Here is a 55448-nt window from a genome sequence, read left to right as displayed (position 1 = left end):
GCTTTCTTTAGCATTAAAAGAATCCTCCTATCTTTTTCATAGTTTTACGAAATCCAGTCCATATCACTTCTCACAAGGGAAGTTGGCACAAACCTCCATTCTTTTCGAAATTTTAAAACATCAGTAACCATAACAGCTCTGACTAAACCTAATTATAGTGGAGTTTCCAAAAAATAACTTATTTCCTTTTTTTCGAAAAATACCATCAATCAAGAAAAAAGATAAATAATCAAGATACCACTAAATCAGCATGCTGTTATATCTATGAAAGGGAAATAAAGGGAATGTGTGGGTTCGTGGTAGAAACAAAATCATTTGAAAGTGAGTTAAAAAATATAGAGAACGAGCTGATTTAACGTTAGCGGAGTTATCACGAATGACGGATATGTACGTAACGATATTAGCGGACCACAATAAAAAACGGTGAGGCTAGCGTACCTCACCGGGCCAACAAGTATAGATAGGCCGTACACTTTAATAACCAGGGTCTGGAACTCTTTGGGGAGAGTTAGACTTTTCCTTGCTATTTCCATAAGGAACATCAACTGCTAGAAGAGAATCATTGTTGCTGTTTTTATACGGAACATCAATTGCTAGAAGAGAACCAAGCGTCATTGATAATGCTACAAGCAGGAAAGATGCCTTCTTTTTCATGTAATCACCAGACCTTTCATTTTTTTCTAATAATTACATTATATAGGCTGTCAAGTTCCTGTAACACCTCTAAATTCAACATTTTTCCGTGAACTACATGAGAACGAATAATTAGTGATGTATTTTCGATAATCTCGCTATAAGCAGCAATTTCACCGTAATATTGAATACTCTTCTGTAAACACTCTATTCCCGCATCAAACATGCCTTGCTCGATCAAGAATTTCCCTTTTAAACTGTAGTAAAGTCCTACTTGATCGAACATATATGGTGTTTCGATCTTAGCGGGTAAAATAGCGACCTCTTGATGGAAAATATTTTGTGCTGCGTTAGCATCCTCCATTTTAAGAAAAATGTTCAGTAAGTCGTTTGCAATGGGGATTGGTGCATTTGTTTTTGACTGTTCCAAGCACTTCTCAAATAACGGAATTGCCTTTCTATAGTCTTCGGTTTTGGAATAAATAATGGCCCGTAGATACTCGGCATTTTCTTGTACATATGTATAATTGAATTTTTCATATTCCTTTAGATAAACGCTAGCAAGTATGAAATCTTCTAAAAATAAATAGGAATTGCAAGTTGCCAAAGTTGCTGACGCTTGTAACTCACTCACTTCCTGGTTTTTGGACAATCCCTTTCGACAAAATTCAATACATTCACTGTACAGTTTCAAACTAAACGCTTGTAATCCGAGCCGGTAGAGAGCAATTACCTGATCATTTTCATGGAGGTAAAGCAAGTAGTGCAATAGCTCTTTTCCTTCGTTGTAGGACTGTTCCCGTCGAGCTAAGTCTTTACGCTTAATCAAATATTTTTGGAAAAGCGCGCGGGCAAGATAAACAGGAGTTCCATGCTCACGAGCGTATTTCAAAATCGCATCGTAAAGCAACACTTGAATTTTTACATCTTTCACTAGACCCGCATATTGGTAAAGGCCGTCTAACGTCTGAAATGTATCCATTTTGGTACACTCTAATATTTTTTCGGATATTTTCTGAATTAATCTATGATGCTTATGAGTGATAGCCTTGTCCAGCAAGAAGTTCAGCATTTCAGGGTTTCTTACATAGTTAATACAACCGCCTATTATTTGGTCGAAGGGTATCCCCAGAACCTCAGATAGTGTAAGGAGATGGCGTGGATTTGGCCTCTGAACGCCGTTATTTTCGATCTTACTGATGGTAGCATGAGAGAGAGTAGTCTTCTCCGATAATTCGGTTAAAGTCAAATTTGCACGACCCCTGTATTCCTTTACAAGTTCACCAATCAACCGGAACACCTTCCTGTTTTTATCCATTTATGGTGAATTATAACTTGATTTTACATTTTTATACTAAATTTTATAAAAAGGAAAATTTTTTCGAGAAATATCGGTTTCTCCTTCTGTCGATCCGGCCGCTGCTTAAAGTCTTAGACTGAAAAATAAAGTAATAGACTGATTAGCTAACTATACTGATCAAGGTAGTCACCTGGGGGGCTTCATGTTAAATACGAAAAACATATTATTCGGACCACTCCGTATTCATAGACCAAGGTTTGTTAATTATTCACATTTTCTGCAATCATTTGCCGCTATGATGAGAGTTGGATGTGATACCTATGAAGAAAAAAGGGAAAATCCTCTTTCTCATCTTGTTAGTGGCAGGAACGCTGCTCGATTGGTCTAGTAGTCAGCAAAGACAGGACGTCGATCTTTACACGATAGGAATGGTGATTGCCAATGAGGATAGAAAAGATAAAGTAGCGGGATTGAAGGTAGGATTGCAATCGTTAGGTCTCGGTGAAGGAGCACGTGTTCAGTATGTGCCAGTTTATCTGAATACGGTTCAGACTCTTGAAGAGGAGCGCTCCCTCGTCCAGGACTTGCTTTCAAAAAAGCCGGATGTAATCGTAACGACAGGGGCGTACGAGACCTTTTTGACTCAGGAGGCGACACCGACGGTTCCCATTGTTTTTATTGGTGTCGCCTCATTAGTTGAGCTACCACTTGTTGAGACTGAGGGAACGGTTACGTGTGGAATCAGCAATGGCCAAATGAATGTAATTGGGAAAAGATTGGAGCTGACAACTCGTTTGTTGCCTGATGCCAAGCGCATTCTGATCATCGCCGATTCTCATGCTCCTACGACGGAGCAAGCCATCGTAGAAGCCCAATCAGCTGCTTCCTTACTTGGCATACGCTTGCAGGTGAAGCAGGTTGCTTCCCCAAGAGACCTAGAGCAATTGCTCAGTAAGCTCTCTCCAGGAGAATACGACGCCATGCTTCCTTTACCCAGCTATGTTCTGGAAGATGCGATTACGGACTGTATGCCTCTTTTGATCGAGAAGCAATTGTTTGTCATGGGTTCTTACCCCGAGCAAGTGAAAGCAGGTTTGTATGCCGCTTACGGTGTTTCCTTTCATGCACAAGGCATGCAGGCTGCTCATATGGTGGCTCGGGTGTTGGATGGAGTTCCCCCTACAGCTCTGTCAATCGAATGGCCGGATGACGTGCGGTTAGCTGTCAATGCCACTTCACTGTCCAAGCTTCCGATTACCGTAACCGACCAACAGTGGTCACTGGCACAAGAATGGTATGGAGTGAGGAACAAATGAGGAGGAGCAGACTACCGCGCATCAATCGACTGAAGACAAAAATGCTCCTGTTTGGGCTATGTATGTCCATCGTCCCTTTTCTGATTCTTGGTTATATCAATTTGCATACCAGTAAAGATAAGGTTCGAGAAGAGGTAGACAGAGCCAATCAGATCTACGTGGAAAATACGTTGGCGCAGTTAGATATGCTTTTTTTACATACGTCCCAATCCATGCAGGTGGTTCAGCAACGTTTTCTCAATGAGCGTCCTAGCGATGACGATGCTTATTTCTTACTGAATACGTTATTGAAAACTTCACCTTACATGGAGGAAGTCGCGCTTTTTCATCAGGATGGAGAGCCGCAGTATTTGCTGAATCGCTGGAAACACCAAAAGCAGGACACACCGAGGGAGCGGGATAACCTACTTCTTCCCACCATCCAGTCTGGAAAACCGTACATCGGAAGTATTGTCCGATCAGCGGAAGGTAAGCTGCTGGTAACAGTTGCGATCCCTCATGTATCTGCCAAAGGTGTAAAAGGTGGCATGTACGCCAAGCTCAATGTAAAACAGTTACTCGAACAAGTCACACTACGAGCTCGATATGAAAAGGAGGCATACTTGTTTGTCACGGATGGTATAAGCGATAGGTTTGCCGATCCCTTTATGCTGGGCAAGCCTTCTGGTGGCTCTTTGACCTATTATGAACAAGAGGTTCCACCTCCCTGGACACTTCCAGATCGAACTGATAAGCCGGTTATCCGTACGTATCAAGCTTCAAATGGAGATGTCATGGTCAACTATGCCATGCGCTCTCCTGTCACACATTGGGTCATAATGCTGGAACAGTCGAGCCAAACGGCGTTTGCTGCCTTTTCAAAATTGGAGCAATCTCTGCTGCTTACGACCTTATTCATCGCACTTATCGTCTTGGGAATTAGCATTGTGTTTTCAGTCTCGTTTAGTCGGTTAATGGAAAAGATCGAATCCGCTGTGCAAAAAATCGCAGGTGGCGACTTGTCCGTACGAATACCAGTGACGACCTCAGATGAAATTGGCAGGTTAGCAGCCTCTTGTAATGAAATGGCACAGAGTTTGGAGATGAAGACCAATCAGCTTCTCGAAGAAAAAAAACGGCTTGATCTCGTCGTCAGTGGCATGGGGATGGGGTTGATTCTCGTAGATGAATCCTTTCGCATTCGCTGGATCAACCAGACGGCGTCAGCGTGGTTCCAGGATGTGTCTAATCAGGATGCATCTAATCTCTTGGGGAAAGCATGCCATCAGACGATGGGTCAGCAATTCAGCTCATGCAGCAATTGCATGCTCCGAACTCGACAAATGGTGAACAAAAAGCAGACCGACCTTATTTCCTCCAGAGTCGATGAGAATGGACGTGTCCGATTTTATCGACATCAGGTTTTCCCTCTGCATCCGGAGAAAGAGTCGTCTGCTTTTCTAGAAGTCATCGAGGACATTACGGAGAAACGAGAGCTGGAAGCCGCAATCGCACAAGCAGACAAGCTCGCTGCCATTGGACTCTTGGCGTCGGGCATCGCCCATGAAATCAATAATCCATTAGGCATTCTCTCGTTGTATGGACAAGACTTGCGAGACCGTCTAGTGGAAGAGGATATTCGGGATTTACAGGATGCAGGGGAGCTTACTCAGTACTTGGACACGATGGACAAACAAATTAACCGCTGCAAGGAAATCACGACCCGATTGCTGCACTTTTCGCGGAAATCACCACTTACCGTAGAAAAAGTAAATGTTCATCAAGTACTTTCAGACACTCTCTTTCTTCTGTCCCATGAAATACGTGTAAAACAGGTAACGGTGAAGCAGTCCCTGTCGGCCTCTGCTCCATTTCTCCTCGCTACGCCTGGACAACTTCAGCAGATCTTGCTCAATCTGTTAGCCAATGCGCTGTACGCGACCCAGGAGCGAGGAAAGATTGAGATCGCAACTGACTCTCCATCGAATGATAGAATCCGTCTTTGGGTCAAAGATGATGGATGCGGTATACCTGCAGCAGATTTGCCACATGTTTTGGAGCCGTTTTTTACAACCAAGCCTCCTGGAAAAGGGACGGGTCTCGGGTTGTCAGTCTGCTATGGGATTGTTACGAATGTAGGCGGAGAAATCCAGATCGAAAGTACGCCAAACAAAGGCACGACGGTTACAGTCATACTGCCGTTGGCAAAGGGGGAATGAACGAGTGATGCACGATGACATTCATATACTCATCGTTGATGACGAAGCAGATTTCCGCCATCTATTAACCAGTCGATTACAGCGAAAGGGATATACCACGCTGGAAGCACCTGACGGAATCGCCGCACAGAATCTAGTCACCAGCGAAACCATTCACGTCATTCTGCTTGATTTGAGAATGCCCGGGATGGACGGTCTCTCTTTTCTGCAATGGTGCAAGGAAACCTCTCCTGCCATTCAAATCATTGTTGTGACGGGAAACGGAACAATCGAAACAGCTATTGAAGCGATGAAACGTGGCGCCTATGATTATTTGACAAAACCTTACAATCTCAATGAATTGGAGACTTTGATTTCCAAGGCCGTCGAAAAACAGCAGTTGACCGAGGAAAATCAACAGTTGAGAGAAGCACTATCGACTAACGGGAAAACGACGTTTCAAATCGTTGCGGAAAGTCCGAAGCTAAAAGAGGTCCTAGAAACTGCCAAGCGGGTAGCCAGTACAGATTTTCTTGTTCTCTTGAAAGGGGAAAGTGGAACAGGGAAGGATGTCATCGCGAGACTGATTTATGAATGTAGTGAGAGAGCCAAAGAAGCATTCGTACCGATCAATCTGGGGGCAATACCTGAAACGATGCTGGAAAGTGAACTGTTCGGGTACGAAAAGGGAGCTTTTACAGGCGCAACTGCTCAAAAAAAAGGACTGGTAGAGATTGCCCACCTGGGGACGCTATTTTTGGATGAAGTAGGGGACTTGCCGTTTCCTTTGCAGGTCAAATTGCTTCGGTTTCTGGAAACCGGCGAGTTTCGCCGAATAGGGAGCCCGGTTCTGCACAAGGTAGATGTTCGTATCATTGCTGCTACCAATGCCGATCTGGAGAGGAAAGTAGAAGACGGAACGTTTCGATCCGATCTTTATTTCCGGCTGCATGTCATGGATATAACGATTCCACCGCTCATCCGGAGAAAAGAGGACATTTTACCGCTGTCGGCGTTCTTTTTGAATCGACTCAAGCGCAAGTATCCAGTCAAACCGCTTTCTGTGAAAGCGCAAGCAGCTCTATTTGCCTACTCATTCCCCGGGAATGTTCGGGAGTTGGCTCATATGATAGAACGTGCTGTCGTTTTGGCAAAAGGAGAGGAAATTGACGACAAGGATCTCTTTCCACACGAACAGCCAGTTCCTCATATCCCAGCAGACAGGAAGCTCATTTCATCTGCGGAAACTGGTGAGGAAGACGCATTTTTACTGAAAAATGTAGAGCGAGAACATATCAAGCATGTGCTGCATGTTTTGCAATGGAATAAGACCAAGACAGCTGAAAAGCTGGGGATCAGCGTACGTAATCTGTATCGAAAAATCGAAGAGTATGAGCTGCGACCGTGACATTTTGTCGTGGACTGACCATGACATTTTGGCATGGTCTTTTCTTTTTCTTGCTGTTTGGAAGCGCCGAGTCGTTCATTTTCCTGCTTCTATGGTATGGCACGCCTCTTGCTACTCTCATGTAGTGAATGCACGACCAACATGGAGGAGTGAGACATATGATCAAAAAAGAGAAGACAGCCTGGAAGAAGCTGTCCATGGTAGTAATGGTGATACTGGTCTTTGCAGGCTGCGCTACACAGCCGACCGCGCAACCCACCTCAACAGCGAGTGAGGCCAAAGATAAAACAGCGAGTGGGGCAACTGGAGCGATCAGTCTAGATACCTACACCCCGCCTAGTCTGGATAAGGTACCAGAAGGGCCATTGGGAGAATCAATTAAGTATGGACATAAGTTAATGAATGAAACGAGCACAGCCATCCCTGAATACACAGGGAATAAGCTCTCCTGCTCCAGCTGTCACGGTAATGCCGGAATGGATGCGACATCCCCTTTAACGGGTGTCACAGCAGTCTATCCCCAGTACATTCCAAGGTCTGGCAAAGTCCTTACCATTGAGGATCGCATTAATGGTTGTTTTCAACGAAGTATGAACGGAAAGCCATTGCCTTACAACAGTGATGAAATGAGAGCGATGGTTGCCTATCTGACGTATATCTCAACAGATGTACCAGTAGGAATTAAAGAGCGTCCATGGATAGAGAAAAATGATATGAAGAGCGTACCTCAACCGAACGTGGCAAATGGAGAAGCACTCTTTCAAAAATCGTGTTTGCAATGCCATGCAGCAGATGGTTCAGGAACAGGACCAAACTCTGGACCAGCACTATGGGGGGATAATTCCTTCAATATTGGTGCAGGTATGGCCCGAATTTCCAAAGCTGCTGGCTACATTCAGCGCAACATGCCTTTAGGGGAAATGGGCGGTATCAAGCAGGGCTCGTTAACGGATCAAGAAGTAGCGGACCTAGCAGCCTATATTTTGTCCAAGCCTCGTCCGGACTTTGGCAAAAAGGCACAAGACTGGCCAGCTGGAGGAGCTCCAAAGGACGTACCGTATGAAGTAGACAGCTCCAAGAAGAAGCAATAGGACCCAAAAAACGTCACCTGCATGCAGGCGGCGTTTTTTTGGGGAACGGATTGGGCGAAACTTGCTGTACAATTGAACGAGAGTCTTTTTCAGGCATAAAGTAGGTAGCAATCATCATCGGATTACTCAAATAGGAGGGTTCCAATGAATAGAAGTTTGCATAAGGGCATTATTTTCGATATGGACAATACATTATTGCAATCCAGAATTAACTTTCCAGCAATGAAGCAGGCCATTTTTCAGCATTGGGTGGACCATGGCATCTGTGAGCCAACTCTAGAGTGGGAGAAGCATACCGCCTCTCAATTGATAGAGATTGGGAGACAATCAGAGCGAATGACGAGTGAGCTAGAACAAGCGATGTGGGAAGCAGTAACCGCGATCGAGAAGGAAGGCATGCATGGAGCCGTATTGGAGAAACATGCAGTGGAAGTGCTGGATCGCTTGAAAGAGAACTACTACTTGTATATATTGACCAACAACGCCTACGCAGCCGCAGAGAAGGCGTTGAACGAGACGGGAATCGCCTCCTACTTTGACGAAATCGTCGCCCGCGAGCAGATGACGACCTTGAAGCCATCTCCATCGGGCATTCACTATATTTTAAACCGCAAGCCAGATTGGCCTGTTTCCGCTTGGACGATGATCGGGGATTCCTGGATCGATGGAAAGGCGGCCTGCGACGGACAAGTCGCTTTTATTGCGTATCAAGGTAACGAGCTGGACATGGAGCGAAATGGCGTAGTGCCTAGAGCTTACATAAGGGATTTGAAAGAACTCCTGGTCGTCCTCGAAGAGTGCGAGTAAGGGTAAAGTGTGCTTCTCCATGAAATGCTTACAGACAAATGAGAAAAATGTGCTATACTTTGCATAACTGAATACCAGCCTTCAGGGTAGGGTGCAATTCCCGACCGGCGGTAATGACGAACGCACGTCTGAGCCCGCGACTCGCTATCGAAGCAGTTGATAGCGACTGACTTGGTGCAAATCCAAGGCCGACGGTACAGTCCGGATGGGAGAAGGTATTTGGAATGGCCTAATTCGCTGTTTTTTTGAAAAACCGTTGAAGGAAGGCTTCTTTCTCGACGCCCTGAGTATATGATTCATGGGCGTTTTTGTTTTTCGTTAAAACTTCATAGCGACAGTCTTCAGGGCAAGGTGAAATTCCTGACCGGCGGTAATGACGTAGGTACGTCTGAGCCCGCGACTCGCTGACCACGCTTGCAGCGACTGATCTGGTGAAAACCCAGAGCCGACGGTACAGTCCGGATGGAAGAAGATTTTTATGCTTTCTTCATTTGTTTTCTTAAAAAACGGATGAGGTAAGGCTTCTTTCCCTATGCCCTGAAACGCTTTGAGGTTTCAGGGCTTTTTGCGTTGTGCTTGGCTGGAATGCTGGAACAGAAAGGAGTGCGGTATGGAACAGGACAGCAAGTACATGGATCTGGCGCTGGAACTGGCACGATCGGCACGAGGTCAAACCAGCCCGAATCCCATGGTCGGAGCTGTGATTGTGAAGGATGGAACCATTGTGGGATTGGGAGCGCATCTGTGCGCAGGAGAGCCTCATGCAGAGGTGCACGCACTGCGGATGGCTGGGGAAAAAGCGCAGGGTGCGACCGTATACGTGACATTGGAGCCTTGCAGTCACTACGGGAAAACACCGCCGTGTGCAGAGGCGTTGATCGCAGCTGATGTACGTTATGTCGTTGTAGCGACACTCGACCCGAATCCACTGGTAGCGGGACGAGGAGTGGAGATGCTGCGGGCAGCAAGAATCGAAGTGTCAGTGGGTGTGAGAGAAGAGGAAGCGAAGGCGCTCAATGAAGTCTTTTTTCATTACATCCAGACAAGACGTCCATTTGTGACGGTAAAGACGGCCAGTACAGTAGACGGGAAAATCGCTTCGTTCACTGGACACAGTCGGTGGATTACCGGAGCAGAGGCTCGGGCAGAGGTTCATGAACTGCGCAGGCAGCACGATGCGATCCTGGTTGGGGTTGGGACGATTCTCGCTGATGACCCACTGTTGACGGCACGCCAGGAAGAGCAGCGTTTTGGAAGCCAGCCAGTTCGAGTGATTTTGGACAGTCATTTACGGACGCCGCTGGATGCCCGTGTCGTCCAGAATGCAGATGCGCAGACATGGATATTTACGACAGGTGCAGCCCCAAGGGAAAAGCAGGAGCTACTTGCGGCAAGAGGAGTAAAGGTTATCACGACGGAAGCGCCAATTCGCGTGGAAAAGGTGCTGGATACGTTGGGTGAGCTGGGGATTACTTCATTGCTTGTGGAAGGCGGGCAGGAAGTCAATGGCTCCTTTTTGCAGGCGAGAGTGATTCAAAAGGTCGTGAGCCATATCGCGTTAAAGCTGATCGGAGGAAGTGGCGCGCCTTCGCCATTTGGTGGTCAAGGCTTTGCGACGATGGGAGAAGCGGTACCGCTGACAAATGTCTCGATCACGCCGATCGGGAAAGGGGATGTACAGATCATCGGGTATCCACAATGGGAGGATCAGACGTAGCAAGTGAGGAGGAGAGAGCATGTTCACGGGACTGGTCGAAGAAGTGGGCGTGTTGGAAACGATTCAAGGGAATGAGCAGGCGAGTCGACTGGTCATCCGCGCACAGCAGGTACTCGAAGGAGTGAAGCTCGGCGACAGTATCGCGGTCAATGGTATTTGCCTTACGGTTACTTCTTATACGAATCGTCAGTTTAGCGTCGATGTGATGCCAGAGACGATGAACAAGACGAGCTTGCGGCAATTACGGAGCGGACACCGAGTGAATTTGGAGAGAGCGATGCGGCTGGGGGACCGTTTTGGCGGGCATATCGTCTCCGGCCATGTAGATGGGACCGGAATGGTTGCTTCACGAGAGGTGAATGCGAATGCTGTAGTGTTTCGGATTGAGGCCAAACCGCAACTGTTGAAGTACGTCATTGCCCGTGGATCGATTTGCATAGATGGCATCAGTCTCACCGTGGTGGACATACACGATAACGGTTTTACCGTTTCGATCATTCCGCATACGCTGGCGAATACGAGTCTTGCAGACAGGCGACCTGGGGACTTGGTGAATCTCGAAGCAGATGTCATCGGCAAGTATGTGGAGCGTTTGCTAGGTTATCAAAACCATAGCGGTGCAGAGAAATCTGGCGGGCTCAGTCTAAGCTTTTTGCAGGAAAACGGCTTTGTGTGAGGAGGAGGGAGAAAGCATGTTTCATCGCATAGAAGAAGCATTGGAAGATTTGCGTCAAGGCAAGGCGGTCATCGTGGTAGATGATGAGGATCGGGAAAACGAAGGAGATTTTGTCTGCATGGCCGAAGCGGCTACGCCTGAAATGATCAACTTCATGGTCACACATGGGAGAGGACTCGTTTGCGTACCAGTGACAGAAGAGCACGCAACTCGCTTGCAGTTGAGCCCGATGGTGAATGCCAATACAGACAAGCAAGGAACAGCTTTTACCGTGTCCATCGATGAAGCAAGTACACACACAGGGATATCCGCCCATGAGCGCTCCCAGACTGTCTTGGCAATGCTCGATGATGAGAAGACCGCTGAAGATTTCCGTAGACCGGGGCACATTTTTCCGTTAATCGCGAAGTCTGGCGGTGTATTGCGCAGAGCGGGGCATACGGAGGCGGCAGTTGATTTGGCTCGCTTGGCGGGTGGGATTCCAGCGGGCGTCATTTGCGAAATTATGAACGAAGACGGTTCCATGGCACGTCTGCCGCAATTGGTAGAAATCGCACGCCGCTTTGATCTCAAGCTGATTACGATTGCTGACCTGATAGCGCATCGGATGCGGACGGAATCCATGGTGAAACGGGAAATCGAAGTGCAGCTTCCTACCGCCTACGGTGATTTTCGGATCGCGGCCTATACGAACGAGCTGGATGGCAAAGAGCATGTGGCCCTCATCAAGGGAGAGATCAGACCGGATGAGCCAATTCTCGTTCGCGTGCACTCGGAATGCTTAACGGGAGATATTTTCGGCTCTCATCGCTGCGACTGCGGTCCACAGCTGCACGCTGCATTGGAACAGATTGAAGCGAACGGATGCGGCATTTTGTTGTACATGCGCCAAGAAGGCAGAGGCATTGGCTTGATTAATAAGCTGCGTGCCTACAAGTTGCAAGAGGAAGGCTTGGATACAGTTGAGGCCAATGAAAGGCTAGGTTTCGCCGCTGATCTGCGAGATTACGGGATCGGTGCACAAATTTTGCGAAATTTAGGGGTGCAGCGCATGCGGCTTTTGACCAACAACCCACGAAAAATCCGCGGGCTTACCGGTTACGGATTAACAGTAGAAGAACGGGTGCCGCTTCAAATGCCGGAGCATCTGCACAACAAACGTTACCTATCAACAAAACAAGAGAAGCTGGGTCACCTGCTTCATCTGCACGGATAAGGAGAGGGAATAAGCGATGAGAACATTCGAAGGACATTTGGTTGGAACAGGTTTGCGTGTAGGGATTGTGGCAGGACGCTTTAACGAATTGATCGTAAGCAAGCTAGTAGGAGGGGCTCTCGATGCCCTAAAGCGTCATGGCGTAGAAGATGAGCATATAGATGTGGCTTGGGTACCGGGGGCATTTGAAATTCCGTTGATCGCCAAAAAAATGGCAGAATCCGGTCACTATGACGCGGTTGTTACGCTGGGAGCTGTCATTCGTGGGTCGACTCCGCACTTCGACTACGTCTGCAATGAGACCGCAAAAGGAGTCGCGTCCCTATCGCTATCGACTGGGATACCCGTTATTTTTGGTGTTTTGACGACAGATAATATCGAGCAAGCCATCGAGCGTGCGGGAACCAAAGCAGGCAACAAAGGTTGGGAAGCAGCAGCGGCAGCGATCGAAATGGCCAATCTATCCAGGCAGTTCGTCTAATCATTTCATAGGGATAACGAGATATTTCAACGGGGGCTTCGGCTCCCGTTTTCTATTTTTTGGATAAAATCACCACTGACAGGTCAAAGTAAGAAAGATTTTCCTGAAAAAAGGGGGGATCTAGCCTGAAGCCGACTGATTGGTGGAGAGCACAAGTAGAGGCCATACAAGTAAAGCGGCGCATCGGTTCGGTTCATGCGCGGCGAAGCGAACAAATTACGCCGGATATGGTAAAGCAATGCATGCAAAACGTGGATGACCTCAGCAGCTTGTCATTGAAGATGAAAGCGTGGATATGCTGGTCCGTTTTCAAAAGCAAGGGGTTGACCCGGCGCAGCTCGAGGAGAGCATTCGCCAAAAATATGATGGCAAATGGACTCGGGAAACGGGTCTCGCCCTTTATAAAAAAGCGAGAATCAACGTCAAAGTTCATTTGGATATTGTCGGTTTTGGCACACTCAAATAAAGGGAAGTGGCATTCCGGCGTAGGTTAAAAGAGGCGCTTGAATTCGCGCCAGATCGCCCCAAATGTCCGGTGATTTACATTTTGGAGCTTGCCGTACAACAGGTTCGTCAATCCAATAAAGGTGAGCTCCTGATCTTTCGTATACGGATACCAATTGAACTCCCGCTTGCGCTTGCCCGGATCATGGATGACCGAGATACTGTGCGTAAAGGCTTGCAGCCCTGAAGGCCCGCGATAACGGCCAATGCCGCTCTGTTTGACCCCGCCAAAAGGAAGATGGGGATTGGCGTAGCTGATGATGACATCGTTGATGCACACGTTGCCGCTGTCCAGCTGACGAGCGACTCGATCCGCTTTTGTTTTATCGGCTGACCATACAGAGGCATTCAGCCCGTACGGTGAGCTGTTAGCCAGGCGGACAGCCTCTTCTTCGCTGGCAAAAGTCAGGATGGGCAACACCGGACCAAAGGTCTCTTCCCGCATGATTTTCATGTCAGGCGTCACGTTTGTGAGAATGGTAGGTGCGATATACATGCTGTCAGAGGAAGGAAGTCCTCCAGTGACTGCTGTTGCGCCCGCAGCCAGTGCTTCGTTCACGTGCTCATGGACAATTCCGATTTGTTGGGAAGACGTCATCGACCCGACCTCGGCCTGATTCGGATAGCTTTGACGCAATGCTTTTGTTTTTTCAGTGACCAGCTTGAGAAATTCAGGATATACCTTTTCATGGACAAAAAGCCGTTCAACAGACATACATACCTGCCCGGAGTTCGTAAAAGCCCCCCATACCGCACCATTCGCTGCCCGTTCCAGATGAGCGTCTTCAAACACGATCATTGGGTCTTTTCCACCCAGTTCCAGTTCAACAGGGATCAAATGCTCCGACGCAGCCGCCATAATTTTTTTGCCTGTTGCGACAGAGCCTGTGAAAAATATTTTATCTGGGCGCGCAGATACCAGCGCCTGTCCAGCTTCGCGTCCCCCATGCAGGACTGTCACGACTCCATCCGGTATAGAAACAGCGGAAAACACCTCTTCAATGAGCAGTCCGGTAGCAGCAGTCACCTCGGATGGTTTTAAAATTACGGTATTGCCTGCTACGAGGGCAGATAATACGGGAATGACGGCAAGCTGAAACGGATAATTCCACGGAGAGATGACCGCGACGACACCCATCGGCTTGTAGTGGATATATGATTTCTTCGGCCACAGCACGAGGGAGGTTGGTACCGGCTGATCGGCCAGCATCTGATAGGCATGTTTTTCGTAAAAACGGATAGTGTCGACAGTGACGAAAATTTCGGTCATGTACGCTTCCAATGTAACTTTTCCGGTCGCCTCACTAATTTTTCGGGCGATTTCTTCGCCGTGATCGACTAAATAGTGCCGCAACCGTGTCAAATAGTCCAGACGCTCAGCCAAGGATGTAGCGGACCAAGCCGGAAAGGCAAGCCGTGCACGTGCCATCGCGTCTTCTACTTGTTCGGGAGTCGCTTCCTGTAAAGAGCCCAGCAGCTCTCCAGTGGCGGGGTTTTGCATGGATATGACTGCCATCATGATTCACCTCGATTAAGGAGATTAAGATTCAGAAGAGAAGAGTGTACGCATCAAATGAGCAAAGGCCTGTTCAAAACGGGTAATCGCTTCTTCCGGACTCTGTAGCTCATCGAGCAAAAAGTGAAATAGAAATCCGTCGATTGCAGAGTAAATGAGTGAGATTGCGGAGTCTTCGTTGATGGTCAATGAGGATTGTTCTTCGCGCTGCAATCGTACGAGCATACGAGAGATGAGCTGATGCAGCCGGGATCGAATGTCTTTTACCTGTTCACCAAACGCAGGAACGTACATGGACTGTACCTGCAAGTCATACCAGAGCCGATGCAGCTTCCGATCCTCTTGTAGACTACAGCACAAGACACGGGCGAGAGCTGCTGACCATTCGCCAGATGGAGCTGCGATTACTTCGCGTTCCAACTCCTCCATGAAACGTCCTTTGTAACTAGAGATTACCTCGAGCAAAAGCTCTTCCTTGCTCGCAAAGTAATAATGCAGAATGCCGAGTGAGACGCCAGATTCCTTGGCAATGTCGCGCAAGGAAACATGTGCATACCCTTTTTCAGCCAGACAAGCAGTCGCTTGCTCAATCAAAAATGCCCGTTTTGCTTCGGCTTTTTTCTGGGTAGTCACTTTCTCACCTCTTTTTTTGGACGACTGTCCAGTTTTTCTGCTTTTATTGTATTTTTACGGATGATGGATGTCAATGAAAAGAGCTGCCCATAAAAAAGAAGCGGCTTCATTGCCGCTTCTTTTGCCGCTCCCAACGTCGTAAATACGGATAAGGATCAAATGACCAATCTGCGCCACCTGTTTCCCGGTACATACCGTAGTGCAGATGGGGAGGGAATTTGCCTGAGGTGCCGGGTTTCCCGTATCCAGAGCTGCCGATATATCCGATCACTTCTCCTGGCTCCACGATGTCACCAGGCTTCATGCCCTTTTTAAACGAAGACAGATGTGCAAAGTAATGGTACACATTGCCCATGTCACGCATGCCGATTCGCCATCCGCCAAACCTGTTCCAGCCGATTACTTCAATGACTCCGTATGCTGTGCTGAGTACAGGGGTACCATGGCTAGCAAAAATATCGGTCCCCTCGTGGATGCGCCGACCACCCCAGCCACGCGGAGCCCCCCATGTACTGCGGTAGCTGTAATCGTACCTTGCTGGGATGGGAAAATGGCGCTCATCTAGGTGCAGATGTTGATACTTTGCGTATACCTGTGCGAACTGCCTGATCGTCTTCACGGACCGATCCCGCTGGTAGTATGACCAGAGCCCGATTTGCCAATCTTCGTGGGAGAAACCGTATTGGGATAGGTAGTGAATGAAAGTAGTGAGTGCATCGAGATCGTTGTGACGATCCGCGACCCCATCGCCATCTCCGTCCATTCCGATTCCATCAAAAAATTGAATAGATACCGGATTGGTATCCTCTGCATCGGGATTGAACGCACCTGCCCAACGATCGCTTGGAATGTCCACAGCTGTTAGCCGAGAGACGTCTTCTTGCTCCTGCTTCTTCCTACGTATTTTCATGGTACGCTCGTATTGATCAATGGCTGCCAGATAATTCCACGGAATGCCGTGCATCGTTTCCAAGCGCAAAAAAAGCTGCAAGCGCTCTTGGAGAGCCGGGTCTTGCTCTTTGGCGGACGGAGCGATTCCGGCGACGGATTCTAGTGGCGAAATAGCTGCAACCACGCACAAGCTGATCTGAATGATTAGGCGGAAAACTCGCATGCCGTCTCCCTCCAGCCTAGTAGTCTTTTGTTGTAGTTTCTGCCAGTTGGAGTGGATTATCCAAGATACTTTTGGAAGAGCTTTTGTCTGTAGATGAGGAAAGTTTTGTAAAATTTGCAGAAAAGGAGGCAGGAGCACACCGTACAGCCAAAGAATTCAAATCAGGAGGAGTGTATTCCTTAAAAAATGGTCATGAGGAGGCTGTGTGATGAGCAAAAAAGTGTTGATTGTAACAGGGGATGCCGTGGAGGCACTGGAGGTTTTCTATCCGTATTACCGCTGCTTGGAAGAAGGGTATGAAACGGTCATTGCAGCACCCAGCGTGAAAACCCTGCACACCGTTTGCCATGATTTCGAGGCACACAGTGAGACGTACACAGAAAAGCCAGCTTATCAGCTTCCCGCTCATGTTGCATTCTCAGACATTAACCCTGAGGCGTTTGACGCCCTGATTATTCCGGGTGGACGAGCACCTGAGCATATCAGGCTCAATGAGCATCTGAAGCCGATTGTGGCGCACTTTTTCGAGACGAACAAACCAGTCGCAGCCATCTGCCACGGCTCTCAAGTATTGACGATCGTTCGTGAGCACTTAGCTGGTCGTGAAATCACAGCTTACCAGGCATGCAGACCGGGTGTAGAAGCGTGCGGTGCGATCTACCAAACGGATACGCTCCATGTCGATGGCAATCTTGTTTCGGGACATGCATGGCCAGACTTGCCGGGCTTCATGCGTGAATTCCTCCATTTGCTCAAGTAAAAAACAAGTCCTCCAAACTTCCGTCCCTGTTGGCGGAAGTTTTTTCGTTTTGACAGATGCTTTTCATCCAGCCTTTTCCTCTGTATCATAAAGGGAAAGTATGTTCGTCTGTTTCATGTGAGGAGTGAAAGGGATCGTGCTGTCATTTATTCATACAGCGGATGTCCATCTGGATGCGCCGCTTCAAATGTTGGGAGAGCGTTACGAGCTGCGTCAGGATGATTTTCGTCAAACGATGAAAAGAATCCGTGACCTCGTCCGCGAAAAGGGAGCGGACTTCTGGCTCATTGCCGGAGATTTATTGGAATACCACGGTGGAAGACGATCAACCGCGATGTTTTTACGTGATCTTTTTGCTAGTATCGCACCAACCCCTGTCGTGATCGCACCTGGCAATCATGATCCGTGGCGAGCGGATTCGTTTTATCAAACATTGGAATGGCCGGCAAACGTCTACTGGTTTACACCCGAGTGGGGCGTGTACGAATTTCCCGAAAAGTCGTGCGTGATATACGGCTGGGGCTTCGGACAGCCACATGTGTATGAGTCGCCACTCGATACGTTTCCAGGAAAATTGGAAGGATATGCCCATCATCTGATGGTTCTGCATGCCAGTGTGCTTTCCCATTCAGGCGAAGAAGAGCATCATCCGTATGCGCCTGTCACCGTGCAGCAGCTCGTACAGACGGACATGGACTATGTTGCGATGGGACACATTCACAAGCCAGAGCAGTTCATGCACCCGGTCAAAAAACAACCGTTTGCTGCTTACCCAGGCTCTCCAGAAGGATTGACGAGCAAGGAAGCTGGGGAACGAAACGTTTTGTATGGAGAGATGGATCAGGATGGCCGATTGCAGCTCACGGCAATTCCTGTTCAATCACGCAAAATTCGAAAGCTGGAAATCGAGGGAAAAGGAGTCGAAACGTCTGACCAGCTTATTGATTGGATGGAGCAGGAGCTCGCAGAGGAAAAGGATTCCGATATGCTGTACATCACACTGACAGGGGAGCGTGCTGCGCATTTTCAGCCTCCATTGTCCGTAATCCAACAGCGATTTTCCCGTTTTTTTGTGCTGCAGCTAACAGATCGGACGTGGCCTGATGTGGATGAGGACAAGCTGATCGCAGATGGTGGCGTATGGGGGAGGTGGCTTTCCAAGCTGGCAGAGGCGGAGTCCTGTGCGCAAAATGAGGACGAGCGAGAAATCGTCAGGTTAGCCAAGCAAGAGGCTTTGGCGCGGATTGGAGGGACCATTCGATGAAAATTGAGGAGCTAGTGCTGGGGAGCTTCGGAAAATGGCAGGATTCTTCCTTCCATTTTGCTCCAGGTATCAATCTGTTTTATGCCCCCAATGAATCAGGAAAATCAACCATCCTTCATGGCATTTTCGCTGCCTTGTATGGAATGAAGCGCGATTACGTCAAATCGGCGCGATACTTGCCTGAATATGATAAATACCGTCCGTGGCAGAGTGGCGTGTATGAAACGATCATTACATACAAATTAGCGGGCAAAACCTATCGCCTGCACCGTCAGTTGACGAAGGAGCGGGAGGAGGCACGCCTCTTTTTGGACCCCGAATGGACGGAGCTGACCGATCTTTATTTGGAAGACAGACGCAAGGAACGGAATTTTATCGAAAAGCATACGGGCCTTACACGCAGCCTATTCACGGATTTGACGTGGATCAGGAGGGAACCGCTTCAAGCAGCTGAGCATTTGATTCCGACTTTTACGACTGCGGAAGAAGCCAATCCGGCTGTCCAACAAATTTTGGCGGAGCTGGATCGGGAGGTTGCGGTCATCGGCAAAAAAGAACGGGCCGAAAATACACTTTTGGGAAAAGCCGCTACGAAGGTAGCTCAAAAAGAGCAGGAAAAGGAGCATGCAAAAGCAGCGTGGCGAACGATTAGCCAGCTGACGCTGCAAATAGCGGAAGCGAAAGAAGAATGTCTCCAATTAGAACTGCGGCGTAGTCGATTGCAGCAGCGTCTGGATCACTCAATCGGACAAGCGAAAGCGTTGCAGGAGCGCTGGCAACGAAGCCATGCTCCTGTCAGTCAACAAGACTGGGCGTGGTGGGAGCAAACTGCACGCTCTGAGGCCGAGTTGGCAATTCACGAAGAGGCAAGACGTGGTTTCACTCAGGTAAATATGCCGACAGTAGCCGTACAACAGGGTGATGACCATCTCGTACCCTTACAGCACGATTATGAAAAAGGATCACAATTGCTCAAACAGCGGGAAGCATTGCATATTCGTATGGCGACATTGGCTGTATCCGCCCTTTCCACAAGTCCGCGAAGTACAACATCACGCAGCACCCGCCAAGGCAATCAGGCGAAAAGGAAGCGGGGAGCAGCACTCATGTGGGGCGGCGCAGGGATATTGTCTGTTTTCGGGTTAATCGGCTTCGTGAGTGGACATCCCGTTCTGGGGGGGATTTCTGCGACTGCCGCTTTGTTGCTGTTCGGTTTTGGGGTTTTCTTGCTGCGAGTAAAAGGGGGGACAGGAGGACCCAAACAAACACCAGACAATGACGCGGTACAGGATAGTCAAAGGGTACAAGAAGAGGTCGCTTCACTCGATGCTGAACTCGGCAGACTCGTTCAGAGATGGGGGGCGAGTGATTGGGATACCTTTTTGGAAAGACGGGAAGAGTTACTGAAAAGCACACACAAGCAACAGTCTGAACAGCTACTATCGGAAATGGCGAAAACGAAGCAGGAGGCCGATCTGTCAGCTAGTTGGGGTGAGACACTTCGGACCCTGCTTGATCAGGAAAAAAATATGCTTGAGACCGAGCAAGGCAAATTGCGCATCGAGATTGTGGAGACTGAGGATAGATTGCAGGAACTGCGGGAACAAATGGCTAGAGGAAATGGTGAGATGGCGGTGCATGAGAGTCTGTCATTATCTCGCACAACTGATGAGCTTGAAGAAGCGCACGCTGCACTTCGTCAGCTGCAAAATAAGCGAGACGCCCTTCAGTTGGCTCGGGAAATGTTGCAGGAGGCCGTAGGGGAATGGCGGCGGGATAGCACGCCTGCTGTGAATCAGCAGGCATCGGAGATCATCGACCATATTACAGGGGGAGCGTATCGGGATGTCAGACTCGATCCGCGTGAGGGATTTGCCATCCGTTTGCTTGCGCCGACCAAACAAATGGTGCTCGAACAGGACCAATGTTCCACAGGGACGATTGATCAGCTATACCTTGCCCAGCGTCTGGCCTTGGTGCATCATGCCAAGCAGTCGGAGCCATTGCCGCTGTTTTTCGATGATCATTTTGTCCATTATGATGAAGAGCGATTGCGCCGAACGCTTGACTATGTAGCGATGCTGGCCCAAGAGCAGCAAGTGTTTCTTTTCACCTGTCATGAGCGAGAGCTGCGCATGCTGGAGCCATTGCTTCGCCAAGGGAACCGCCATGCCGTACATCGGATCGGGTAATTGTTTCCGGGGCAGGAAAGAGGTTGCCCCTCCGAAATCCAACCTCTATAATGGAGATTGTTATTGTCTTGTACCATGATGTCACATGAGGAGTGAGCCCTATGACGCAACGCAAGCCGGAGTGGCTCAAGATCAACCTTGTTTCAGGATCAGAACTAGCCAGCTTTAAAGAGCTTAAGCAAACCATGCGCACGAAGACGCTACATACCGTTTGTGAAGAAGCTAAATGCCCCAACATTCATGAATGCTGGGCAAGCGGTACAGCAACTTTCATGATTTTGGGTGATATATGTACCCGAGCCTGTCGGTTTTGTGCAGTAAAAACTGGACTGCCGACGGAGTTGGATACGGCTGAACCAGAACGCGTAGCAGAAGCAGCCGAACAAATGCGTTTGAAGCACGTCGTTGTTACTTCCGTTGCTCGTGATGATTTGGCAGATGGAGGCGCACAGATTTTTGCCGATACGATTCGTGCAATCCGTCGTCGACTGCCGTTTGCCTCGGTCGAAGTATTGATTCCCGATTTTATGGGGAACTGGGATGCCTTAAAAGTGGTCATGGACGCAAAGCCTGACGTACTGAACCACAACATTGAGGCGGTTCGCCGGATGTCAGATCGCGTACGGGCAAGAGCCAAGTACGATCGGACGCTGGAACTGTTGAAAAAGGCAAAAGAATTCCAGCCGAACATTCCGACGAAGTCCAGTCTGATGATTGGTGTAGGCGAGACGATGGAGGAAATCATCGAAACGATGGATGACCTGCGTTCTGTCGACGTCAATATCATGACGATTGGTCAGTATTTGCAACCGACCAAGAAGCATTTGAAGGTAGAAAAGTTTTATCATCCAGATGAATTCGCTCGCTTGAAGGAAGAAGGCATGAAGCGCGGCTTTAGTCACGTGGAGTCAGGACCATTAGTACGCAGCTCGTATCACGCTCACGAGCAGGCAAGCGCAGCGAAGGAAACGATAGCGAAAGAATCCATGCCGAAAGCGCAATAATAAATAACCCCCTCACCCGCCCTATAAGAGCGGGAAAGAGGGGGTTTTTCACTACATGGGGGAGAGGGCTTTAGCGACTGGTTGTACCTTTGTGAGTAGCCTTCACGTTATGGGATGTTCCGCCCATACGCTTGACGAGTGTTTCAATGCTTTTCGCGTCTTCTGTACGCGCTGTACTCACATTGCTTGAGCGACTTGCAACACGAGCGATTTCCTGAATGTCATTCGGATTATCGGTTACATACACTTTGTAATAGCGTGGTGAAACCGATTCGGCGTTCATTCTTGCCTGTTTTTTCGCTGTGTGCGCATCTGCTCCTTGTGTGTGCAGACCCACAAAAATTTCTTTATCCGTTACCAAGACGGTAGAACGCTGAACGCCAGGGCAACTGGAAGTGACATTCCCAACAGCTTTTGCCAATGCATCACGGTCTACATAGACGTTCGTGCTACTGGCGGTCTTCATGTGGTGACGGTCAGTTTGCGCATAGCCCATGCGTGGCATTCCGGTTTGCATGACTCCTGCTCCGCCGCGGTTCCAATCATGCTGTTGATAAATGGAATGATGTCTTCCAGTTGGCGTATTGTAAACACCTGCTGTACCCATCCCAGCTTTATGATCCGTAAAGGCATTGTACGGTCTCATACCGCTCGTATAGGCGTTGTAGTTGTTTACATTTGCATGTGGATACGTGCCATGCGGATATACACCATTGTTAATCCCAGCATTGTTGGTCAGTCCCATGCCATTGCGGACGTGAAGTCCATCACGTGTGCCGTCGTAACTGCGGGTGTGAATGCCGTCGAAATTAGTGGTGCTTGTACCGTTGTAATTACGAGTGTGATGATACCCGTCGATATTCGTCGAGCGCATTCCATCGTAGTTACGGACGTGCATTCCATCAAAATTTCGAACGTGCGGAGCAGACTGGTACGACATCGTCTTGTTCGGATGCGTGTAATTAGGCGCAGCATTGTTGTTACAACCAGAAGCCAAGAGCACAATACCTGCAATTGCAGGATACAACCATGTCTTTTTCAATGGTAACACCCCCTACACGATAGAATGTCCAAAGGCACATGGCAGTTATCGTGGGAAATTTAGCTCATATTGCGTGAAATATGATAAGATGGACATAGTATACATGCGTAAGGAGGAAGCGGGTTTGATTCGCACGCAAGCCGGTACTTATGAAGTCATGGAAGTAAATCGAGACGGCTGGAACCTTGAAGCGTTCAAGGAGCGCTATAGCGACATCCTCGACAAGTACGATTATATTGTAGGGGACTGGGGCTATGGTCAGCTTCGTCTTCGTGGGTTCTATACAGACGCTAATCGCAAAGTACCGTTCGAGCAGCGGATCGCCGCTTTGGATGAGTACCTGCATGAGTTCTGCAATTTTGGTTGTCCGTATTTCGTTTTGCGTAAGGTAAAAGCAAATGTCGGCAACAGTGACGACCAAAGCGGGCAAGACGAAACTGCCTTTGATGTCATCATTGATATCCGTCAGGACATCCCGCGTGAAGAGGGTGGCTCTTCGCCCTATGTCGAAAGGAAAGAACGCAGACGCTACCACCCTCGTCAAAATAAACAGGATCGCCAAAACAACGCTGCCGCTGATCGCAATGGGGCAGGGAAAAACGATCGCGGTGAGAAACCAAAGTTTCAAAAGGATCGACCAGATAAAAATGGCAGAGATTCCGGCTCACGAGAGCGCCGTCCCAATCAATTGAGACCTAATCGTGAACGCGATAAAGTCCCAACAGGACCAAATACGCCGAAGCGTGATTCCTAAAAACGAAACAGAATAAAAGAAGCATAGAAAAAGAGCCCTGAATGTCAGGGCTCTTTTCGTTTTTCGATTTATTAACCGCCCCAACCACCGGGGGACCCACCCCAACCACCAGGGGCTCCACCCCAGCCGCCACCAGGGGTTCCACCCCAGCCGCCACCAGGGGTTCCGCCCCATCCGCCGCCAGGGGTTCCGCCCCATCCAGGGGAACCAGGACAGCCTCCCCAAGTGGGCCAAAAACCAGGCCAGCATGTATTGCATCCCCACCAAGGATATGGCTGTGGGACGACAACAACTTCAGGACCTCGTCTTCTTCGGAAAAAGACTGGATGAGCCTGATCTTCTGGAATGTATTGATAATCCTGGTCTGATCGGTAATAAGGTGGCTGGTCATATTGTGCAGGGACAAATTGGTTTTGATCGTATTCGTTTGGATCATATTGAGTTTGATCGTATTGAGTTTGATCGTATTGAGTTTGATCGTAGTGAGTTTGATCGTATTGAGTCTGGTCGTATTGAGTTTGGTCGTATTGAGTTTGATCGTATTGGTTTTGTTCATATGGATAAGGTTGCATTGTGCGATTGGCACTCCTCTCGTTATCTATCTGTGCATCTGTGCAGTAGCAGTATACGAGGCATTTGCCTGTAAGGAGCATTGTCCGACAGGAAATGGGCGGGGTTACCAATATTCGATCCCTGATGTGAGGGGACGTTTTTCACAGAAAAAAGGAAGAGCTGCAATCGCTCTTCCTTTGGTGAATTAAATGGCTGCTTCCAAAAATGATTTCAGTTCTTCTGCTTCACGCTCGTTCAAGTTGAACGCAAATTCCAGATAGCCTTCTTCTTCCAGATCATCATGTCCAATAATAGCAGAGCGTCCATTTTGAATGTTGATGACAATCGCCTTCCCATAAAAACGGTTGGTCGTTGTAATCGCGAGGTCAAAACGAGTAGCTTCCCCCGTAAAGCTGACAAAGCGTGTTCGAGAATCCTCAGCTTCGTCGTACAAGTAGAACAATTCATTTGCCATATAGATATCCCTCTACTTCCATAAAAGATTTGGTTTGTGTTCGGTATTGTGTACAGCGCGGACAAAGCGAATGGTCTTGGTTTTGGCACGCATGACGATCGAATGAGTTTCCACCATATCATCACCGAGATAGCGCACGCCTTGCAACAGCTCTCCGTCCGATACGCCTGTTGCCGCAAAGATGGCGTCGTCCCCTTTGACCAGATCGTTCAGCGTCAAGAGTTGCTCTGGATTGTCGAGCCCCATTTTGATGCAGCGCTCGCGCTCGATGTCGTTTTGTGGCTTGAGCTGGGCTTGCATGTCGCCACCCAGGCACTTGATCGCTGCGGCACTGATCACGCCCTCTGGAGCACCACCGATACCCAAGAACAGGTCAATCCCTGTTTGCGGAAGACAAGCAGCAATCGCAGCACCCACATCGCCATCTCCAAAAAGCTTCACTCTTGCACCCTTTTCACGAACGGCGTCAATAATCGCCTGGTGACGATCGCGTTCCTGAATAATGACAGTCACATCTTGCACGCGTTTGTTGTTTGCTTTTGCTACAACCTCTATCATTTTATCCACGGGATCGTAAAGGTTGATTTGTCCGGCAGCACGTTTGCCGACGGCCATTTTCATCATGTACATGTCTGGTGCATGCAACAGTGTTCCACGGTCGCCAACGGCGATAACAGACATGGCATTGTTGTGACCCTTGGCGACAATCGTCGTTCCTTCTAGTGGATCAACCGCCACATCTACCTCAGGCCCACCTGCTTCCGGGTTACCGAGCTTTTCACCGATATAGAGCATGGGGGCCTCATCCAGCTCACCTTCGCCAATGACGACGGTACCCCTCATGTTGATCGTGTCAAACATGGCGCGCATGGCGCTGGTCGCTGCTCCATCTGCTTCATTCTTTTTCCCACGTCCCATCCAGTGAGAAGAGGCGAGTGCAGCCATTTCCGTTACCCGCACAATTTCCAGAGCCATTTCGCGTTCCACAGTGTGTTCCTCCCCTTATGCTTGCCGGCAAAAATTCACCCCATCATTGTAACATAAAGTGAACGATCAAAAAGTCGTCTTTTCAGCACCGAGAAAGTGGTGAGAATCTGTAGAAGGAGGAGCGGAGTGTAGGGGAGCTACATGAGCACCGGACTTCAAAGGTGAACGCCACTTTCGATGTCCAATAATCCCCCAGTACCACTGCGTGATCAAAAGACGAACGTGATTCGTGACAGGTCGTCCAAATTTGGTATACTGAGGGATGAAAAGAGGTGAAACCGGTGAGCAATTCCTATTTGCAGGAAGGGGAATTGGTGCTTCTCGTCCTGGTGCTAACATTTGTGTTTACCGTTTACTACTCAAAGCGCAAAGCAAAAAAGCGAAAGTAAGGAGAAATATATGTACGACGTGAATACAAAACGAATCGACCAAGTATTGGAACATATGTCTCGTATGCTTGAACTGTTGGACAAGCTCAGCGAACGAGGAGCCAAAGCGGTTTTGGCGGATGAAGTTGCTGTTGCAGCGATGGAGCGAGCCCTGCACTTGTCTATCGAAGGAATAGTGGATGTCGGAAACGCGCTGATCGACGGATTCATTATGCGAGATCCAGGAAGCTACAGCGACATCGTGGAAATTTTGCGGGATGAGCAAGTCATCACGAATGAGCAGGCTTTGATCCTGACACGTGTGACCGATTTCCGCAAGCATCTGGTCAACGATTATACAAGTGTGCCGGTCAATGAAATGTACAGCCTGGTAGAGGAAGCTACCGGGACCATTCGTCAGTTTGAGCCTCAGGTGAGAGCCTTCTTGAAAAAAGAACTGTTTTAAAGAGGAAGTTTAAAAAGTCGTCTTTTGATCACGAAGTAATTTCTGAAAGGTTATTCGACATCGAAAGTGGCGTTCACCTTTGAAGTCCGGTGCTCATGTAGGTCCCCTACACTCCGCTCCTCCTTCTACAGGTTCTCTCCACTTTCTTGGTGCTGAAAAGCCAACTTTTTAAACACGAATTTAAATTGTAGTAGCGGATATTTTATACAAAAGACTTTCGTTTGTTTACTAAAACGTCTTCATCCACTACAATAGGGAGAAAGGACGGTGATACGTATGACAAACGAAGGAACGTCCACTCGTGATCAAATCCTGCACATGCTCAAGGTCAAAGGTTCACTCCCTGTCAGCGACATGGCCGTCGAGCTAGGGATTACTGAAATGGCGGTACGACGTCATTTGAACACCCTGGAGAGAGATAATTTGATCAAGTCTACGCTTGTTCGCCAAGCGATGGGACGCCCAACGAATGTTTATTCATTGTCGCAGGAGGCAGATGAACTGTTTCCGCGCAATTATTCTCATTTGACATTAGATTTTTTACAAGACATAAAGGAAATCGACGGTTTGTCTAAAATTGAGATGCTCTTTAGACGCCGTGAGAATCGCTTGGAGGAGAATTATCGCTCCCACATGCAAGGCGACTTGGAAGATCGTGTAGCCAAACTAGCCGAGCTGCAAAACGATAAAGGCTACATGGTGGAATGGGAAAAGGACGAAACTGGAGACGGTTATCGGATTCAGGAGTTCAATTGCCCAATCTCGCAAGTAGCCCGTGAATTCAACCAAGCGTGTAGCTGTGAGCTCTCCTTGTTCCGTCGGGTTTTGAAAGCCAATGTCGAGCAAACCACGTGCATGGCAAAAGGCGGAGACAAATGCGTGTTTCACATCAAGGAAGCGAAATAAATGAACCATAACGAAAGTCCACTCGAATCGGGTGGATTTTTTTCTTTTGTTTACAAGATTTCCCTGATACGATTTCCTTATCATACCCATAGATAAATAGACTGCTTCGTGGAGAGTGAAATGGATGATGGTAGAGGTATTGCAACCGCTCCTGTCTTTTTTGGAGCGTGAAGTGTATCAGCTAGAGGATATACATGAAGATTCCCGAGCATTTCAGGATCCGTCCATTAAAGCGATGTTTCAACACGCTGTCTCGAATGCTGAGTCGATCAACGAAATTCTCGGTCAGCTCGCTGCGTTTCTGGATAGCGAAGCTGATACGTATAAAAAAGGGCTGTCCTGCATTATGAGCGGCACGCTGGTCGAATACGGCGGTGACCCGAGCCTGATTGTCGATTCCGTTGTCCGGCAGCTGGAGCGGCATCTTCTATTGATCGAAACGTATTTGGCGAATGAAGAGCTCTCTGTGGAAGAGCATTTTTTATCAAGACCCGATACGGTAAAAGCGCGAGTGACATCTGACTTTGTGATTTTAGCGACGATGACCATGATTTGCCGATACAAGCAAGCACGAAATCAAATGCGACAAAAGGAAGAGCTTGTCCGTTTGATCGAATCGCTCTATGAACACATCGACAACTTGGAATATGTACATGATGTTTTAAACAGTGTGGATGATCTGGAGGTTGTCGTCTTGCACCCGGAAACCTTTACGGGTGTAAGAGTGCGACTGGAAACCGTGCAAAACAATTTTCATCTGTTCACGTTGTTGCAGGATGTGATGCTACGGTCTTTCCAAGAAAAGGAACCATTTGCCTCCATGCAGCGAAACGAAGTCGCCATTAAAGCAGCATCTGGGATTGAATACCCCGAGACAAGTGGTGCTTCGGATGAGGCGTTATTCGGTTTTTTCAATGCGTATGGTCTGGACGAAAATAGCAGCCAGATGAAGCAAAATCAACTAGAGGGCTGGGTGTTTGGAGAAATGATGCCCACACATATTCCAAGAATAGATGGTAAAGCACTGATCTTGTTAGGGGAGAATATCTTTGCTAGTCGCTCGTGGGATTTATCCTTTTGCGTACCTGTTCACAGCGCGCTATCACCAAGGACCGAGCTGCTGGAAGTGTTGTCCCCCGAGCAAACAAAAACATGGCTGGACAAAATCGTGGCGATGAGAGGAAGAGACGACTAGACATAAGCAGGAAGCGGTGGAAGGCCGTTTCCTGTTTTTTTGCGATAGGAGGGACGAAGGTTTACACTAAGAGGGGAGAGCTTGTACAACCGGCTTACTACAGCAGATGGGAGATGGAACAACGTGAAACAATACAAAGGCTACTTGCTTGATCTGGATGGGACGATTTATCGGGGAAGAGAAGCGATCCCGGGAGCCGCAGCATTCATCACCCACTTAAAAACTCAACAGATTCCGTATTTGTTCCTGACCAACAATTCATCAGCCTCTGCACAAATCGTCGCAGAACGGCTGGTAGCAATGGGCATAGAAGCACAAGCTCGGGACGTGTATACCACGAGCATGGCGACCGCTACCTATTTACGAGAGCAGGCACCAGCGGGTACACGCGTCTACGTAATTGGAGAGGCAGGCTTGCATGATCAGCTGACAGATGCAGGCTATGTGATTACAGAAGAAGATCCCGCTTATGTCATTGTCGGGATTGATCGTGCTTTTACGTATGAAAAACTGGCGATCGCCGCACGTGCTATCCGTGCAGGAGCAACTTTTATCGCTACCAATGCAGATGCAGCCCTACCGACGGATGCTGGTCTGTTCCCCGGCAATGGTTCACTGGTAGCAGCCGTCTCCGTTGCTTCTGCAACGAAACCAATCGTGATTGGCAAACCGGAGTCCATCATCGTCCGTTACGCTCTGGACCAACTTGGTACTGCTGCGGCTGACACACTGATCGTCGGGGACAATTTATATACGGATATTGAGGCAGGTGCCAACAGCGGCTTGGATAGCTTACTCGTTTTGACAGGCTATTCCACACGCGAAGAAGCAGACAGGCATCATGCTATGCCTACCCATATTGCGGAAGACTTGCCTGAATGGGAACAACGAATCTCACTATGATTCCGAGCATTCTTCCTGCTGCTTCTGGCGATGGGCAATGCGGCTGGAGGCGGCGGCTGCGACCGCACCGACGAGATCGTCTAAAAAAGTATGGACACCAAAACGCTTGTCGTTGAGATCGGCGAGTTTGCCGTGCTTCAGCTTATCTACATAACCGAAGTTGGTAAAACCGATGCTCCCGTACAGGTTGACGATAGCGAGGGCGAGTACCTCGTCTATGCCGTAAAGAGGCTCGTCTGATTCAATAATCGCCTGGAGCGGGGGCAGCAGTTGGTTTTGTTCTGCGAGGATGTCGAGCTGAATCCCGGTCAGCAATGCGTTTTGGACCTCGCGTTTTTTCAAGACAGACGTCACACTCTCCAGACACATGTCCAAGGTGATGTCCGGGATGTATTTTGACTGCAGGAACATGACAATTTCAGCAATGTCATTCATACTGACTCCTCGTTTTTTCAAGAGATCAATAACGAAGTCCAGACAACTCTCGCTGTTTAGTGGATGCTCACTCATGCTTGTGGTTCCTCCTTTTTCACGTGCGTGTTCAAAAAGTCGACTTTTCAGCACCCAGAAAGTCGGCATGAATGCTTCTAGTATCTGCATCCAGATAGGCACCTATCCCGATCTGTCGACATACAATGCCAGAAGAGCAGTATGCAAGGAGGGTGAACGACTGTATGGAAGAAAAAGAGCTTCTGCAGGAGAAGTACGGTTTTGAACTCCAGGGATATCGCACGACGGGGGCAAGCAAGGTACTGGAAACGGATCGAGGCCTTTACTACATGTTCGAGGCGCCAGCCGGATATAAATACAAAAGCAAGTTTATTGAGAAAGTAAAAAAGCATTTGAGTCAACAGCAAAACATTCGCTTGTTAAAGCTAGTGAACACAACAAGTGGGCAGGCTCACATCGTCGATGATGAGCAGCTTTACTATTTATACAGAGGCGTGCGGGAGGAGGTTCCCGACAACCCCTATTATGCCAGCGGCCAGTCACTGGCACAGTTCCATCAGACCACGAGTGATTTTTCATCTGACAAGATGTTTATCCCCTACAGCTCACTTGGCAACTGGCCGAGCATGTGGCGCAAAAAGCTGCGGAATTTTAATGAATACCGGGATGAGATGGATGAGGAAAATGTAGAGCTCGCGCCAATGGATGAATATTTGTTGACCTGCTTCACGTACATTACTCAACTCGGTGAATTGTCGGTTCAATATTTGTTGGATGCTGGATACGATAAAGTCGTGAAGGAAACAGCTAGTCTCGGGAAAGTAGCCTACCAAAATTTTGATCAAGGGTATATGCTATGGAAAGAGAAGGATGTACGTCTAATGGCAGGTGAATGGAACTGGGTTCTTGATATGCGTACTCGCGATGTGGGGCAGTGGATCAAAGCTGAGACAAAGCGAAACGGCTGGAATGAAGAGGCTGTGTCCAGCTTTCTCGACGGCTACAACAGTGTCTCTGCTCTGCTGCCAGCTGAATATGCCGTGATTTATGCGCTCATGCTCTACCCAGGCAGGTTTTTGAAGCTCGTGGAGACCTATATGGAGTTGCCGGTAGAAGAACGCCAGGAAGTCAACATTCAGGCATGGCAAGCGCAGTTGGAAGACGAGCTAACAAAAATGGAAGACGGACTGCGAAAGTACCCCCTATTCATTGCACAGCGTTATGACGAATCCATTCCACAAATTGATTGGTTGTGGAGGAAAAAAGATGATCAAGCAACAAGTTTTCGTAACGAGGAAACTCAATCCTGAAGTGATCGCGATGCTTGAAAAAGTAGCCCAGGTCGAGCAATGGACAAAAAATGCGCCGATCCCGCGTGAGCTGTTGCTGGAAAAGATTGAACATGTAGATGCTGTCTTGACCATGCTGACAGAACGAGTGGACGAGGAATTTTTGGCGAGTACAAAACGACTTCGAATCGTGGCGAATATGGCAGTTGGTTACGACAATATTGATTTGGAAGCGTGCAGACGACACGAAGTTATCGTAACCAACACGCCTGATGTGCTGACAGAGTCTACTGCCGATTTGGCTTTCGCTTTATTGATGGCAACAAGCCGCCGATTGACGGAAGCCAACCGATTTTTATTACAGGGGGAATGGACATCGTGGAGTCCGACCCTGATGGCTGGACAAAACGTATATGGTTCGACCCTAGGGATTATTGGGATGGGGCGAATCGGGGAAGCTGTAGCGAGACGCGCCAAAGGATTTGGCATGCGAATCTTGTATCACAACCGGAATCGCAAACCGCAGGCTGAGCAAGAGACTGGAGCACGGTATGCTGATATGGCCGAGCTTCTGCAAGAGTCCGATTACGTCGTTCTGCTTACACCGCTGACAGAGGACACGCGCATGTTGATGGGGGAAAAACAATTTTCGCTCATGAAAGAAACCGCTGTGTTTATCAATGTATCTCGTGGTGGGACAGTAGATGAGGCCGCACTGTATCAAGCGTTGGTAAACAAAAAAATATGGGCGGCTGGTCTGGACGTTTTTGCGGTCGAGCCTGTTTCCATGGATAATCCGCTCTTGAAGTTGCCGAACGTAGTAGCATTGCCACATATCGGTAGTGCGACTGTGCAAACGAGGGCGGAGATGGCGAGTCTGGCTGCTGCTAACATCGTAGAGGTGCTAAGTGGAAGGGGACCGCTGACTGCCGTATGAACACGTTCTTTGCTTTGATTACAGGACTCCTCGTGCTTCTCTTGATTGCAGCAGTAGCCGTTTCGTTTCACGTAACCTGGCGCTTGACGCATCCTGTGCGAAAGCCGATTCACATGGAACCCCGAGATTTTGGAATCGAACAGTCGGAGCCCGTCGTTTTTTCGAGCAGGGAAGCGACGATTTCGTTGGCCGGATGGTACTTGTCGGCAGAAAAAAATGGGCGAGTCTCGAATGGACAGACGCTAGTCTTTGCCCACGGGTATAGTCAAAATAGATTGGAGCCACATCTGCCCGCGTTGTCTCTGGCAGCAAGACTTGTCCAGGCCGGCTTTGATGTATTGATGTTCGACTTTCGCAATGCCGGGGAATCCAGCGAAGCACTGACTACGATTGGTCTTCGTGAACAACAAGACCTGCTTGGGGCCATCGATTTTGCAGCAGCGAAGAAGCCGGAACACAGACTTGGCCTCGTTGGATTTTCTATGGGGGCGGCAACCTCCTTGATGGTTGGCGGAGTGGATGAACGCATCACTGCGATTGTGGCAGATTCACCGTTTTATTCCTTGCGAGAATACTTGGTTGAGAACTTGCCGCAGTGGACGGGCCTGCCCCGCTTTCCATTCAACTGGCTCATCCTTACCTTGTGTCCTGTTTTACTAGGAGCCAACCCGCGAGACGTCAATCCGTATCAGGCAGTGAAGCAAGCGAACAAACCGATTCTTTTTATACACGGGACAGGCGATACGACGATCCCAATGGTAAATAGCGAACGACTATTTGAGCTGACCCAGGACATAGATTCCGAGTTTTGGATCGTACCGCGGGCAGGTCACGTTCGTAGCTATGCGTTAGTTCCTGACGAATACGGGAAGCGTGTCATTGCCTTTTTGGAAAAAGGAAGGGAGAAGGGGAAATGAAAAAAGCAGCTACGCGGTTGCTGTAGCTGCTTTCATGTCGATGTGACTGGATTAGAATACTTGTTGAACTTCCTTGATGCCTGGGATTTCTTCCACCAGTGCACGCTCGATTCCTGCTTTCAGGGTGATGGTAGAGGAAGGGCAGCTACCGCAAGCACCCATCAGGCGCAGCTTCACGATGCCATCTTCTACATCAACGAGTTGTACGTCTCCGCCGTCACGTTGCAGGTAAGGGCGCAGTTTATCGAGAACTTCTTGTACTTGATCCATGATATCCATGTTACATTCACTCCTTTCAAACCTCTCCTTTATTATAATCATACCATGGTGAGAAATCCATGGCTTACATGCCCTGTTGACACTTTAAAGTTCCGCTGACGCGCCGAAGTTTAGTAGCGTAGACTTTTTGTAATCTTTGCATGGTATAATGAAAAAGAAAGAAGCAAGTACTTCAATTATAAGGAGTCAGATCTTCGTGAACGTATTTCGCAATGTGAAGGAACTGATTGGTAATACGCCGATCGTCGAAATTACTCAATTTGAGCTCCCTGAGGGTGTCCGCTTGTTCGCCAAGTTGGAATATTTTAACCCAGGAGGCAGCGTAAAAGACAGACTGGGCATGGAGCTGATTCGTGCCGCGGAAGAGAACGGCCAATTGGCCCCAGGTGGTACCATTATTGAACCGACAGCAGGAAATACAGGCATTGGTGTAGCGCTGGCCGCTGTAGGAACCGGTTATAAAGTTATTTTCTGCGTACCAGCGAAGTTTTCCGAGGAAAAGCAAGAGCTGATGCGTGCCCTCGGAGCAGAAGTCGTCAATACACCGACAGAACTGGGGATTAAGGGTGCAATCGCGAAGGCAAAAGAACTCGCAGAATCGATTCCAGGTGCTTTTGTACCACAGCAATTTGCTAACCCGGCGAATCCAGACGCACACTACAAAACAACAGGTCCGGAAATTTGGAGTCAAATGGAGGGCCAAGTAGACGTATTTGTGGCAGGTGCGGGCTCTGGCGGTACTTTCATGGGTGCTGCTCGCTACTTGAAAGAACAAAAGCCAAACGTGAAAACGGTAATTGTTGAGCCAGAAGGTTCCATCTTGAATGGGGGAGAATCCGGCCCGCACAAGACAGAAGGAATCGGCATGGAGTTTTTGCCTCCGTTCATGGATACGAGCTACTTCAACGCTATTCACACGATTCTCGATGTGGAAGCATTCGATCTGGTCAAGCAGTTGGCTGCCAAGGAAGGCTTGCTCGTAGGCAGCTCCTCAGGTGCAGCGATGGCAGCGGCACTACGCGAAGCAAGAGAAGCGGCTCCAGGGACAAACATCGTTACACTGTTTGCTGACGGCAGCGAACGTTATCTAAGCAAGAAAATTTACCAGGGGGGAATTTAAGATGCGTATCAAAACTCGTCTGATCCACGGCGGAATCGATGGAGATCCACATACAGGAGCCGTATCCGTTCCGATTTACCAGGTAAGCACATATAAACAGGAAGCCATTGGTGTTCACAAGGGCTTCGAATACTCCCGTACCGGGAACCCGACCCGTCACGCATTGGAAACATACATCGCTGAAATCGAAGGCGGCGCGCGCGGTTTTGCATTTGGTTCCGGTATGGCGGCACTCTCCACCATTCTCGCGTTGTTCAACAAAGGTGATCATCTCGTGGTAGGTGACGATGTATACGGCGGTACATACCGCGTTATTACTCGTGTATTCTCCCGTATGGGTCTGGAAGCAACCTATGTAGATACGAGTGATCTGGCAGCAGTAGAGGCGGCAATTCGCCCGGAAACCAAAGCAATCATTATGGAAACACCGACAAACCCGCTGTTGAAAGTAAGCGACATCAGCGCGTTGGCAGGCATTGCGAAAGCAAAAGGCGTGCTGCTTGTAGTTGACAACACGTTCATGACCCCATACTGGCAAAATCCGCTGGACCTCGGCGCTGACATCGTGTTCCACAGTGCAACGAAATATTTGGGCGGACACAGCGACGTGGTAGCAGGTCTGGTCGTAGCAAAAGATGCGCAAGTGGGCGAAGACCTCCATTTTGTGCAAAATGCAATTGGCGGTGTGCTTGGACCACAAGATTCTTGGCTCTTGCTTCGCGGTATGAAGACGCTGGGAATTCGTATGGAAGAGCATGAGCACAACGCACGCACGATAGCAAAATGGCTGTCTGAGCGCAGCGACATCAAACGCGTGATCTATCCTGGTTTGTCCAGCCATTCCGGTCATGAGCTGATTCAAAAGCAAGCGCGTGGCTTCGGTGGCATGATTTCCTTCGACGTAGGCAGCGCAGAGCGTGCTGACGAAGTGTTGGCAAAGGTAAAATACTACACGCTGGCGGAATCACTGGGTGCAGTGGAGAGCTTGATCAGCGTACCTGCACGTATGACGCATGCCTCCATCCCGGCAGAGCGCCGTGCTGAGCTGGGTATTACGGATGGATTGGTGCGCATCTCTGTTGGTATTGAAGATGTTCAGGACTTGATCGAGGACCTAGAACAAGCATTGTCCTAAGCTAGCTGACCCTGGGGAGGGCGGATATAGTGACTGTCGATATCAAGGTTTTTGGAACAGAGCAATTGTGCGCAAGCTGCGTCAATTTGCCATCTGCAAAGGAAACAGCCGAGTGGCTGGAGGCGGCACTCTCTCGCAAGTATGGGAGTGACAGCTTCCGCATCGTTTATAGCGACTTTCAACAGCCGCAGACAGACGATGACAAAAGCTGGGCGAATCGCATTATCGAGGAAGATTTATGGTATCCGCTTGTCGTAATTTCCGGGGAAATTGTCGGTGAGGGAAATCCGAAGTTAAAAGATATCTATGGAAAGCTGGAGAGCATGGGCGTACAGCCGATTGCTTCTTTGGCAGAATAAGATCGCTCAAGAAACGACCAGATGATCTATAACTGGTCGTTTTTCTTTTTAGAGTAACAGTCTGAGCGCAACTTCGAAGGCCAAGAAGCGTTTAACTAGCATCAAAAGAAAAAAGGGTGATTTTTCTATGATTGGAAAAAATATGGTGTTTAGCGTTCTAGCATGCTCCCTTTGTTTATCCACCATACTTGTTACCCCATCTGCTACAAATATTGCAGAAGCAAACACAGCGAGCTATCGAATTACATATAAACTTCCGCCCAATCCGGAAAAATACTTGTTTTTGAATGTACAGATGGTCTCTATTACTAATCCGCATCCATTGCCTTTGCAACTGCGCCCTTATTCATCCGATGATTATATAATCGACATGGAAACGGAAGATTCGTATCACAAAATGAATTTCACTTATCGCTTGAATTTCTTATCCTCGAAAAAAGGATTTCTCTGGAATCTGTATCATTTTATCGGTAATCTACCCCCAGCATATCCGGCTGACATGAATCTGGATGAGCTAGACCAAGGCATTAAGAATACGGACGCCTATTCAAAAGAGGGGAGAGCTCTACGAGAAACCAGAGCCCAAATCAATATGAATGCCCGCCTGCAGCCTCTTGTTCAAGCCGGTTACGTCATGCCAAATGAGATCGACGATGGGATCGCAACGAAGGAGTTCGTCGCGACCGTTCTGTATCGGATGTTCGGAACCGTTCGACCTTACCACGGAGGAATTGATCTGAAGGATTCGGAGAATGTTGCTGTGCGCTGGGCAGTTGAAGTAGGCTTGCCGGGTTATGTAGTAGATAGCGAAGGCTATCTTTATCCTGATTCACCGCTTAGCATGGAATCCGGTCCGATAAAATACGCGCAGGAGCATGCGTATGATCGTCTACAGCATTTTATGAAACTCATCCTTCCCGGGAAAAAGACCGAATCAGGTTGGGAGTACTATCAGGTGAAATTAGCACCAGGCATGGTGCCGACACAACCGCGCGATCTCATTTCAGTCAATGGAAAGCCCTATAATGATGATCTTGTTTACTCTATTACAGAGACCCATGAATACCAAAATGCTAGTAGAAAAATCGGACAGTACTTTATTCCGAAGTTTCCCCAAATGCTCAATCAAGCACGTAAGGATGCCCTAAAGCCTCGGGCATGGGACTGGAGCCGCGATCTAATCCACCATCCTAATTTTTCCAAGGAAATTGCCGCTTATCGTAAAAACAAAAGCAGCAAAAATCTGAATGCTGTCTACCAAGCTGTAAGAAAGTACTACAACCTGAGTATCCGTCAAGACTCGGCTGCCATTATCAAAAGCGTGCTGGATAACGTCAAGTAATTGGGCTATTCCTCGATTGAGGGTTTGTTAACCTTTTTGTCTTTGAATCGTAAATCTTTTGTAACGAAAAAAAAGAGGCTGCGTCCTATAGTAGGAAATGTAACCCATTACAACCAGTGGAGGCCATAACGATGAATAAAAAATGGATGAAGCCTGTTACATATTTGCTGCTTGCAGGAGTTGTAGGAGTAGCTGGATTTTCTGCACTGAATACACAGGTAGCGCACGCAGACTCTGAAAAAGGAAAGCTGTTCTCTGCCGCAGCTGAATTGAAGCTCGCGAAAAACACCTATGTGATCGATCAAAAAACGGCTGACGTCAATGGTGATAAGAAGGATGACGTCGTATACCTGATTGGCGAAAAAGAAAAAGCGGATGACATCTATTCCTCCAATATGAACATCGTAGTGAAAGACGGGAAATCCGGCGCATATAGCCAAACAGACATCAAAGAACTGGGAGGCTATGAAGGTGAACTGACTCTCGTAGACTTCACGGGTGATCATGTTGCCGATGCGTTTGTGAAAACAGCGACTGGCGGAAGCGGCGGTGTTTACAGCCACGTAATCGCTACCTTTGAAAACAACAAGCCAACCGTGATTTTTGGTGAAAAGGAAAACGAAGGAATCCGTTACGAGGGGAAATTCGTGGATGGCTTTAAAGTAGAGGGCAAAGGCTCCCACCTAGATAAGCCGCTGACGCTTGACGTGAGTGCCAACCAGGATGTATACGTAGCTGCCAAGCTGTATGACAAAGCAGGCAAAGTGCAGCCGACAGAAGATGCTGTTACTGTATTTTCCTACCCATTCGGTTCTTTGACTCCAGTCGATATGGATGCAAACGGTACATTTGAACTGGTAGGGGAGCAAAGACTCGTAGGAATGAACAACACAGATACCGTTTCCCGCATCAACTCTGTATGGGGCTACCAAGGTGAAGGCAAATGGAATCCATGGGAAGTAGAGTATTCGACTTTCTTGAAAAAACACCCGGGTGAAGCGATCAACACGATGATTGGTAAGTAATCGTTTTTGAGATTGATACGCAGCCTCCTTTTCATGACGGAAATGAAAAAGGAGGCTGTTTTTCGTTGCCAGCGAATGGTTCTACCAACCGACTTTTCCTCATATGGATTTTGGGTACAGGGGTAACCAAAGGAGGAAGCGCGGATGGATCGACCGATTACTCGCTACTACGAGTTGAAGGAAATTCAAAAGCAAGTAGAGGAAGAGTTGAACGAGCTGCGGAGTAAACTGATTGAAGCTTACAGCAAAGCAGGCAGTGCAGAGGAAGGCGAATACAAGCTGCTGATCTCCTATCAGGAGCGGCGAGAATACGACGATGAGCGCCTTTTCAACGCCTTGCCAGATCCTTCGCTTTGGCGCCTCATGTCGAAGGCGGATACCGGGAAAATTTCGAGTTTGCTCAAGCTGAATGTCATCCACGAGAAGGTACTGACAGACACCTTTGAACCAAAAAAAGTACCTGTTTTACGCGTTCAGAAGCGATAAACCAGCAGAATGAGGGAACCGTCAGGATTAGTCTTGACGGTTTTTTGCGTTCAAAGAATTATCTTGTATAATGGGAGGATATTCCTGATTCCTTATTTCACCTTGTTTTCTCTATCATTTGAGAGGAGGAGCGTGCAGATGAAAGTCTTATTTTGCAGCCAGCCATTTCAAGAAAACAAAGTCGATGAAACCTACGAAAATGAGTATACGTGTGCAAAACAACTCGGCCTCGACATTCATCTGATCAGCTTGGAACAACTGATATATCATGACAACCCGTTAGCGGCTGTGAAACACATACAACCCGCTCCTGAAAAAGTAACGGCTATCTACAGGGGATGGATGCTAAAACCGTTCCTGTACCAAAAATTGTACGACGTCCTGCTAGCCAAAAATATAGAGTTAATCAATACACCGGAAAAATACGTGCATTGCCATTACCTGCCCGAATCTTATGAAGTCATCAAAGATTTCACACCGCTGTCGGTCTGGTTGCACAAAGCAGAGATAGATGAGTCGTTTGAGAGCGTGCATCAGATCGTAAATAGATTTGGTCAGGCTCCGATCATGATCAAAGATTATGTGAAATCTCGAAAGCATGATTGGAATGAAGCTTGTTATATTCCCGATGCTTCCGATAAAGATAAGGTACAGCAGGTGACCAGCCGATTTTTGGAGTTGCAGCAAGATGAGTTGAATGAGGGAATCGTTTTTCGAGAATTTGTGAAGCTTCAATTTTTGACCCATCACTCGCAGAGCAACATGCCATTATCCCAGGAATATCGCGTCTTCTTTTTGGATGGCGAACCTATGTACATGGCAAATTACTGGGAGGAAGGACAATACGACGATACGCCGCTAGACCTCCATCCATTTTTAAAAGTAGCGAAAAAAATCAAGAGTCGCTTTTTTACCATGGACATCGCCAAGCTGGAAAATGGCTCGTGGACCATCCTCGAGCTAGGAGATGCACAGGTGTCTGCTCTGCCTGAACAGGCTGATAGATTTGAATTTTTCACAAAGTTAAAAAGAAATCTTCCTTAGAGAGAGGTATCCCTCATGAAAATAGGTTTGGCTCAGACGAGGTTTCCCCAATCAGCGGCGGAGGGACTCGCGATCGTCAAGCAACAGATCATTAACGCTGCGCAAAACAATTGCGATCTGATTTGCTTTCCTGAATCGGTGATTCCAGGGCTGCGCGGAGTAGGCTATGAAGTGGAAGCATACGATCACAAGGTACAACGGAGAGTTTTGGAAGAGATTCGTGCGCTGGCGAAGGAACGCCAGATCGCCGTCATTTTACCGATGGAATGGAAGGATGAGCGCGGCTATCATCTAGTCGCCTTTGTTGTGGGGAAACAGGGAGAAGATCTTGGGCTACAAATCAAAAATCAGATCGATCCAGATGAGGATCAGTTTGACTATGTCCCGGGTGAAGGGCGCCAATTGTTTACGATAGAGGACGTGGCGTTTGGCATTGTCATCTGCCATGAGGGATGGAGATATCCAGAGACGGTACGTTGGGCGGCACGCCGGGGAGCGAGCATCGTTTTCCATCCAATGTTTACAGGGGAAGTCAACAATCCCGATTTTTACAATGGGGCAATGGTTTGCCGAAGCTTGGAAAACAACATCTACTTCGCCAGTGTGAACTACGCGATTCCGAATCAACAGGTGACGACGGCTTTGATTTCGCCTACGGGGGAACGACTGTGTGTCGCAGCTTCAGGGAGCGAGGAGCTGCTTGTGTACGAGATTGATCCTGCGAGAGCCACGCGATTATTAGCCCAGCGCTTCCAACCTGAATTGGTTGAATAGGAAGGAAAAGAGAGGAGTCGACCGCTTCGATTCCGTGCTTATACAAAAAGAAAACCTGTTAGACCATCCGGCCAACAGGCTTGTGCACTATCCCATATGCTTTTTGTACATCCATAGCTGACCGCTCTTGATGACACGAGCCATCTGACCGACCAGAGACATTTTCCCCATGCTGGCAAAGCCTTCTTTTTTGCCAAGGGAGCCGAGGAAGCCTTTGTGCTTGAGAGCAGGCAATGAAGCTGGATACTCCTCGCCTTTGATGTCTTTTTTCAACATCAGGGCAACTTGTTCGCCTTGAATTTCAGCGGTTTGTGCGCTCGGCGCGATGATCGTGCTTGCACAGTCACCCACTACATAAACGTTCGTATGGGATGGAATTTGATGATACTGGTTTAGTTTGGCGCGTCCGATGTTGTCTGTTTCGATAGGCAGAGAGCGCACGATTTGGTTCGCTTGAATACCTGCTGTCCATACGATAACATCACTTTCAACAGGCTGGTTGTGGTTGTACACGATCCCTTGCTCGATGCTAGTGACATTCGCCATGGAAACAAGCTGTACTTCGTGCTCAATGAACCATTGCGATGCATATTCCTGAAGCTTTTTCGGGAATGGGCTCAAAATGCTTTGACCGCGGTCGACGATGCGTACATTCAGGTCGGGACGGCTTTCGCGTAGCTCAGCAGCCATTTCCACTCCGGAAAGACCACCGCCCACGACGGTAACCGTACCGTATGGGTTCACATTATTGATTGCCATGTATGTGTTGCGGGTAGCTCCCATGGATTGAATCGAACACGTAAATTGTTCAGCACCAGGGATATCATGGTAACGATCCTCACAGCCCAATCCGATTACAAGCCAATCGTAGGAGAGGGTGTCCCCGTTAGCAAAATTGACGACCTGCTCGTCCAATTCCAAGCCAGTAATTTCACCGTATTTGACGGTCAGGCGTGGATCGTTTGGAAAATTAACACGCAGGTGAGATTCCGGTGTAGTACCTGCCGCCAGAGCATAATACTCTGTTTTCAAGCCATGAAACGGCATACGGTCTACTAGGGTTATAAACACGTCATCTGGTAAATCAGGGGACAGGACTCGCTCAATAATACGAAGACCCCCGTATCCTCCTCCAAGGATCACAAGTCGTTTCATAGAAGGTCTAGTCCTTTCTTCTGTCCGTTTTTTACAGCACCCACTCTATTTTTAGTCTCTTTCACTAAAAATGCAAGCAGAATCTTTTTCCCGTTTTCTCCGCTGGATTTTTATCAAAGTCGCGGTACAATAAAGTACGTGATGATGTCGAAATAATCGGTAGGTGACAATAGATGAAACCACTAGTAGAATTTTGCGCGAGCAATGTTTCCTCCTATACGCAATCCGTCGTGGACACATTGGAAAATGATCCTGATCTAGATGTGGACGTACTCGAGTACGGCTGTCTGGGGTATTGCGGTGAATGCTACATGGAGCCATTCGCGCTCGTAAACGGCACATTGGTACAAGCACCAACAGCCGATGAATTACTGGTGAAAATCAAGAATAAATTGCGGGAGGAAGAAGAGCTGCTGAATGCAGATTTCCCTCTGTAGGTTGTTCTCTTAGGATGTTCATTGGTGAGCATGATCAACCGTGAACGTACCAAAATAGTAAAGCTGATGCCCAAGTGAATCGGAGCATCAGCTTTTTTTATGGATTAATGTTCTTTGATTACGTTGTAGAAGGTATCGCGTTCCAGCGCGCGTTTTCCTGCGCCTTTGATCAACCAGACCAACTCATCTACAGTCAGAGCTTGCTGGGTAAGGGCACCGGCTGAGTGGCTGATGCGCTCCTCGATCAAGGTTCCGTGAGCATCCGAAATTCCCATTTGCAGAGAAAGCTGTGTGAGCTGGGTACCGATGTTGATAAAGTATGCTTTGACATGCTGGAAGTTATCGAGCATCAGACGGCTGATCGCCATTGTTTTCAAATCATCAATCGCAGAGTTGCGGCGCTTGATGCCAGCTGTTGCTTTGATCGGCTGAACAGCCAATGGAATGAACACCATGAAGCCGTTTGTGTCATCTTGCAGCTCACGCAGGCGGAGCATGTGGATCACGCGCTCTTCCAATGTCTCGATGGAGCCGTACAGCATGGTGGTATGTGTTTTCAAGCCCAACTCATGAGCCGTGCGGTGTACTTGCAGGTACATGTCTGTACTTGCTTTTTCCGGGCTCATTTTCATACGATAGCGCTCGGTCAAAATCTCAGCGCCACCGCCAGTAAGACTTTGGAGACCAGCTTTCATCAGCTCTTGCAAAACTTCGCGGATGGAAAGACCGGAAATGCGGGAGAAAAACTCAATTTCCGCACCGGTATACGATTTAATGGTCACATCCGGGTACGCTTGTCTCAAGGTACGAATGGTGTCGAGGTAGTACTCGAACGGCTTGTGCTGGTTATGTCCGCCAACGATATGGAATTCGCGGATACCCGGATGGAAGCGTGTTTCTACATAATGAAGCAACTCTTCTGTGCTCATTGTGTAGGCACCTTCATCACCTTCATCGCGGCGGAAACCACAGAATTTGCAATGAGCTTCACATACGTTAGTTGGGTTGATGTACAGATTTTGCAAAAAGTAAACCTTATCCTGATTCTTGCGATAGTTAACAACGTTAGCCAATTGTCCAATCGTCAAAAGATCGTTGGAATTAAAAAGGGTGACACCGTCTTCCAAGGTAAGTCTTTCGCCATGCATGACTTTTTCTGCGATTTCGGCGAGAGATTTGTCTTGCATGGGAATCGTTTCAAGCGCCATTCCAAACACTTCCTTTCAAAGTCAATGGTTCTTAGATGAAAGAGCTTTAATCCAGTCATCCCAATCGATATTCGTTCCATGGGAGTGGATTGGCTCTTAGGAATAGAGTAAATCTCGGGCAACAAGAGCACCTATATTATAAACCTCTTGGTAAGTACGAACAATATCATAAGTTCTCCAACTCTCTAGAAGGAAGTTATGAATGTAAAAATATAACAATTACCGTCGTATTTTTGGTATATTTTCGGAAATAAAGGAATTTTTGTTTGCGAAATTCTAGCTGTTCTTGTAAAATATAGTAAGAAAGCCTGATCTATTACTAGGAGGAGCTTCAAATGCGGGACGTTTTGCTCGAGAAAATCGAACTCCTTCGACAGCGTATGGTAAATATGGGGTTAGAGTTTGGGTTAGATCATCCAGATGTCCTCGAATACAGTATACAAATTGATCAACTACACAACGAACTGAACCAGATCGATCATAGTCTGTCTAAGGCAGGAAACCGGAAAAAAGCGTATAGATTTTATCTAATGGAAAACAATGCACATTTTGCATAGGAAGGGGAAACCCTTCTTTTTTATTTGGAAAGAGAGAATGAGCGCGTAAAGTGCAGGGGAACCTTGTGGGAAGAAGCGTTTCTTAGTAAACTGAATATAATGGTGGTAACAAGTGCAGGAATGATGAGCCTGTAAAGGAGGGAAAGTAGCATGATTACATTGACAGAGCGCGCCAGTTTGAAAGTAAAAGAAATGCTGGCAGCAGAAGGCAAGCCCGATGTGTTTTTGCGGGTAGGTGTCCGAACAGGTGGTTGCAGCGGCTTTACCTACGGGATGGGCTGGGACGAAGAATTGAAGGAAGGCGACGAGACCTTCGAGGAAAACGGTGTGAAAATTGTTGTCGATAAGGACAGCTACCCATACATTAAAGGTACAGAGATCGATTTCAAGGAATCGATGATGGGTGGAGGCTTCTCCATCGAGAATCCGAATGCAGTCGCTTCTTGTGGCTGTGGATCTTCGTTCAAAACAGCGTTGGCTGAAGGAAAAGCGGAGAAATGTGACGACTAAGAGACGAATAAGACGGAACCCCTTCGACTTGTGTGAATGATTGCGCACGAGTTGAAGGGGTATTTTGTTGTGCGAAATGAAAAGATGAGAGGCAGGATTTTTATGGAGAAGAAATTCAAACGGCTAACTGCTTGCGTATTTTCGGCCATCCTTTTGTGTACGGCCATTCCAGCTACGATTGCTGCGGCACCAAAGGTGAGGTAAAAATCATAAGTGGCAGGCAATCTGACGTTGTTTCCACACCTTGATGTGAATGTGGGGGAGAAGGTTACGGAAGGAAAAGAGCAATACGAGGTAACGGGAACCTTTACTCCCTCGGAAAAAGGAAAATATGAGATTAAGCTCACTCTAACCATGAAGGATGAGGACAAGCAAGAGACACAGGGTGCTGCGTCTGGCCTCATTCGGGTAGGAGATGAATGGAAATACTTCTTTGTCGCAGATGAAGACAGCAAGCTGAAAGGTACGATTTACAAGGATAAATTGGTCAACGAGAGTCCGCTGAAAGTGAGTCAAGCCAATCAGGTGAACGGTAAAATTTTTCGAGGAAATCAAGAGATTTATTACTTGCAGGTCAACGATCCAGCAGCGGAAAAAGGGCTGCACAAAAGCTCTCTTTACAAGGTAAAGCAAGGTAGCAGCACGCCGGAAGCTGTGAAATTTGCGGGAGACAAGATTACGTCCTTTGTCATGGATGAAAGCGATTTGTACTTTACGGCTTATACTGACGACAACCGAGCGATGCTGTATAAAGCGAAAATCAATTCGGACAAAAAAGAGGAAGTTCTTGAAAATGTAGACTATGCAACGGTTTCGAACGGCTGGTATTACTTCCATGACAGCCGTGATCAAGGACTCTATAAAATGAAGCTGGATGGGACCGAAAAAACGAAGCTTACCGAAGATGACACGAAAATAGATGTAAGCAAAGGCGGCAGCTTTGAGGTATATACGGACGCGATTGCCTACGTGGATAGCAGCTCTCGGCATGTGCTGATTTCCAAGGAGGGTAAGCACTTGCAAGATGGCAAGCAAATCAAGGGAAAGATCGTTGCTATCGTAGGTGAGGGGGCTTGGATCATAACGAAATGGAGCAAGCGCTAAAGGAGGTAGTGAAACGATGAAAACCTTTGAAGACGCAAGAAATTCGCTTAAGCCGGGAGAAGGCGCAGCAATATATATGCCTGGCCCGGACAATCCGAAAAAACGTGTTTCCTTCACCTATATTCCTGTTATTCATGAATCCACACCACCGCTTCAGAAAGAAGTGGGGAGCTTTTATGAGGTACCAGCGGAGCTCGCGGGTGGCTACAAATTTGTAAATGGGCATGTAAACGATCCATTTGATTATAGCCAACCAGAGTTATTCGAAGAAATGTACAAGGAGGCGGACAACGATAAGAGACAAATCGTCGTGCGAAAGGTGTCTCCTAAGCCAAAATTTGATAGAGTCTTTACGATGTACAAAGGGAGCGAAGGAAAAGAGAGACGGGGACGTATACATCGCTATCACGAACTTTGAAGGTGTGAAATACATCGAGGAAGAAGCAGGACAGGATGCCATCGTAGAAAAAGTGAAAGTGCAAATGAGGGACTGTATATAGCTGGCAAGCTAATGGATGGAACCGAAGAAAAGGTCGTAAAGGGATACCAAGAGGATAAAATGAGGCTCATCGAAGTGATTGCCATGAATCCAGCGTTGACAAAAGAAGAATTACTGGCAATTGCAGAGAAATTACAATAGATAACATCTCGCCAAAAATGTAACAATTATCCAAATGTGCACGTACTTACAAGAGCAGCTCCTTTGTGGAGTCTGCTCTTACCTTTTTTACGGCAAATGGATGAGTAAGGAGTGAAGAAGTTGGCTGATGTTATGCAAGAACAAAAAGGCTTACAGTGGCTATTGCTGGGGGCATTTGGGATCGGTTTGCTGTTTGACTTGATGTTTTACGGTAAAGGATTGGGCATCTCTTATCTGTTGTTCGTAATCGGCTTGTACGGTTTTTTTATTTGGCAGGCCAGGCAACGCATTCATTTACGCTTTTCTCGCAAGCAAGCATTCAACTGGATATGGACGCTTCCAATTTTTCTTTTGGCGCTTACCTTTTTTCTATTTTCCAATCCGCATTTTCACGTGTTCAACCTATTACTGATCCCGTTTTTATTCGTGATCCAAACGATCCTGATCACCAAGCGTCATCAAGCGAAATGGTACGAGGCAGGATTTTTCATGGAGATGGTGGAGACACTGCTCCTTTATACGCTGAAGCATACTCGCCTGCCATTTCGGCTGACAAAGGAATGGATCAAGGGCAGGTTGAATCAGGAGAAGTATGGAGTGATGAAAAAGGTTTTCATTGGGATCGGCATCTCCGTGCCGCTTCTGGTGATTATACTCTCCTTGCTCTCGAATGCGGATAGTGTGTTTGGACATTTTCTGGGTCAAATACCGCGAAGGGTGATTGATGTAAATTCACTTGAAGCAATCTTTCGCTTGATGCTAATCGGGATCATTACGATCCTCGTGTTTGCATACATGCATTCTCTTTTCGGGGAACGAGAAGAAGTAACGGAATTGCCTGTGCCCGAAGATGACCAGAAGATCGTCTGGGACGGGGTTATTCTTGTAACAATTTTGGCGATCATCAATATCGTGTACACAGCATTTACATACATTCAAATATCGTATTTGTTCAGCGGAGCGAAGCGGATTTTACCAGATGAATTAACGTACGCCGAGTATGCTAGAAATGGTTTCAATGAGCTAGTGACGGTCACCGTTATTAATTTTCTGATTCTCCTGTGCACGATGCACTTCGCCACTCGGGCAAAACCAATGCTTTACCGGATGATTCAAGTTCTGCTGAGTATGCTGACGATTTGTACGGGCTTCATGCTGGTGTCTGCCTATTTTCGCCTTTCGCTGTATGAGGATGCTTACGGGTATACACATACGCGGTTGTTAGCTCACGTTTTCATGATTTTTCTGTTTGTGCTGTTTATCATTGCTCTCTTAAAAATTTGGCGCGATGGTTTTTCCCTGATCAAGTATTACGTGATTGTGACGCTAGTGAGTTACGTCATTCTGAATTACATCAATATGGATGTCATCATTGCCAAAAACAATGTACAGCGCTATCATGCGACCGGAAATATCGACATCGAGTATTTGAGCGAGCTGTCTTATGACGCCATACCAGTGGTGATGGAGCTTGTGCGGGATAAAATGGTAGAAGAGCGGTTTATGGAGATGCTGCAAGAGCGGAAAGAGATTTTGTATGAGGACAATAGCTGGCAGTCCTTTAATCTGTCAGAGTATCGGGCGAAAGCTTATTTTCCATAAAAAAAGTGATGACGGAGACGAGGTGTGCTATCGTCTCCGTTTTGTTTGAGTCACGAAAAGATAGTACAAAAATCCCACAGAGATGATGACTACGGTCCCCGTAAATAGATAATCGATCGATACTAGATTGGCGGAATGGATAGGCATTGTACCAGGACCTAACGCTTGCAAGTCCTCTCCAGCATCTGACTTGATGGCTGTACGTGTACAGATGTTGGTTTCTAGCTCATTACGCTCCCAATAAGAGGCATAGACAAGATATTCTTGACCCGGTTGAAAAGGAATGCCGCATCCGCCTGCAAGGCCGTCAGTGACGATTTGAACTTGTGTCTGATCCACTCCTTTCCACGTGGACTCTACCTCCAAAATAACGTCAAATCCTCCCCGATCTGGTTTATCCCAAAACGGAAGCCAACGAAGCCAGTCTATACGCTCATTAACATGGAGCACCTTGCCTGTAAATACAGCAGCAGACATATCCTTTGCTGTTAAAGGGTCAGGAGGGCGGGCACAACTACAGGCAGATGCAGGAGAAGGGTAGATAAAAAAGGTGAAAAGAATCAACATCGAGAAAAGAACTGCTATTGCATCACGATTTTTTTGATGCGTCATGTCTGATCCACTCCCATTAACCATAAGACGGGAGAGAAGGGGGATTGTTCCAAAATGACGACAATATTTGTTTTGTGTATCCTGATGGGAATGATATTTCTCGCCTATCATACGACTTATGTCAAAACAACGAAAGTGAAGCTGACATTACCTGGAGTATCTCCCCTTACTTTGCTTCACCTGACTGATTTCCATGGACGAACACGGTATTTGAATGGATATTTGCATCGACTCGTGAATGTTCATAACCCGGATATTGTGATGGTGACGGGGGATTTGACACAGCACAGCGGGCAGTTGACGCCTGTGTTGAATGAGCTAGCGAAAATAAAGAGCGAGAATGGGATATTCTTCGTTCCTGGAAATTATGAGAGAGAAGCAGGAAGATTTCGCAAAAAGGTCTATTCCCCTGCTGTCTACCGTTCCCAAAAAGAGGCCATCCAGCAGGTAATGACGGTGTTGGAAAACGAGAGTACCGTGATAGAAAAAGACACCGGTCTAATTTGGATATACGGCTTCGATAATTCGATTTACGGCAATGAACGGCGACCGGGGCAAGAGATCCAGCAGGCGAACTTGATGATATTTTTGGCTCACTCTCCCAATATAATCTCGTTGATTCGCAACGAGGGATTGAAAGCTGACCTGCTCCTGACCGGACATACCCACGGTGGACAAATTCGCTTGTTCAACCGGACTGTTGGTGCCTACAAGCATTTTCATGTCGGGCAAAAAGAGGATCAATCGGTTGGCGTATTTGGTATCAGTCGCGGACTTGGCACTTCCAGGCTACCAATCCGGCTGAATTGCTTTCCAGAGATAACGGTATACGCGATCAATCAATCATGAATGCTCATGGTCAACAATCCTTCCCCAATTCGTCACTGTTCGTTCACACCATCCCAGATTTTGGATCGATTTCATCGAGTAAGATGGAAGTGTAGAAAAAGAAGAAAGAAGGGGTCAAAAGTGAATAAGAAGTGGGGTCTGTTGGTTTCTTCAGTTGCATTGTCTGCAATGTTGATTACAGCATGCGGTGGAGGCAAGGATCAAGCTGCTAGCACGGATGCGGCGACTCCTGCGGCGACTACTGGCACACAAGTAAATATCGAAGCTAGTAACTGGAAATTCAACCAAGAAACCTTTGAAGTAAAAGCTGGCGAAGAGTTCACGATCAACTTCAAGTCGACAGAAGGCTACCACGGTATTGGTATCCAAGGACTGGATGTAGATCTCCAAAAAGATGGCAGCAAAACGATGAAAATCGATACAGCTGGTGAGTACACAATCTTTTGCAACGTGATCTGTGGACCGGATCATGGCAAAATGGTAGCAAAATTAGTCGTGAAATAATTCGATTCTTTTATTGGAATAAAACAACAAACAAGCACTTTGGCCTGCATAGCGGGTCAAGGTGTTTTTTCATTTCACAGGTGGGGACATACTACATGGGCAGCCACTCATCGAGTAAGGGAGGGAACCACATGTCCAAGCACAATAACAAAGACAAACGCCCAACGGAAGCATCCGCCGGCTCACGCAGCACTCCCCCAAAAACGGGAGAGAACACCGGACATAATTTGCGGAAAGAAGATCGAGCGTAACAAACGGGCTTTAGAAGCAAAGCAAGTCGGCAAAAGTCCTCCCTTGACGGAGGGCTTTTTTGCTTGTTATATACATGTTTTTACGATTTTTGCACATGGTAAGGAGGAAAAGTTTTCAAGTCGGTGATGCGATCCAAAAAGGAGATGAGTGACACTGGATAAGAAACACTACTACGTGACCTTGCAAGCAGGAACGACAGTGGCAGAAATCCGCGATGAAAAAGGCTCCGCCACGTACGATTTTGAGATCGAAGCGACCGATGTTCAAGTGGGCATGATGCGAGATTTGTTCAATAACTGTGTCCATGGGGATTTCATGATGTGGATGCATGGGCATACACTATGGTCGGACATGCCAGATCGGGACAACGACGAATATGATGACAACCTGCGAGCCATCTACCAGCTTATTTATCAGTATGGTACCGAAAAAACGAAAAGCGATCTGGAGCAAATGGGCCTTGTAAAGCTATTAGGGCTGGATAAAGAAGAGTTGCGTCCTTTTTAAGGGATGAATCATAGACGTTTTTTACCAGAAGGAGTGAACAGCATGAAGATGTGGAAGCAAGGAATGATGACAACAGCGCTGGTAATGGGTCTCGCCATGCCAGGTGTCGCGTTGGCCCAAGATGTATCTGCAACAGTTGCCCAAGTAAGCAAGCCGACTCACAGCCATGATGAGCATGGAGAGAAGCTCGTAAAGGTGCGACACAGCTCAAACAGAGGCGTTCATCAAAAAATGTACATGCTCTTGCTAGCGGAAAAATATGCACCGGATAGCGTAGACAAATGGCAGGCAGCGTTTAAAGAACGCGATCGTTTAATGAGCGAGTTCGAAACGCTGAGTGACGACCCGAAGTGGCAAGCGAAGCGTGAGGAACGAAAGCAACTGATCAACAAGCTGAATGAACAAGTCAAAAAGGGCGAAATAACGAACGAACAGATGGAAAAGCAGTTTCAGGAATGGAAAGACAAAAACATGGGGGCAAAAGAAGAGCGTGACGCCCGAAAAGCTCGGATCGAGCAAATGAAAAAAACACATGAAGCCTTTGACTCTGCGATAGAATCTGGCGATACAGCGAAGATTAAGGAGTCTCTTCAACAAATGCTGGAACAGATGCAAGTAAATAATTCGCGCATGGCGGAAAAGCTCGCTATGAAGAAAAAATAACGTTTCGAACAAAAAAGGACGTGACCGACTACTGGTACGCGTCCTTTTCCATATCTGATACAAGCATAGCAGGTGTCCATTCATCTAGGACGACTGCCTGTTCGGTTTGGCAGGAAGGACACCAGCCTGTATGGATGCATTGGTGTCGCAGACGGTCCATGTAGCCATTGTCCAGCTTGACATCGTCAATCTCCCGGTACGGGCTGTAGTTTCCATAAAAGTCCGAGAGACGACCGGCATCTTGCAGAGGTTGACCGCAGGCTGTACAAGCTTGTTGGAGGGCAGTGAAGCCATTGCAAACTGGACAGAGATGAATCAAAGCGTATCGCCTCCTTGTTCCTCCTACTTTGTGCGCGAACAAAAGCGGTTATGCAAGGGAACGAAAAATCCCTGACGCTGCCATCGTAGGCAACAACAGGGACGAAACATTTTTACGATTTGAAGTTATCCATGCTGGAAGAATGACCAGGCTGCAATTTGGCATCCGGGTTAAAGTAGGAGACCGCGTTGTTTACAGCGGTAGGGGCCTCACCAAAACCGACAGCGATCAGCTTGACCTTACCAGGGTAGGTTGCGATATCGCCTGCTGCGAAAATGCCTTGAATATTTGATTCCATGCGGGTATCGACCACGATGGAGCCTTTTTCGAGCTCCAGCCCCCAGTTCTTGATAGGACCGAGAGAGGAGATGAAGCCGAAGTTGACAATGACTGCATCGACTTCCAGATCAATTTCTTCTTTTGTCGTGCAATTGGCCAGCGTGAGTTTTTCGATGCGCTCCTCGCCGTGCAAAGCTGTAACTTCGTAAGGTGTCGTGACGTTTACTTTGGAGGACATGAGCATTTCCACACTGTGTTCATGTGCGCGGAACTTGTCTCTGCGATGGATAAGGTGTACTTCTTTTGCGATAGGTTCTAGCATGAGGGACCAGTCCAGAGCGGAATCGCCCCCGCCAATGACAGCTACCCGCTGTCCTTTGAAAGAGTTCAGATCGGTAACAAAATAGTGCAGATTGGATTTTTCATATTTGACGGCATCTGGATGTTCCAGTCTGCGAGGTTCGAACGCTCCTACCCCAGCAGTGATGATAACGGATTTGGAGAAGTGAGTGCCTTTGTCCGTTGTGATTTCAAACACATCGTCTACTTTTTTTACGACATTTTCCACTTTCTCTTCCAGGCAAACGGTTTGCTGAAAGCGGGAAATTTGATCTTTCAGATTATTGATCAAGTCTTGTGCTAAAACCTTTGGAAATCCGGCTACATCATATATGTATTTCTCCGGATAAAGAGCGGATAACTGCCCACCTAGCTGGGGCATGCTCTCAATGATTTTTACACTGGCCTGCCTCAACCCGCCGTAAAAAGCGGTAAATAATCCGGCAGGGCCTCCACCGATGATCGTAATGTCGTAGATTTGCTCGTCTTTTTGCAGAAAATTCAATCCAAAGCACCTCCGAATTAATCGTAAGCGAACTCCTCAACCATTATAACCCATACAAGTAGAAAAACAGGAGAGAAAATTCGAAAGATGATAGGCAAAAAAACCTTGCAAATCCAATACGTAGCCGATAAGATGAGGATGACTGTAAAGAAATTGTCACATTTTTCTTTGTCAGACTTTGTGCATTTTTTCACAGAGTGGTTCCAATGGTAGAACAGGGCAATAATTCCGATACTATACGGTCACTGGATTGGGGCATCTTATTACGTACCAGACCACGTGAAAAATCGCACAATCTTCCTTAAGTTACCATGCACAATGACATTATACATGAATGGAAGGGATACTGATGGGTACACCCAAAATCCTGATTCTTGGCGCTGGATACGGTGGTTTGCTCACAACGTTGCAGCTACAGAAAAAGCTCAACTACAATGAGGCAGAAATCACCTTGGTCAACAAGCACAACTATCACTACATCACGACTTGGTTGCATGAGCCGGCTGCAGGTACAGCACCAGCGGATCACGCCCGCGTTAGTTTGGATGGCATTTTGAACAAGGACAAAGTTAACTTTGTCAAAGGAACGGTGCAAGCCATTCAGCCAGAAGAGCAGACCGTCACGCTTGAAAATGGCGAAGTGCTGCCGTATGACTATCTTGTCATCGGATTAGGCAGCGAGCCAGAAACGTTTGGAATTGAAGGACTCAAGGAGCATGCGTTTAGCATTCGCAGCATCAATGCAGTCCGCAATATTCGGGAGCACATTGAATACATGTTCTCCAAATATAAAAATGAGCCGGATCGTACGGACTACCTCACGTTTGTCGTAGGTGGAGCTGGCTTTACAGGCATCGAGTTTTGCGGAGAGCTCGGCGATCGTCTGCCGGAGCTGTGCCGAGAATTTGATGTCGATCCAAAACTGGTGAAAGTCTATTGCATTGAAGCAGCACCAACTGCATTGCCTGGCTTTGCTCCAGAGCTGATCCAATACGCAATGGATGTATTAGAGAGAAAAGGCATCGAGTTCAAAATTGGAACCCCGATCAAGCAGTGCACCCCGGATGGCGTGCTGTTGGCTACGGGAGAAGAAATCAAATCGAAGACAGTTATCTGGGCAGCAGGTGTCCGCGGTAACAGCATCGTAGAAAAAGCGGGCTTCGAGGTCATGCGCGGTCGCGTCAAAGTAGATGAATACTTGCGTGCGCCTGGTCATGAGAATGTTTTTGTCGTAGGCGATTGTGCCTTGATCTTCAACGAAGAAGGACGTCCTTATCCGCCAACTGCTCAAATCGCGGTACAGGAAGGCGAGACGCTGGGTGAGAATCTGGCTGCCTTGGTCCGTGGCGATCTGCCTCAAAAATTCAACCCGCATTTGCAAGGGACATTGGCTTCTCTTGGAAAAGGTGAGGGAATCGGGCAAGTTGGTTCGAAAAAGCTGTTCGGCAGCACAGCAGCCATGATGAAAAAAGCGAGCGACCTGCGCTACTTGTACAAAATTGGCGGCGTCGGTCTCGCCTTGAAGAAAGTAAAGCTGTAAAACGATGCGTCACGCGAGCATTCAAGTCCGGGGGCTCATGGTCCGTGAAGAAATGGATCGGTACAACGCCTTGATGGAAGTGGGCGCTTTCCTGGAGGAACAGGGGCGACACGATTTGGCATGGCATGTACAGCGTGAAGTAGATATTCTCATCCTGCCTGCCATCGACCGGCTCAAGGAAAAGGGCCGCGAGAGGGATCGGGAAAATCTGCGATACATGATCGATAATGGGCTCCTAGATGACGAGGATGATTGATAGGTACCCCCGGCGAAGAAGAGCCGGGGGTTTCGTTTAGCTAGGACATGGAAGGAGCGAGCAGGATGCGCGAAGGGAAGGTTTGGCTTGGCGCCTGCGGGATCGTCATTCGCGGGCAAGAAGCATTGGTTGTCAAAAAAACGTACAGCGGACTAAAAGGACAATGGTCGTTTCCTGCGGGATTCGTGCAGGAAGGTGAGACCGTAGATGAAGCTGCCGTGCGTGAGGTACTGGAAGAAACGGGTGTCGAGGCAGTAGTGAGACAAGTAGCGGGAATCCGTTCAGGTGTCATCCGGGAGTCCATTAGCGACAATATGGTCGTTTTCTGGATGGATTACATAGGGGGAGAACCGCGCCCACAGGAAGGTGAAATCGCGGAAGCGAGATTTATGCCGATACAGGAGCTCCTTCATGACCCGCTTTCTTCGACTTATTTGAAAATCATCTTGCCGGACTATATCAAACGGGAGCAAGGAATGACAGGTCACTCGTTTGCTATCGATCCCATTTTTCAATACACTTCCTATAAAATATTTAAGTAATTCTGCGAATAAGCTAGATAAACTGCAATGTTCCCGCTTACATTGCGGTTTTTTATTGTTTTTTCGCGATGAAGTGCGTTGTGAACCAAGGGAAGATTCTGATATAGTTAGATACATCAAAATAATCTGAAAATACATGCAATTAATATTCGCGCATGTATGCCGAAAGGGGAGCTCAACATGAGACAAAAACAAGAACAGTGCCCGTATTGCCATGGCCAAGGGTATTTCCAACTGCTCCTGGGGGGCTCGGAGAATTGTCCTAACTGTGATGGAGCCGGTACACAGGAAGCTCAGAAGGAAGCTGTTTCTTCTCATCAATAATGACTGGGAAATCTCGTATAGAAAACCGTCGAAGCTGAACTGCACCCCAATTGTTAGACACAACTAACGATTGGAGGTGCAGTTTTTTCTATGACTAAATTTTCTACAGACGATAAACTATCAGCGGTTC

Annotated in this window: 63 protein-coding genes and 2 riboswitches (1 of these 65 running past the window's edge); of the genes, 46 read left to right on the top strand and 17 right to left on the bottom strand. The window is 47.7% G+C overall.

The window, feature by feature from the left end; genetic code table 11:
• The 3 genes from ACFYU8_RS19085 to ACFYU8_RS19075 form a co-directional block, all read right to left on the bottom strand.
• Positions 1-14, bottom strand: partial view of a hypothetical protein gene (locus ACFYU8_RS19085; protein ID WP_390302160.1) — the beginning only. The gene continues 502 nt to the left of window position 1, outside the view; only the first 14 of its 516 coding nucleotides appear in the window; its start codon is at positions 12-14; its stop codon lies off the left edge, out of view.
• A gap of 460 nt (positions 15-474) precedes the next feature.
• The gene (locus tag ACFYU8_RS19080; RefSeq protein ID WP_390302157.1) at positions 475-654 is read right to left on the bottom strand and encodes a hypothetical protein; all 180 of its coding nucleotides are present in this window, start codon (positions 652-654) and stop codon (positions 475-477) included.
• Positions 655-670: 16 nt separating this feature from the next.
• Positions 671-1924 carry a helix-turn-helix domain-containing protein gene (locus tag ACFYU8_RS19075; protein ID WP_390302154.1) on the bottom strand — a complete coding sequence of 418 codons (1254 nt, stop codon included), beginning with the start codon at positions 1922-1924 and terminating at the stop codon, positions 671-673.
• A 329-nt stretch (positions 1925-2253) separates the two neighbouring features.
• On the opposite strand from ACFYU8_RS19075, the gene ACFYU8_RS19070 reads away from it, so the two are divergent.
• The 10 genes from ACFYU8_RS19070 to ACFYU8_RS19025 all read left to right on the top strand — a co-directional run bounded on the left by ACFYU8_RS19070 (position 2254) and on the right by ACFYU8_RS19025 (position 13288).
• A complete protein-coding gene (locus tag ACFYU8_RS19070; RefSeq protein WP_390302151.1) occupies positions 2254-3249 on the top strand; it encodes an ABC transporter substrate-binding protein in 996 nt (331 codons plus the stop codon).
• Entirely contained in the window at positions 3246-5447 is a 2202-nt protein-coding gene (locus tag ACFYU8_RS19065; RefSeq protein ID WP_390302148.1) for a sensor histidine kinase, read from the top strand. The genes ACFYU8_RS19070 and ACFYU8_RS19065 overlap by 4 nt, the downstream gene beginning before the upstream one ends.
• A 7-nt stretch (positions 5448-5454) precedes the next feature.
• A complete protein-coding gene (locus tag ACFYU8_RS19060) occupies positions 5455-6834 on the top strand; it encodes a sigma-54-dependent transcriptional regulator (protein WP_390302572.1) in 1380 nt (459 codons plus the stop codon).
• A gap of 158 nt (positions 6835-6992) precedes the next feature.
• Positions 6993-7925 (top strand): c-type cytochrome, encoded by a 933-nt coding sequence (locus ACFYU8_RS19055; RefSeq protein ID WP_390302145.1) that lies wholly within the window; start codon positions 6993-6995, stop codon positions 7923-7925.
• Positions 7926-8069: 144 nt separating this feature from the next.
• Complete coding sequence (locus tag ACFYU8_RS19050) at positions 8070-8732, top strand: HAD family hydrolase (protein ID WP_390302142.1); 663 nt, start codon at positions 8070-8072, stop codon at positions 8730-8732.
• A 73-nt stretch (positions 8733-8805) separates the two neighbouring features.
• Positions 8806-8953: riboswitch (FMN riboswitch) on the top strand.
• Positions 8954-9065: 112 nt separating this feature from the next.
• Positions 9066-9210: riboswitch (FMN riboswitch) on the top strand.
• Positions 9211-9342: 132 nt separating this feature from the next.
• Positions 9343-10449, top strand: coding sequence for a bifunctional diaminohydroxyphosphoribosylaminopyrimidine deaminase/5-amino-6-(5-phosphoribosylamino)uracil reductase RibD (gene ribD, locus ACFYU8_RS19045; protein ID WP_390302139.1), 1107 nt, complete (start codon positions 9343-9345; stop codon positions 10447-10449).
• A gap of 19 nt (positions 10450-10468) precedes the next feature.
• A complete protein-coding gene (locus tag ACFYU8_RS19040; protein WP_390302136.1) occupies positions 10469-11125 on the top strand; it encodes a riboflavin synthase in 657 nt (218 codons plus the stop codon).
• Between the two features lie 16 nt (positions 11126-11141).
• Entirely contained in the window at positions 11142-12341 is a 1200-nt protein-coding gene (locus ACFYU8_RS19035; RefSeq protein ID WP_390302133.1) for a bifunctional 3,4-dihydroxy-2-butanone-4-phosphate synthase/GTP cyclohydrolase II, read from the top strand.
• Between the two features lie 16 nt (positions 12342-12357).
• Positions 12358-12822, top strand: coding sequence for a 6,7-dimethyl-8-ribityllumazine synthase (gene ribH / locus ACFYU8_RS19030; RefSeq protein WP_390302130.1), 465 nt, complete (start codon positions 12358-12360; stop codon positions 12820-12822).
• Between the two features lie 295 nt (positions 12823-13117).
• Positions 13118-13288, top strand: coding sequence for a Ger(x)C family spore germination C-terminal domain-containing protein (locus ACFYU8_RS19025; RefSeq protein WP_390302569.1), 171 nt, complete (start codon positions 13118-13120; stop codon positions 13286-13288).
• 24 nt (positions 13289-13312) lie between these two features.
• Here ACFYU8_RS19025 and ACFYU8_RS19020 read toward each other — a convergent pair whose 3' ends face one another.
• From ACFYU8_RS19020 to ACFYU8_RS19010, 3 genes are all read right to left on the bottom strand, one after another.
• Complete coding sequence (locus ACFYU8_RS19020) at positions 13313-14845, bottom strand: aldehyde dehydrogenase family protein (RefSeq protein ID WP_390302127.1); 1533 nt, start codon at positions 14843-14845, stop codon at positions 13313-13315.
• Positions 14846-14866: 21 nt separating this feature from the next.
• Positions 14867-15475, bottom strand: a complete 609-nt coding sequence (locus ACFYU8_RS19015) for a TetR/AcrR family transcriptional regulator (RefSeq protein WP_390302123.1) — start codon at positions 15473-15475, stop codon at positions 14867-14869.
• 106 nt (positions 15476-15581) lie between these two features.
• Positions 15582-16589 carry a M23 family metallopeptidase gene (locus ACFYU8_RS19010; RefSeq protein ID WP_390302120.1) on the bottom strand — a complete coding sequence of 336 codons (1008 nt, stop codon included), beginning with the start codon at positions 16587-16589 and terminating at the stop codon, positions 15582-15584.
• A 208-nt stretch (positions 16590-16797) separates the two neighbouring features.
• On the opposite strand from ACFYU8_RS19010, the gene ACFYU8_RS19005 reads away from it, so the two are divergent.
• The 4 genes from ACFYU8_RS19005 (at position 16798) to lipA (ending at position 21809) form a co-directional block, all read left to right on the top strand.
• On the top strand, positions 16798-17349 hold the full coding sequence (locus ACFYU8_RS19005) for a DJ-1/PfpI family protein (RefSeq protein WP_390302117.1): 552 nt from the start codon (positions 16798-16800) through the stop codon (positions 17347-17349).
• 136 nt (positions 17350-17485) lie between these two features.
• Positions 17486-18613 carry a metallophosphoesterase family protein gene (locus ACFYU8_RS19000; RefSeq protein WP_390302114.1) on the top strand — a complete coding sequence of 376 codons (1128 nt, stop codon included), beginning with the start codon at positions 17486-17488 and terminating at the stop codon, positions 18611-18613.
• Positions 18610-20805 (top strand): ATP-binding protein, encoded by a 2196-nt coding sequence (locus ACFYU8_RS18995; RefSeq protein WP_390302111.1) that lies wholly within the window; start codon positions 18610-18612, stop codon positions 20803-20805. The genes ACFYU8_RS19000 and ACFYU8_RS18995 overlap by 4 nt, the downstream gene beginning before the upstream one ends.
• A 101-nt stretch (positions 20806-20906) precedes the next feature.
• On the top strand, positions 20907-21809 hold the full coding sequence (gene lipA, locus ACFYU8_RS18990; RefSeq protein ID WP_106837028.1) for a lipoyl synthase: 903 nt from the start codon (positions 20907-20909) through the stop codon (positions 21807-21809).
• 70 nt (positions 21810-21879) lie between these two features.
• On the opposite strand, the gene ACFYU8_RS18985 is transcribed toward lipA, so the two are convergent.
• Positions 21880-22860 (bottom strand): YhcN/YlaJ family sporulation lipoprotein, encoded by a 981-nt coding sequence (locus ACFYU8_RS18985; protein WP_390302108.1) that lies wholly within the window; start codon positions 22858-22860, stop codon positions 21880-21882.
• Positions 22861-22939: 79 nt separating this feature from the next.
• On the opposite strand from ACFYU8_RS18985, the gene ACFYU8_RS18980 reads away from it, so the two are divergent.
• Positions 22940-23605, top strand: coding sequence for a YutD family protein (locus tag ACFYU8_RS18980; protein WP_390302105.1), 666 nt, complete (start codon positions 22940-22942; stop codon positions 23603-23605).
• A gap of 71 nt (positions 23606-23676) precedes the next feature.
• On the opposite strand, the gene ACFYU8_RS18975 is transcribed toward ACFYU8_RS18980, so the two are convergent.
• The 3 genes from ACFYU8_RS18975 to glpX form a co-directional block, all read right to left on the bottom strand.
• On the bottom strand, positions 23677-24177 hold the full coding sequence (locus ACFYU8_RS18975) for a hypothetical protein (RefSeq protein ID WP_390302102.1): 501 nt from the start codon (positions 24175-24177) through the stop codon (positions 23677-23679).
• 185 nt (positions 24178-24362) lie between these two features.
• The gene (locus ACFYU8_RS18970) at positions 24363-24632 is read right to left on the bottom strand and encodes a DUF3055 domain-containing protein (RefSeq protein ID WP_390302100.1); all 270 of its coding nucleotides are present in this window, start codon (positions 24630-24632) and stop codon (positions 24363-24365) included.
• A gap of 12 nt (positions 24633-24644) precedes the next feature.
• Positions 24645-25619, bottom strand: a complete 975-nt coding sequence (gene glpX, locus ACFYU8_RS18965; protein WP_390302098.1) for a class II fructose-bisphosphatase — start codon at positions 25617-25619, stop codon at positions 24645-24647.
• A 281-nt stretch (positions 25620-25900) separates the two neighbouring features.
• Here glpX and ACFYU8_RS18960 point away from each other — a divergent pair, with 281 nt between their 5' ends.
• The 5 genes from ACFYU8_RS18960 (at position 25901) to ACFYU8_RS18940 (ending at position 29457) form a co-directional block, all read left to right on the top strand.
• Positions 25901-26008 (top strand): amino acid ABC transporter permease, encoded by a 108-nt coding sequence (locus ACFYU8_RS18960; protein WP_106653583.1) that lies wholly within the window; start codon positions 25901-25903, stop codon positions 26006-26008.
• 10 nt (positions 26009-26018) lie between these two features.
• The gene (locus ACFYU8_RS18955; RefSeq protein ID WP_390302095.1) at positions 26019-26453 is read left to right on the top strand and encodes a DUF86 domain-containing protein; all 435 of its coding nucleotides are present in this window, start codon (positions 26019-26021) and stop codon (positions 26451-26453) included.
• A gap of 276 nt (positions 26454-26729) precedes the next feature.
• Positions 26730-27359: a helix-turn-helix transcriptional regulator gene (locus ACFYU8_RS18950; RefSeq protein ID WP_390302566.1), complete on the top strand. Its 630-nt coding sequence runs from the start codon at positions 26730-26732 to the stop codon at positions 27357-27359.
• Between the two features lie 124 nt (positions 27360-27483).
• Positions 27484-28554 carry a hypothetical protein gene (locus ACFYU8_RS18945; RefSeq protein WP_390302092.1) on the top strand — a complete coding sequence of 357 codons (1071 nt, stop codon included), beginning with the start codon at positions 27484-27486 and terminating at the stop codon, positions 28552-28554.
• Between the two features lie 123 nt (positions 28555-28677).
• Positions 28678-29457, top strand: a complete 780-nt coding sequence (locus ACFYU8_RS18940; protein ID WP_390302089.1) for a TIGR01457 family HAD-type hydrolase — start codon at positions 28678-28680, stop codon at positions 29455-29457.
• Here ACFYU8_RS18940 and ACFYU8_RS18935 read toward each other — a convergent pair.
• Positions 29452-29967: a phosphatidylglycerophosphatase A family protein gene (locus ACFYU8_RS18935; RefSeq protein ID WP_390302086.1), complete on the bottom strand. Its 516-nt coding sequence runs from the start codon at positions 29965-29967 to the stop codon at positions 29452-29454. The genes ACFYU8_RS18940 and ACFYU8_RS18935 overlap by 6 nt on opposite strands.
• Before the next feature lie 164 nt (positions 29968-30131).
• Here ACFYU8_RS18935 and ACFYU8_RS18930 point away from each other — a divergent pair, with 164 nt between their 5' ends.
• From ACFYU8_RS18930 to ACFYU8_RS18920, 3 genes are read left to right on the top strand one after another with little or no spacing between them, the layout of a single operon-like run.
• The gene (locus ACFYU8_RS18930; protein ID WP_390302083.1) at positions 30132-31217 is read left to right on the top strand and encodes a hypothetical protein; all 1086 of its coding nucleotides are present in this window, start codon (positions 30132-30134) and stop codon (positions 31215-31217) included.
• Positions 31174-32133 (top strand): 2-hydroxyacid dehydrogenase, encoded by a 960-nt coding sequence (locus ACFYU8_RS18925; RefSeq protein ID WP_390302081.1) that lies wholly within the window; start codon positions 31174-31176, stop codon positions 32131-32133. Before ACFYU8_RS18930 ends, ACFYU8_RS18925 begins: the two co-directional genes overlap by 44 nt.
• Entirely contained in the window at positions 32130-33050 is a 921-nt protein-coding gene (locus ACFYU8_RS18920; protein ID WP_390302078.1) for an alpha/beta hydrolase, read from the top strand. Before ACFYU8_RS18925 ends, ACFYU8_RS18920 begins: the two co-directional genes overlap by 4 nt.
• A 51-nt stretch (positions 33051-33101) precedes the next feature.
• Here the strand turns inward: ACFYU8_RS18920 and ACFYU8_RS18915 are convergent, their stop codons facing one another.
• Positions 33102-33329: a NifU family protein gene (locus ACFYU8_RS18915; RefSeq protein WP_007715787.1), complete on the bottom strand. Its 228-nt coding sequence runs from the start codon at positions 33327-33329 to the stop codon at positions 33102-33104.
• A gap of 196 nt (positions 33330-33525) precedes the next feature.
• Here ACFYU8_RS18915 and cysK point away from each other — a divergent pair, with 196 nt between their 5' ends.
• The 8 genes from cysK (at position 33526) to ACFYU8_RS18875 (ending at position 40614) form a co-directional block, all read left to right on the top strand.
• Positions 33526-34449, top strand: coding sequence for a cysteine synthase A (cysK, locus tag ACFYU8_RS18910; protein ID WP_390302075.1), 924 nt, complete (start codon positions 33526-33528; stop codon positions 34447-34449).
• A 1-nt stretch (position 34450) separates the two neighbouring features.
• Positions 34451-35584 (top strand): bifunctional cystathionine gamma-lyase/homocysteine desulfhydrase, encoded by a 1134-nt coding sequence (locus tag ACFYU8_RS18905; RefSeq protein ID WP_390302072.1) that lies wholly within the window; start codon positions 34451-34453, stop codon positions 35582-35584.
• A 29-nt stretch (positions 35585-35613) separates the two neighbouring features.
• On the top strand, positions 35614-35943 hold the full coding sequence (locus ACFYU8_RS18900; RefSeq protein WP_390302069.1) for a YuzD family protein: 330 nt from the start codon (positions 35614-35616) through the stop codon (positions 35941-35943).
• A gap of 127 nt (positions 35944-36070) precedes the next feature.
• Entirely contained in the window at positions 36071-37285 is a 1215-nt protein-coding gene (locus tag ACFYU8_RS18895; protein ID WP_390302066.1) for a hypothetical protein, read from the top strand.
• A gap of 131 nt (positions 37286-37416) precedes the next feature.
• Positions 37417-38310, top strand: coding sequence for a hypothetical protein (locus ACFYU8_RS18890; RefSeq protein WP_390302062.1), 894 nt, complete (start codon positions 37417-37419; stop codon positions 38308-38310).
• Between the two features lie 144 nt (positions 38311-38454).
• Positions 38455-38796 carry a hypothetical protein gene (locus ACFYU8_RS18885; protein ID WP_390302058.1) on the top strand — a complete coding sequence of 114 codons (342 nt, stop codon included), beginning with the start codon at positions 38455-38457 and terminating at the stop codon, positions 38794-38796.
• Positions 38797-38934: 138 nt separating this feature from the next.
• Entirely contained in the window at positions 38935-39840 is a 906-nt protein-coding gene (locus ACFYU8_RS18880; protein WP_390302055.1) for an ATP-grasp domain-containing protein, read from the top strand.
• 15 nt (positions 39841-39855) lie between these two features.
• A complete protein-coding gene (locus ACFYU8_RS18875; protein ID WP_390302052.1) occupies positions 39856-40614 on the top strand; it encodes a carbon-nitrogen hydrolase family protein in 759 nt (252 codons plus the stop codon).
• Between the two features lie 87 nt (positions 40615-40701).
• Here ACFYU8_RS18875 and ACFYU8_RS18870 read toward each other — a convergent pair whose 3' ends face one another.
• Positions 40702-41769 (bottom strand): NAD(P)/FAD-dependent oxidoreductase, encoded by a 1068-nt coding sequence (locus ACFYU8_RS18870; protein ID WP_390302049.1) that lies wholly within the window; start codon positions 41767-41769, stop codon positions 40702-40704.
• Between the two features lie 173 nt (positions 41770-41942).
• On the opposite strand from ACFYU8_RS18870, the gene ACFYU8_RS18865 reads away from it, so the two are divergent.
• On the top strand, positions 41943-42206 hold the full coding sequence (locus ACFYU8_RS18865; RefSeq protein ID WP_390302046.1) for a DUF1450 domain-containing protein: 264 nt from the start codon (positions 41943-41945) through the stop codon (positions 42204-42206).
• Positions 42207-42310: 104 nt separating this feature from the next.
• On the opposite strand, the gene mqnE is transcribed toward ACFYU8_RS18865, so the two are convergent.
• Complete coding sequence (mqnE, locus tag ACFYU8_RS18860) at positions 42311-43414, bottom strand: aminofutalosine synthase MqnE (protein WP_390302043.1); 1104 nt, start codon at positions 43412-43414, stop codon at positions 42311-42313.
• Between the two features lie 335 nt (positions 43415-43749).
• On the opposite strand from mqnE, the gene ACFYU8_RS18855 reads away from it, so the two are divergent.
• The 6 genes from ACFYU8_RS18855 to ACFYU8_RS18830 all read left to right on the top strand — a co-directional run bounded on the left by ACFYU8_RS18855 (position 43750) and on the right by ACFYU8_RS18830 (position 47827).
• Positions 43750-43971: an aspartyl-phosphate phosphatase Spo0E family protein gene (locus ACFYU8_RS18855; protein WP_048034523.1), complete on the top strand. Its 222-nt coding sequence runs from the start codon at positions 43750-43752 to the stop codon at positions 43969-43971.
• A 150-nt stretch (positions 43972-44121) separates the two neighbouring features.
• Positions 44122-44481: an iron-sulfur cluster insertion protein ErpA gene (gene erpA, locus ACFYU8_RS18850; RefSeq protein WP_390302040.1), complete on the top strand. Its 360-nt coding sequence runs from the start codon at positions 44122-44124 to the stop codon at positions 44479-44481.
• 213 nt (positions 44482-44694) lie between these two features.
• Complete coding sequence (locus ACFYU8_RS18845; protein ID WP_390302037.1) at positions 44695-45585, top strand: DUF5050 domain-containing protein; 891 nt, start codon at positions 44695-44697, stop codon at positions 45583-45585.
• A 16-nt stretch (positions 45586-45601) separates the two neighbouring features.
• Positions 45602-46003 (top strand): hypothetical protein, encoded by a 402-nt coding sequence (locus ACFYU8_RS18840; protein WP_390302034.1) that lies wholly within the window; start codon positions 45602-45604, stop codon positions 46001-46003.
• Between the two features lie 93 nt (positions 46004-46096).
• Positions 46097-46225 carry a hypothetical protein gene (locus ACFYU8_RS18835; RefSeq protein WP_390302031.1) on the top strand — a complete coding sequence of 43 codons (129 nt, stop codon included), beginning with the start codon at positions 46097-46099 and terminating at the stop codon, positions 46223-46225.
• A 120-nt stretch (positions 46226-46345) separates the two neighbouring features.
• Positions 46346-47827 (top strand): DUF4153 domain-containing protein, encoded by a 1482-nt coding sequence (locus ACFYU8_RS18830; protein WP_390302028.1) that lies wholly within the window; start codon positions 46346-46348, stop codon positions 47825-47827.
• A 27-nt stretch (positions 47828-47854) separates the two neighbouring features.
• On the opposite strand, the gene ACFYU8_RS18825 is transcribed toward ACFYU8_RS18830, so the two are convergent.
• Positions 47855-48439: a hypothetical protein gene (locus ACFYU8_RS18825; protein ID WP_390302025.1), complete on the bottom strand. Its 585-nt coding sequence runs from the start codon at positions 48437-48439 to the stop codon at positions 47855-47857.
• Between the two features lie 54 nt (positions 48440-48493).
• Here ACFYU8_RS18825 and ACFYU8_RS18820 point away from each other — a divergent pair, with 54 nt between their 5' ends.
• The 4 genes from ACFYU8_RS18820 (at position 48494) to ACFYU8_RS18805 (ending at position 51214) form a co-directional block, all read left to right on the top strand.
• Positions 48494-49288, top strand: coding sequence for a metallophosphoesterase (locus ACFYU8_RS18820; RefSeq protein ID WP_390302022.1), 795 nt, complete (start codon positions 48494-48496; stop codon positions 49286-49288).
• A 120-nt stretch (positions 49289-49408) separates the two neighbouring features.
• Positions 49409-49792 carry a cupredoxin domain-containing protein gene (locus ACFYU8_RS18815; protein ID WP_390302019.1) on the top strand — a complete coding sequence of 128 codons (384 nt, stop codon included), beginning with the start codon at positions 49409-49411 and terminating at the stop codon, positions 49790-49792.
• A 399-nt stretch (positions 49793-50191) separates the two neighbouring features.
• Positions 50192-50551 (top strand): hypothetical protein, encoded by a 360-nt coding sequence (locus ACFYU8_RS18810; RefSeq protein WP_088909219.1) that lies wholly within the window; start codon positions 50192-50194, stop codon positions 50549-50551.
• 42 nt (positions 50552-50593) lie between these two features.
• Positions 50594-51214: a hypothetical protein gene (locus ACFYU8_RS18805; RefSeq protein ID WP_390302016.1), complete on the top strand. Its 621-nt coding sequence runs from the start codon at positions 50594-50596 to the stop codon at positions 51212-51214.
• 28 nt (positions 51215-51242) lie between these two features.
• On the opposite strand, the gene ACFYU8_RS18800 is transcribed toward ACFYU8_RS18805, so the two are convergent.
• Positions 51243-51533, bottom strand: coding sequence for a hypothetical protein (locus tag ACFYU8_RS18800; RefSeq protein WP_390302013.1), 291 nt, complete (start codon positions 51531-51533; stop codon positions 51243-51245).
• Positions 51534-51645: 112 nt separating this feature from the next.
• Positions 51646-52656 (bottom strand): NAD(P)/FAD-dependent oxidoreductase, encoded by a 1011-nt coding sequence (locus tag ACFYU8_RS18795; protein ID WP_390302010.1) that lies wholly within the window; start codon positions 52654-52656, stop codon positions 51646-51648.
• Between the two features lie 349 nt (positions 52657-53005).
• On the opposite strand from ACFYU8_RS18795, the gene ACFYU8_RS18790 reads away from it, so the two are divergent.
• The 4 genes from ACFYU8_RS18790 to ACFYU8_RS18775 all read left to right on the top strand — a co-directional run bounded on the left by ACFYU8_RS18790 (position 53006) and on the right by ACFYU8_RS18775 (position 55318).
• Positions 53006-54196: an NAD(P)/FAD-dependent oxidoreductase gene (locus ACFYU8_RS18790; RefSeq protein ID WP_390302007.1), complete on the top strand. Its 1191-nt coding sequence runs from the start codon at positions 53006-53008 to the stop codon at positions 54194-54196.
• A gap of 4 nt (positions 54197-54200) precedes the next feature.
• Positions 54201-54452: a hypothetical protein gene (locus ACFYU8_RS18785; protein ID WP_017251334.1), complete on the top strand. Its 252-nt coding sequence runs from the start codon at positions 54201-54203 to the stop codon at positions 54450-54452.
• Positions 54453-54517: 65 nt separating this feature from the next.
• A complete protein-coding gene (locus ACFYU8_RS18780) occupies positions 54518-54994 on the top strand; it encodes an NUDIX domain-containing protein (RefSeq protein ID WP_390302004.1) in 477 nt (158 codons plus the stop codon).
• Between the two features lie 180 nt (positions 54995-55174).
• The gene (locus ACFYU8_RS18775) at positions 55175-55318 is read left to right on the top strand and encodes a YuiA family protein (RefSeq protein ID WP_173616474.1); all 144 of its coding nucleotides are present in this window, start codon (positions 55175-55177) and stop codon (positions 55316-55318) included.
• Positions 55319-55448: the final 130 nt, after the last annotated feature.

The sequence above is a fragment of the Brevibacillus sp. NPDC003359 genome (assembly GCF_042878995.1).
In the GTDB taxonomy this organism is placed as follows: Bacteria; Bacillota; Bacilli; order Brevibacillales; family Brevibacillaceae; genus Brevibacillus.
The sequence above is the reverse complement of the archived record's forward strand: the minus strand, read 5'-3'. Positions and strand labels throughout refer to the sequence as shown.

Excerpts from the sequence above, each read along its gene's own strand:
- ACFYU8_RS19080 (WP_390302157.1), bottom strand. The coding sequence starts at position 654 with ATGAAAAAGAAGGCATCTTTCCTGCTTGTAGCATTATCAATGACGCTT.
- ACFYU8_RS19070 (WP_390302151.1), top strand. The coding sequence starts at position 2,254 with ATGAAGAAAAAAGGGAAAATCCTCTTTCTCATCTTGTTAGTGGCAGGA.
- ACFYU8_RS19065 (WP_390302148.1), top strand. The coding sequence starts at position 3,246 with ATGAGGAGGAGCAGACTACCGCGCATCAATCGACTGAAGACAAAAATG.
- ACFYU8_RS19060 (WP_390302572.1), top strand. The coding sequence starts at position 5,455 with ATGCACGATGACATTCATATACTCATCGTTGATGACGAAGCAGATTTC.
- ACFYU8_RS19055 (WP_390302145.1), top strand. The coding sequence starts at position 6,993 with ATGATCAAAAAAGAGAAGACAGCCTGGAAGAAGCTGTCCATGGTAGTA.
- ACFYU8_RS19050 (WP_390302142.1), top strand. The coding sequence starts at position 8,070 with ATGAATAGAAGTTTGCATAAGGGCATTATTTTCGATATGGACAATACA.
- ribD (WP_390302139.1), top strand. The coding sequence starts at position 9,343 with ATGGAACAGGACAGCAAGTACATGGATCTGGCGCTGGAACTGGCACGA.
- ACFYU8_RS19040 (WP_390302136.1), top strand. The coding sequence starts at position 10,469 with ATGTTCACGGGACTGGTCGAAGAAGTGGGCGTGTTGGAAACGATTCAA.
- ACFYU8_RS19035 (WP_390302133.1), top strand. The coding sequence starts at position 11,142 with ATGTTTCATCGCATAGAAGAAGCATTGGAAGATTTGCGTCAAGGCAAG.
- ribH (WP_390302130.1), top strand. The coding sequence starts at position 12,358 with ATGAGAACATTCGAAGGACATTTGGTTGGAACAGGTTTGCGTGTAGGG.
- ACFYU8_RS19025 (WP_390302569.1), top strand. The coding sequence starts at position 13,118 with ATGCTGGTCCGTTTTCAAAAGCAAGGGGTTGACCCGGCGCAGCTCGAG.
- ACFYU8_RS19020 (WP_390302127.1), bottom strand. The coding sequence starts at position 14,845 with ATGATGGCAGTCATATCCATGCAAAACCCCGCCACTGGAGAGCTGCTG.
- ACFYU8_RS19010 (WP_390302120.1), bottom strand. The coding sequence starts at position 16,589 with ATGCGAGTTTTCCGCCTAATCATTCAGATCAGCTTGTGCGTGGTTGCA.
- ACFYU8_RS19005 (WP_390302117.1), top strand. The coding sequence starts at position 16,798 with ATGAGCAAAAAAGTGTTGATTGTAACAGGGGATGCCGTGGAGGCACTG.
- ACFYU8_RS18995 (WP_390302111.1), top strand. The coding sequence starts at position 18,610 with ATGAAAATTGAGGAGCTAGTGCTGGGGAGCTTCGGAAAATGGCAGGAT.
- lipA (WP_106837028.1), top strand. The coding sequence starts at position 20,907 with ATGACGCAACGCAAGCCGGAGTGGCTCAAGATCAACCTTGTTTCAGGA.
- ACFYU8_RS18980 (WP_390302105.1), top strand. The coding sequence starts at position 22,940 with ATGGACATAGTATACATGCGTAAGGAGGAAGCGGGTTTGATTCGCACG.
- ACFYU8_RS18975 (WP_390302102.1), bottom strand. The coding sequence starts at position 24,177 with ATGCAACCTTATCCATATGAACAAAACCAATACGATCAAACTCAATAC.
- ACFYU8_RS18970 (WP_390302100.1), bottom strand. The coding sequence starts at position 24,632 with ATGGCAAATGAATTGTTCTACTTGTACGACGAAGCTGAGGATTCTCGA.
- ACFYU8_RS18955 (WP_390302095.1), top strand. The coding sequence starts at position 26,019 with ATGTACGACGTGAATACAAAACGAATCGACCAAGTATTGGAACATATG.
- ACFYU8_RS18950 (WP_390302566.1), top strand. The coding sequence starts at position 26,730 with ATGACAAACGAAGGAACGTCCACTCGTGATCAAATCCTGCACATGCTC.
- ACFYU8_RS18945 (WP_390302092.1), top strand. The coding sequence starts at position 27,484 with ATGATGGTAGAGGTATTGCAACCGCTCCTGTCTTTTTTGGAGCGTGAA.
- ACFYU8_RS18935 (WP_390302086.1), bottom strand. The coding sequence starts at position 29,967 with ATGAGTGAGCATCCACTAAACAGCGAGAGTTGTCTGGACTTCGTTATT.
- ACFYU8_RS18930 (WP_390302083.1), top strand. The coding sequence starts at position 30,132 with ATGGAAGAAAAAGAGCTTCTGCAGGAGAAGTACGGTTTTGAACTCCAG.
- ACFYU8_RS18925 (WP_390302081.1), top strand. The coding sequence starts at position 31,174 with ATGATCAAGCAACAAGTTTTCGTAACGAGGAAACTCAATCCTGAAGTG.
- ACFYU8_RS18920 (WP_390302078.1), top strand. The coding sequence starts at position 32,130 with ATGAACACGTTCTTTGCTTTGATTACAGGACTCCTCGTGCTTCTCTTG.
- ACFYU8_RS18915 (WP_007715787.1), bottom strand. The coding sequence starts at position 33,329 with ATGGATATCATGGATCAAGTACAAGAAGTTCTCGATAAACTGCGCCCT.
- ACFYU8_RS18905 (WP_390302072.1), top strand. The coding sequence starts at position 34,451 with ATGCGTATCAAAACTCGTCTGATCCACGGCGGAATCGATGGAGATCCA.
- ACFYU8_RS18895 (WP_390302066.1), top strand. The coding sequence starts at position 36,071 with ATGATTGGAAAAAATATGGTGTTTAGCGTTCTAGCATGCTCCCTTTGT.
- ACFYU8_RS18890 (WP_390302062.1), top strand. The coding sequence starts at position 37,417 with ATGAATAAAAAATGGATGAAGCCTGTTACATATTTGCTGCTTGCAGGA.
- ACFYU8_RS18885 (WP_390302058.1), top strand. The coding sequence starts at position 38,455 with ATGGATCGACCGATTACTCGCTACTACGAGTTGAAGGAAATTCAAAAG.
- ACFYU8_RS18880 (WP_390302055.1), top strand. The coding sequence starts at position 38,935 with ATGAAAGTCTTATTTTGCAGCCAGCCATTTCAAGAAAACAAAGTCGAT.
- ACFYU8_RS18875 (WP_390302052.1), top strand. The coding sequence starts at position 39,856 with ATGAAAATAGGTTTGGCTCAGACGAGGTTTCCCCAATCAGCGGCGGAG.
- ACFYU8_RS18870 (WP_390302049.1), bottom strand. The coding sequence starts at position 41,769 with ATGAAACGACTTGTGATCCTTGGAGGAGGATACGGGGGTCTTCGTATT.
- ACFYU8_RS18865 (WP_390302046.1), top strand. The coding sequence starts at position 41,943 with ATGAAACCACTAGTAGAATTTTGCGCGAGCAATGTTTCCTCCTATACG.
- mqnE (WP_390302043.1), bottom strand. The coding sequence starts at position 43,414 with ATGGCGCTTGAAACGATTCCCATGCAAGACAAATCTCTCGCCGAAATC.
- ACFYU8_RS18855 (WP_048034523.1), top strand. The coding sequence starts at position 43,750 with ATGCGGGACGTTTTGCTCGAGAAAATCGAACTCCTTCGACAGCGTATG.
- erpA (WP_390302040.1), top strand. The coding sequence starts at position 44,122 with ATGATTACATTGACAGAGCGCGCCAGTTTGAAAGTAAAAGAAATGCTG.
- ACFYU8_RS18840 (WP_390302034.1), top strand. The coding sequence starts at position 45,602 with ATGAAAACCTTTGAAGACGCAAGAAATTCGCTTAAGCCGGGAGAAGGC.
- ACFYU8_RS18835 (WP_390302031.1), top strand. The coding sequence starts at position 46,097 with ATGGATGGAACCGAAGAAAAGGTCGTAAAGGGATACCAAGAGGATAAA.
- ACFYU8_RS18825 (WP_390302025.1), bottom strand. The coding sequence starts at position 48,439 with ATGACGCATCAAAAAAATCGTGATGCAATAGCAGTTCTTTTCTCGATG.
- ACFYU8_RS18820 (WP_390302022.1), top strand. The coding sequence starts at position 48,494 with ATGACGACAATATTTGTTTTGTGTATCCTGATGGGAATGATATTTCTC.
- ACFYU8_RS18805 (WP_390302016.1), top strand. The coding sequence starts at position 50,594 with ATGAAGATGTGGAAGCAAGGAATGATGACAACAGCGCTGGTAATGGGT.
- ACFYU8_RS18790 (WP_390302007.1), top strand. The coding sequence starts at position 53,006 with ATGGGTACACCCAAAATCCTGATTCTTGGCGCTGGATACGGTGGTTTG.
- ACFYU8_RS18785 (WP_017251334.1), top strand. The coding sequence starts at position 54,201 with ATGCGTCACGCGAGCATTCAAGTCCGGGGGCTCATGGTCCGTGAAGAA.
- ACFYU8_RS18780 (WP_390302004.1), top strand. The coding sequence starts at position 54,518 with ATGCGCGAAGGGAAGGTTTGGCTTGGCGCCTGCGGGATCGTCATTCGC.
- ACFYU8_RS18775 (WP_173616474.1), top strand. The coding sequence starts at position 55,175 with ATGAGACAAAAACAAGAACAGTGCCCGTATTGCCATGGCCAAGGGTAT.